At 70.4% G+C, this 45,537-nt stretch carries 37 protein-coding genes and 2 pseudogenes; 10 read left to right on the top strand and 29 right to left on the bottom strand.

Annotated elements, in window-relative coordinates:
* The first annotated feature begins 150 nt into the window (after positions 1 to 150).
* Positions 151 to 642, top strand: a complete 492-nt coding sequence (locus ABD073_RS06765; RefSeq protein WP_343873226.1) for a YajQ family cyclic di-GMP-binding protein — start codon at positions 151 to 153, stop codon at positions 640 to 642.
* Between the two features lie 21 nt (positions 643 to 663).
* On the opposite strand, the gene ABD073_RS06760 is transcribed toward ABD073_RS06765, so the two are convergent.
* The gene (locus tag ABD073_RS06760) at positions 664 to 1,677 is read right to left on the bottom strand and encodes a hypothetical protein (protein WP_343873225.1); all 1,014 of its coding nucleotides are present in this window, start codon (positions 1,675 to 1,677) and stop codon (positions 664 to 666) included.
* Between the two features lie 131 nt (positions 1,678 to 1,808).
* On the opposite strand from ABD073_RS06760, the gene ABD073_RS06755 reads away from it, so the two are divergent.
* Entirely contained in the window at positions 1,809 to 2,099 is a 291-nt protein-coding gene (locus tag ABD073_RS06755) for a DUF2249 domain-containing protein (protein WP_343873224.1), read from the top strand.
* Positions 2,100 to 2,165: 66 nt separating this feature from the next.
* Positions 2,166 to 3,089: an exodeoxyribonuclease III gene (locus ABD073_RS06750; protein WP_343873223.1), complete on the top strand. Its 924-nt coding sequence runs from the start codon at positions 2,166 to 2,168 to the stop codon at positions 3,087 to 3,089.
* A gap of 28 nt (positions 3,090 to 3,117) precedes the next feature.
* On the opposite strand, the gene ABD073_RS06745 is transcribed toward ABD073_RS06750, so the two are convergent.
* From ABD073_RS06745 to ABD073_RS06725, 5 genes are read right to left on the bottom strand one after another with little or no spacing between them, the layout of a single operon-like run.
* On the bottom strand, positions 3,118 to 4,086 hold the full coding sequence (locus ABD073_RS06745; RefSeq protein ID WP_343873222.1) for an enoyl-CoA hydratase/isomerase family protein: 969 nt from the start codon (positions 4,084 to 4,086) through the stop codon (positions 3,118 to 3,120).
* 1 nt (position 4,087) lies between these two features.
* The gene (gene mptB / locus ABD073_RS06740) at positions 4,088 to 5,710 is read right to left on the bottom strand and encodes a polyprenol phosphomannose-dependent alpha 1,6 mannosyltransferase MptB (RefSeq protein WP_343873220.1); all 1,623 of its coding nucleotides are present in this window, start codon (positions 5,708 to 5,710) and stop codon (positions 4,088 to 4,090) included.
* Positions 5,707 to 6,075, bottom strand: coding sequence for an NADH-quinone oxidoreductase subunit I (locus tag ABD073_RS06735; protein WP_343873219.1), 369 nt, complete (start codon positions 6,073 to 6,075; stop codon positions 5,707 to 5,709). The genes mptB and ABD073_RS06735 overlap by 4 nt, the downstream gene beginning before the upstream one ends.
* The gene (locus ABD073_RS06730) at positions 6,072 to 6,662 is read right to left on the bottom strand and encodes an NADH-quinone oxidoreductase subunit C (RefSeq protein WP_343873218.1); all 591 of its coding nucleotides are present in this window, start codon (positions 6,660 to 6,662) and stop codon (positions 6,072 to 6,074) included. The genes ABD073_RS06735 and ABD073_RS06730 overlap by 4 nt, the downstream gene beginning before the upstream one ends.
* The gene (locus tag ABD073_RS06725; protein WP_343873233.1) at positions 6,655 to 7,059 is read right to left on the bottom strand and encodes an NADH-quinone oxidoreductase subunit B; all 405 of its coding nucleotides are present in this window, start codon (positions 7,057 to 7,059) and stop codon (positions 6,655 to 6,657) included. The genes ABD073_RS06730 and ABD073_RS06725 overlap by 8 nt, the downstream gene beginning before the upstream one ends.
* 110 nt (positions 7,060 to 7,169) lie before the next feature.
* Between ABD073_RS06725 and ABD073_RS06720 the strand changes: the two are divergent.
* From ABD073_RS06720 to ABD073_RS06705, 4 genes and pseudogenes are all read left to right on the top strand, one after another.
* Positions 7,170 to 9,005 (top strand): annotated as a pseudogene (locus tag ABD073_RS06720) (2-oxoacid:acceptor oxidoreductase subunit alpha); the annotation flags it as partial.
* 227 nt (positions 9,006 to 9,232) lie between these two features.
* The gene (locus tag ABD073_RS06715; RefSeq protein ID WP_343873217.1) at positions 9,233 to 10,306 is read left to right on the top strand and encodes a 2-oxoacid:ferredoxin oxidoreductase subunit beta; all 1,074 of its coding nucleotides are present in this window, start codon (positions 9,233 to 9,235) and stop codon (positions 10,304 to 10,306) included.
* Between the two features lie 28 nt (positions 10,307 to 10,334).
* Complete coding sequence (locus ABD073_RS06710) at positions 10,335 to 12,284, top strand: M13 family metallopeptidase (RefSeq protein WP_343873216.1); 1,950 nt, start codon at positions 10,335 to 10,337, stop codon at positions 12,282 to 12,284.
* 73 nt (positions 12,285 to 12,357) lie between these two features.
* On the top strand, positions 12,358 to 13,482 hold the full coding sequence (locus tag ABD073_RS06705; protein WP_343873215.1) for an AMP-binding protein: 1,125 nt from the start codon (positions 12,358 to 12,360) through the stop codon (positions 13,480 to 13,482).
* On the opposite strand, the gene ABD073_RS06700 is transcribed toward ABD073_RS06705, so the two are convergent.
* The 17 genes from ABD073_RS06700 to ABD073_RS06620 all read right to left on the bottom strand — a co-directional run bounded on the left by ABD073_RS06700 (position 13,469) and on the right by ABD073_RS06620 (position 32,981).
* Complete coding sequence (locus ABD073_RS06700) at positions 13,469 to 14,599, bottom strand: aminotransferase class I/II-fold pyridoxal phosphate-dependent enzyme (protein WP_343873214.1); 1,131 nt, start codon at positions 14,597 to 14,599, stop codon at positions 13,469 to 13,471. The two genes, ABD073_RS06705 and ABD073_RS06700, sit on opposite strands and share 14 nt — an antisense overlap.
* Positions 14,600 to 14,603: 4 nt before the next feature.
* The gene (locus ABD073_RS06695) at positions 14,604 to 15,578 is read right to left on the bottom strand and encodes a polyprenyl synthetase family protein (RefSeq protein WP_386751702.1); all 975 of its coding nucleotides are present in this window, start codon (positions 15,576 to 15,578) and stop codon (positions 14,604 to 14,606) included.
* 216 nt (positions 15,579 to 15,794) lie between these two features.
* Positions 15,795 to 17,384 carry an NADH-quinone oxidoreductase subunit NuoN gene (gene nuoN, locus ABD073_RS06690; RefSeq protein WP_343873212.1) on the bottom strand — a complete coding sequence of 530 codons (1,590 nt, stop codon included), beginning with the start codon at positions 17,382 to 17,384 and terminating at the stop codon, positions 15,795 to 15,797.
* Positions 17,384 to 18,901 carry an NADH-quinone oxidoreductase subunit M gene (locus ABD073_RS06685; protein WP_343873210.1) on the bottom strand — a complete coding sequence of 506 codons (1,518 nt, stop codon included), beginning with the start codon at positions 18,899 to 18,901 and terminating at the stop codon, positions 17,384 to 17,386. Before ABD073_RS06685 ends, nuoN begins: the two co-directional genes overlap by 1 nt.
* Before the next feature lie 14 nt (positions 18,902 to 18,915).
* Positions 18,916 to 20,781, bottom strand: coding sequence for an NADH-quinone oxidoreductase subunit L (nuoL, locus tag ABD073_RS06680; protein WP_343873209.1), 1,866 nt, complete (start codon positions 20,779 to 20,781; stop codon positions 18,916 to 18,918).
* A 52-nt stretch (positions 20,782 to 20,833) separates the two neighbouring features.
* The gene (nuoK, locus tag ABD073_RS06675; protein ID WP_343873208.1) at positions 20,834 to 21,133 is read right to left on the bottom strand and encodes an NADH-quinone oxidoreductase subunit NuoK; all 300 of its coding nucleotides are present in this window, start codon (positions 21,131 to 21,133) and stop codon (positions 20,834 to 20,836) included.
* Positions 21,130 to 21,942 carry an NADH-quinone oxidoreductase subunit J gene (locus tag ABD073_RS06670; RefSeq protein ID WP_343873207.1) on the bottom strand — a complete coding sequence of 271 codons (813 nt, stop codon included), beginning with the start codon at positions 21,940 to 21,942 and terminating at the stop codon, positions 21,130 to 21,132. Before ABD073_RS06670 ends, nuoK begins: the two co-directional genes overlap by 4 nt.
* Positions 21,939 to 22,541: an NADH-quinone oxidoreductase subunit NuoI gene (gene nuoI / locus ABD073_RS06665; protein WP_343873206.1), complete on the bottom strand. Its 603-nt coding sequence runs from the start codon at positions 22,539 to 22,541 to the stop codon at positions 21,939 to 21,941. Before nuoI ends, ABD073_RS06670 begins: the two co-directional genes overlap by 4 nt.
* Positions 22,541 to 23,863, bottom strand: coding sequence for an NADH-quinone oxidoreductase subunit NuoH (nuoH, locus tag ABD073_RS06660; RefSeq protein WP_343873205.1), 1,323 nt, complete (start codon positions 23,861 to 23,863; stop codon positions 22,541 to 22,543). The genes nuoI and nuoH overlap by 1 nt, the downstream gene beginning before the upstream one ends.
* A complete protein-coding gene (locus ABD073_RS06655) occupies positions 23,860 to 26,349 on the bottom strand; it encodes an NADH-quinone oxidoreductase subunit G (RefSeq protein ID WP_343873204.1) in 2,490 nt (829 codons plus the stop codon). The genes nuoH and ABD073_RS06655 overlap by 4 nt, the downstream gene beginning before the upstream one ends.
* Positions 26,346 to 27,713: an NADH-quinone oxidoreductase subunit NuoF gene (nuoF, locus tag ABD073_RS06650; RefSeq protein WP_343873203.1), complete on the bottom strand. Its 1,368-nt coding sequence runs from the start codon at positions 27,711 to 27,713 to the stop codon at positions 26,346 to 26,348. Before nuoF ends, ABD073_RS06655 begins: the two co-directional genes overlap by 4 nt.
* Positions 27,710 to 28,456: an NADH-quinone oxidoreductase subunit NuoE gene (gene nuoE, locus ABD073_RS06645; RefSeq protein ID WP_343873201.1), complete on the bottom strand. Its 747-nt coding sequence runs from the start codon at positions 28,454 to 28,456 to the stop codon at positions 27,710 to 27,712. The genes nuoF and nuoE overlap by 4 nt, the downstream gene beginning before the upstream one ends.
* 64 nt (positions 28,457 to 28,520) lie before the next feature.
* On the bottom strand, positions 28,521 to 29,858 hold the full coding sequence (locus tag ABD073_RS06640) for an NADH-quinone oxidoreductase subunit D (protein WP_343873199.1): 1,338 nt from the start codon (positions 29,856 to 29,858) through the stop codon (positions 28,521 to 28,523).
* Entirely contained in the window at positions 29,858 to 30,658 is an 801-nt protein-coding gene (locus ABD073_RS06635; protein WP_343873198.1) for an NADH-quinone oxidoreductase subunit C, read from the bottom strand. The genes ABD073_RS06640 and ABD073_RS06635 overlap by 1 nt, the downstream gene beginning before the upstream one ends.
* On the bottom strand, positions 30,655 to 31,200 hold the full coding sequence (locus ABD073_RS06630) for an NADH-quinone oxidoreductase subunit B (RefSeq protein ID WP_343873196.1): 546 nt from the start codon (positions 31,198 to 31,200) through the stop codon (positions 30,655 to 30,657). The genes ABD073_RS06635 and ABD073_RS06630 overlap by 4 nt, the downstream gene beginning before the upstream one ends.
* 28 nt (positions 31,201 to 31,228) lie before the next feature.
* Positions 31,229 to 31,588 (bottom strand): NADH-quinone oxidoreductase subunit A, encoded by a 360-nt coding sequence (locus ABD073_RS06625; protein ID WP_343873194.1) that lies wholly within the window; start codon positions 31,586 to 31,588, stop codon positions 31,229 to 31,231.
* A 58-nt stretch (positions 31,589 to 31,646) separates the two neighbouring features.
* Positions 31,647 to 32,981: a geranylgeranyl reductase family protein gene (locus ABD073_RS06620; protein WP_386751704.1), complete on the bottom strand. Its 1,335-nt coding sequence runs from the start codon at positions 32,979 to 32,981 to the stop codon at positions 31,647 to 31,649.
* Positions 32,982 to 33,251: 270 nt separating this feature from the next.
* Here ABD073_RS06620 and ABD073_RS06615 point away from each other — a divergent pair, with 270 nt between their 5' ends.
* A complete protein-coding gene (locus ABD073_RS06615; protein ID WP_343873191.1) occupies positions 33,252 to 34,499 on the top strand; it encodes an isochorismate synthase in 1,248 nt (415 codons plus the stop codon).
* A 177-nt stretch (positions 34,500 to 34,676) separates the two neighbouring features.
* On the opposite strand, the pseudogene ABD073_RS06610 reads toward ABD073_RS06615, so the two are convergent.
* Together ABD073_RS06610 and ABD073_RS06605 are read right to left on the bottom strand one after the other, a co-directional pair.
* Positions 34,677 to 36,218 (bottom strand): annotated as a pseudogene (locus ABD073_RS06610) (DUF6297 family protein); the annotation flags it as partial.
* 76 nt (positions 36,219 to 36,294) lie between these two features.
* Complete coding sequence (locus ABD073_RS06605) at positions 36,295 to 36,951, bottom strand: ABC transporter ATP-binding protein (protein ID WP_343873190.1); 657 nt, start codon at positions 36,949 to 36,951, stop codon at positions 36,295 to 36,297.
* A gap of 73 nt (positions 36,952 to 37,024) precedes the next feature.
* Between ABD073_RS06605 and ABD073_RS06600 the strand changes: the two genes are divergently transcribed.
* Together ABD073_RS06600 and ABD073_RS06595 are read left to right on the top strand one after the other, a co-directional pair.
* On the top strand, positions 37,025 to 37,738 hold the full coding sequence (locus tag ABD073_RS06600) for a demethylmenaquinone methyltransferase (protein WP_343873189.1): 714 nt from the start codon (positions 37,025 to 37,027) through the stop codon (positions 37,736 to 37,738).
* A gap of 14 nt (positions 37,739 to 37,752) precedes the next feature.
* Positions 37,753 to 39,483, top strand: coding sequence for a TM0106 family RecB-like putative nuclease (locus ABD073_RS06595; protein ID WP_343873188.1), 1,731 nt, complete (start codon positions 37,753 to 37,755; stop codon positions 39,481 to 39,483).
* A 32-nt stretch (positions 39,484 to 39,515) separates the two neighbouring features.
* Here the strand turns inward: ABD073_RS06595 and menD are convergent, their stop codons facing one another.
* From menD to ABD073_RS06575, 4 genes are all read right to left on the bottom strand, one after another.
* The gene (menD, locus tag ABD073_RS06590; protein WP_343873186.1) at positions 39,516 to 41,153 is read right to left on the bottom strand and encodes a 2-succinyl-5-enolpyruvyl-6-hydroxy-3-cyclohexene-1-carboxylic-acid synthase; all 1,638 of its coding nucleotides are present in this window, start codon (positions 41,151 to 41,153) and stop codon (positions 39,516 to 39,518) included.
* Positions 41,150 to 42,091: an o-succinylbenzoate synthase gene (locus ABD073_RS06585; RefSeq protein ID WP_343873185.1), complete on the bottom strand. Its 942-nt coding sequence runs from the start codon at positions 42,089 to 42,091 to the stop codon at positions 41,150 to 41,152. Before ABD073_RS06585 ends, menD begins: the two co-directional genes overlap by 4 nt.
* Positions 42,092 to 42,176: 85 nt before the next feature.
* Positions 42,177 to 43,898: a glycoside hydrolase family 3 protein gene (locus tag ABD073_RS06580; protein ID WP_343873184.1), complete on the bottom strand. Its 1,722-nt coding sequence runs from the start codon at positions 43,896 to 43,898 to the stop codon at positions 42,177 to 42,179.
* A gap of 26 nt (positions 43,899 to 43,924) precedes the next feature.
* Positions 43,925 to 44,872 (bottom strand): HAD family hydrolase, encoded by a 948-nt coding sequence (locus ABD073_RS06575; protein WP_343873182.1) that lies wholly within the window; start codon positions 44,870 to 44,872, stop codon positions 43,925 to 43,927.
* Positions 44,873 to 45,537 lie beyond the last annotated feature (665 nt).

Raw genomic sequence — 45,537 nt, 5'->3', positions numbered from 1 at the left:
ATCCTGCCGAAGACCCCGGCCCCTCACCACACCGGGCCACGACTACCCGCCCCACCTCAAGTCCGAAGAGCCGCCAAACTCGCCGTGGGGCGATGGCAGAATGGCGCCCACCAGGCGGTTCATCCGCCCGACCACGACCCCAGGAGAGACATGGCTTCCGACAGCTCCTTCGACATCGTCAGCAAGGTGGACCGCCAGGAGGTCGACAATGCGCTCGGCCAGGCCGCCCGCGAGGTCAGCCAGCGCTTCGACTTCAAGAACACCGACTCCTCGATCAAGTGGTCCGGCGAGGCCATCGAGATCGAGAGCAATGGCGAGGAGCGCGCCAAGGCGGTGCTCGACGTCTTCGAGTCCAAGCTGGTCAAGCGTGGGATCAACCTCAAGGCCCTGGAGAAGGGCGAGCCGCGACTGTCCGGCAAGATGTGGAAGATCACCTGCACCACGAAGCAGGGCATCAGCCAGGAGGACGCGAAGAAGATCTCCAAGCTGGTGCGCGACGAGGGCCCCAAGGGCGTCAAGTGCCTGATCCAGGGCGACGAGCTGCGGGTCAGCTCCAAGAAGCGCGACGACCTGCAGGCGGTCCAGCAGCTGATCAAGGCCCAGGACTACGACTTCGCCGTCCAGTTCACCAACTACCGCTGAGCCGTGCGGCCTGCCGGGGGCTCAGTCCGGCAGGTCGACGAACCAGCGGGTCTCGTCCGGCGAGAAGCCCGCGATCATGCTGGCCGTTCCCTCCTCGACGTCGATCGCACGGCCGGTGAGCTCCAGGTAGGCCGCCAGCGACAGGTGGATCCCGTCGTAGTCCTTGGCCACCTCGCGCCAGTCCGGGATCACCCAGTCCCCCGCATGCCCGGTGGCGCGATACCAGTCACGCATCCGCGAGCCGGTCACGGCGAAGGGCTGCCGGCGGCACAGCTCCACCCAGTCGGCGGCAGCGGAGATCTCCAGCACGTCGAACTTCTTGGGCACCTTCACCTGGACCACCTCCGCGCTCTCCCAGAGCGGGAAGCCCTCCACCAGGTGCCGACCCACCGGGCCCAGCCCGTTCAGGCCGCCGGTGGTAGAGGGAACCAGCGGCGGAATCGACCACCAGACCCCGGAGACCCGCTCGCGGGGGTCCCCGTCGGCCCGGCGCACGTCCTTGCGCGCTCGACGCTCCTCCTCGCGCCAGCCCTCCAGCGCCTGCTTGACGCCCTTGCCCTTGCGGGGTTGCTGCGGGCTGCGCACCAGCGACTGCTCCTTGCGGCGCATCGGGCGCCCCCACCAGTCGGCCAGCGGTGAGTCGATCAGGGCCTGCGCGAAGCGCTCGAGGGCCGAGGCGACCCGCCAGTGGTGGGTCATCTGGTCCTCGGGGTCCGGCTCCTGCCAGTACCGTGCCGTGGCCACCGTCACCCGCAGCATGTCCAGCAGCACCTCGTCGGTGGGCTCGACCAGGCGGGTCCTGCGCAGCAGGGCTGCGACCTCCTCGGGCCCGGTGGGGACCGGGACGTAGTCCTCACCCCAGCCCACCACGTCGGCCTGCCCCTCCTGCGCGACGGCGGTGTCGAAGAGCGACTTCCACAGCGGCAGCTCGCGCTCCACGCCTCCGGCAGTCATCGCCTCGCAGCGCAGGGCGTACTCGAGGCACAGTCGACGTCCTCGCGGTCCCTCCAGGAGCCGTGCGGCGCTGATCGGCATCCGTCCTCCTCGTGTGGACATCTGGCCCAGACGCAACCTACCGGCCCTCGAGCCCGACGTGGGGAGGCACGTCCAACCGGCGGGCGACCCCCCTCCACTAGAACCGGAAATCTCCGTAGTATATTGCTGCCATGAGCGAACTGCCCCTGGTCCAGAAGTCCGGTGGTTGCGGCTGCGGCTGCAACCACGACGCCGAGGTGCCCACCCTGGTGGCCCGCGAGATCCCGCACGCCATCCGGCACGGCGCCATCATCGGCGCCCTGCAGCAACTGCCCACCGGTGGCGGCCAGATGGACCTGGTGGCACCCCACGTGCCCACCCCGCTGCTGGATCAGATCGGCCAGCTCTTCGGCGACGAGTTCAGCCACGAGGTGCTGGACCCCACCCCCGAGGCCTACCGGATCCGCTTCACCCGGCGCTGATCCGTCACCCGCGACGGACCCACCAGTGCGGTGGGGCCGTCCTCGCGTCCGGCTAGGCTGTCCGCCATGCTCCGCGTCGCCACCTTCAACGTCAACGGAATCCGCGCCACCCAGAAGCGGGGCTTCGAGAACTGGCTGGCGGCCCGCGAGTGCGACGTGGTGGCCCTGCAGGAGGTGCGCTGCCCGGTCCCGCTGCTGCCCGACGGTGTCTTCGGCACCTACCACCTCTCCTACGATGCCGGGCAGCTGGCCGGCCGCAACGGAGTTGCCGTACTCACCCGGGAGCAGCCGACCGACGTCCGCTGCTGGGGCGCCGGCGCCCTGGTGCGGGCACCGGGCGACAGCCACGTCGAGCTGCGCGAGCCCGCCGAGCGCGACGTGATGGCTCGCGAGCTGAAGGCCTTCGCCACCGAGGGGCGCTACCTGGAGGTGGACCTGTCCGACCGCCCGCTCACCGTCGCCAGCCTCTACCTGCCCAAGGGCGGGCTGCCGGCGCACCTGCAGGAGGCCGGCCGCAACGGGCGCGAGAAGCCCGACGGCGGTGCCAAGTACGAGCGCAAGATGCGCTTCCTGGCGGGTTTCGCCCGCCACCTCACCCGGGCCCGTCGCCGGGCAGCGGCCCAGGGCCGCGAGTTCGTCGTGATGGGCGACTTCAACATCGCCCACGACAAGCTGGACATCAAGAACTGGCGCGGGAACCAGTCCTCCGAGGGATTCCTGCCCGAGGAGCGCGCCTGGCTGGACGAGATCCTCTCCCCGCGCACCTTGGTGGACGTGGTGCGCCGGCTGCACCCCGACACCGAGGGCCCCTACTCCTGGTGGAGCTGGATGGGTCAGTCCTTCGCGAAGGACTCTGGCTGGCGCATCGACTACCAGTTCGCCACCCCGAGGCTGGCGCGCAGCGCGGTCCGCGGCGGCACCGATCGCGACGAGAGCTACGAGGCGCGGATGAGCGACCACGCGCCGGTGGTGGTCGACTACGACTTCTGAGCCCCGACGGCCCGGCGCAGCACCGTTCTCAGCGCGGCTCGAACATCGAGGCGACCAGCTGCGGGTCCACCTGCTCCAGCGAGGCATGGCGCCACTGCGGCGCGCGATCCTTGTCCACCAACTGCGCCCGGACCCCCTCGACGAAGTCCGAGTCCGCGACGAAGTTGGTGGCCAGCACCAGGTCCTGGGCCAGCACCTCGCCGACCTCGGCCATCCGGGCCGCCCGACGGACCTGTTCCAGCGCGACGGCGACGCTCCACGGCGAGCGCTGGCGCAGCAGCTCCGCCGTCTCACGGGCCCGCGGCTCACGGTGCTCGGCCAGACGCTGCACGATGCGCACCGGGTCGTCGCCCGCGAAGCAGTCGTCGATCCACGCCCGGTCGGTGGCGAGCTGGGAGTCGGTGTAGGCCCCGAACTCCTCGTCCATCTCGGCGGGCAGCAGCACGTCGTGCACCAGACCCGCGTACTGGGCGCTACCGGCGTCGATGGTGGTGCCGGTCATGGCCAGGTAGGTGCCGGTCTGGCCGGGAGCGCGGGAGAGCTGCCAGGTGACGCCCACGTCGGGGAACAGCCCGATGCCGGTCTCCGGCATGGCGAGCTTCAGGTCCTCGTCGGCCACCACGCGGCTGGCATGCACCGCCAGACCCAGGCCGCCACCCATGCTGATCCCGTGCACATGGCTCACCACCGGCTTGGGGTAGGTGGCGATCAGCTCGTTGACCGCGTACTCCACGCGAAAGAAGTCCACCGCGGCCTGCGGGTCGTCGAGCACCAGCTGGCGGATGGCACGCACGTCGGCACCGGAGCAGAAGCCGCGCTCCCCCTCCCCCAGGATGGCCACCTGGTCGACGGCCTCGTCCTCCGCCCAGCCCTGCAGCGCCTCGGAGATGGCCTGCATCATCGCCGGCGTCAGGGCGTTGATGGCCCGCGGCCTGGTCAGCACGATCCGGGCCTGGGAGCCCTCGGTCTCGACCCGCAGGTCGTCGGTCTGGGTCATCTCACTCTCCCTGTCGGTGGGCCGGGGTGTCGGCCAAGGACTGCCCGGCGTTGCGGGCCTCGCGGCGACGCAGGGCCCGGCGGCGGCGTTCGGTCACCTGCTCGTGGTTGCGCAGCTGCCAGGCAAATCCTGCCGCAGCCGCGACGCCCAGCGCCACGGCCGGGTTGAAGGGGTCCACGGCGCTGACGCTGTTGCGGTAGGCCAGGTTGATGGCGGCATAGGCGAGCAGCACCACGGTCATCAGCACCGCGCCGCGCACCATCCGGCGCGAGGGGCGGCTCAACGGCAGCAGCACCCCGCCCCAGAGCACGTACCAGGAGTGCAGCGCCGGGGCGCACAGCGCCACCGCCAGGAAGCTCCAGGCCAGGAAGGTGATCGGCCGGGTGCGTCCGATGGTCAGCGCCCACCAGGCGATCAGCACCGCCGCCAGGCCCAGTCCGATGGTGCGCGCCACGCTGACCGCCATCGTGCCGGAGGGGTCGAGGTGGAAGGCGTCGAGCACCAGCTGGGCACCCTGGCCCACGATCGTGGCCGGCGAGACCGTCACCACCATGCCGGGCACGCTCACCGCGTCGAGCCAGCCGTAGCCCAGCCCGGTGGCATGGGTGAGCAGCGCGAAGGTGCCGCCCGCGACGGCGAAACTGGTCAGCACCCGCAGCACGGTGGACAGCGTGGCGCGCCAGTGCCAGCTCAGCCAGGGTCGGGAGATGATGGGCAACGCATAGGCGGCCAGGATGGCGGGCTGCTTGATGGCCGCGGCCAGCCCGATCACCACCGCGGAGAGCAGCCAGGCGCCGTCGGCCCGGAAGGCGAACCACAGGCCCAGCACCAGCAGGCCGGTCATCAGGGCGTCGTTGTGGGCGCCCCCGATGAAGTCGATCACCAGCACCGGGTTCAGCGTGGCGAACCAGGCGGCCATCGCCGGGTCGGCGCCCAGCCGGTGCGCGATCCGGGGCACCAGCAGGCCGATCAGCACCACGCCCACCAGCGCCGGGATCCGCATGGCCAGCGCGGAGAGGTAGGGGTCGAAGCCGGTCAGGTCCACCAGGCCGTGCTGGATCTGCAGGCTGAGCGGGCCGTAGGGGGCCGGGGTGCGGCGCCAGACCCAGGCCACCTGGTCGGCAAAGGCGCCGGGCAGCAGCATCACGTTGCCGCGGTAGGGGTTGATGCCGTTGTGGATCAGCCAGCCCTGGGCCGCGTAGGAATAGGCGTCATGGCTGAAGATGGGCGGGGCCAGCAGGAAGGGGAAGCCCCAGATGGCCAGCACCGCCCAGTGCTTGAGCTGGTGGTAGGCCACCAGGCTGCCGCGCTGCTGGGCCTCGGGGCGCATCCGGAACCAGGCGTCCACCAGCAGCGCCAGGCCGGCCATCACCAGCAGGGTGCCGATGATCCGGGCGGGGGTGCCGGTCAGGTGGAACCAGCGCAGCATCCGCCACCAGGGAGAGTTCTGCGGCAGGTAGGCCGGGGTCAGCGAGCCCAGCGCGATCAGCAGGGTGCCGTAGGCGCCGCGTCGCACATTGCGCACCGCCCAGGCGCGTCGCAGGCTGGCCCAGTGGATGTCCAGACCGGAGACCCAGCCCACCCGCGGGCCGGTACCGGACGGGCCGTGGCTGGCGAGGCTCACCTGAGCTGCTCGCGGCCCTGCACCAGTCCGGGCAGGCTCGGGGCGCTGGAGACGTGCGGTCCGGCCCACTCCAGCGCGTCGAAGGGGCACTCCTCGACGCAGATGCCGCAGTACATGCACAGCGCCCAGTCGATCTCGAAGCGGTCCAGCACGTTGACCTGCCGCTGCCGGGCCCGGGCGTAGCCAGAGGTGGCGCTGGCCGCAGCACCCCCCACCGGGGCGCCGCCCTGACCCTCGACGGTCTCGGTGTGGGAATCGATCTCGATGCACCAGGCCGGGCACTCGCGGGCACAGATCATGCACGAGGTGCAGTTCTGCTCCACCAGCCGGATCGAGCCGTGGCGTACCACGCCCTGCTCGCTCATCGTCGCCTCCTCACGCGGCCGCCGGAGGCGGCGGCCACCACCTCGTCGGGGCTGGGGACGGGTGCGGACGGGTCACGGTCACCCCAGACCGTCGGGTCCGGGACCCCGGGCGGCGCCATCCGGCGACGGCTGGCGGCGCCGGCCTGCTCGCCGGGCTCCTTGGCGCCGGGCCACGGCTGCGCGGCCCGCGCGGCGGGCACTTGGTCCTTGCGCAGCAGCGCGGCCCCGGTGTGGTTCAGCAGCGGCGCGGAGTCGGTCTGCTCCCCGGCAGGGGTGTGGAAGACCACGCCGAAGAAGTCGTGGGCCTCGCGCTCGTGCCAGGCGGCGCCGGCGAAGACGCTGGTGGCGCTGACCAGCTCCGGCTGCTCGCGGGGCAGCCGGACGTGCAGCTGCAGGCCGCGCGGCGGCTCGGCGCCGAAGTCCACCAGCCGCGCCACCAGGCGCAGCTCGGGGCTGCGGCCCAGCTCGTCGATGCAGACCAGGTGGTCCAGGAAGGTGAAGCCCTGGCCACGGGCCGCCTGGAGCTCGTCGAGCCAAACCCCCGGCTGCACGCCGCGCAGTTCGTCGTCGATGCCGTGCTCAGCCATGGGCCAGCACCTCCTCACGGACCTGCTCCACCACGCGGGCCAGCGCCTCGGGCGGCGGCGGGCAGCCGGCGATGTAGGTGTCGACGGCCACCAGCTGGTCCACGCCCTTGGTCACCGAGCCGGCATCCCAGTAGGGGCCTCCCGCGCAGGCGCAGGCACCGAAGCTCACCACGTGCGCATCCGGGAGCGCCGCCAGGCTGCGGGCGACCAGACCGGCCAGCGCATCGGTCAGCGTCCCGGAGACGACGGCCACCACCCGGGCGCCGTCGGGGACGGCGGCCAGGCGCGGTGCACCGGCGGGCACCGCGAACTCGGACTCGATGGCACAGCAGGCCAAGGCCAGGTCCACGACGACCACCGACTGGTCACCGAACCAGTCGACCACCGCATGCGGCATAGGTTGGCGTGGCAGGACGATCACGCCGCCAGCCTAGTCCCCACAGGGAGGAGGTCGGTGACGGGTAGTCTTGGAAGTCCGAGTGTCAGCTCCCCACGAAAGAGGCCACAGTGTCCGAAGGCCAGGCATCCGACGTCCACGTTCTCGAGCGGGTCGTGATCCGTTTCGCCGGTGACTCAGGCGACGGCATGCAGCTCACCGGAGACCGTTTCACCCATGACTCGGCAACCTTCGGCAACGACATCTCGACGCTGCCCAACTTCCCCGCCGAGATCCGTGCCCCCCAGGGCACGCTGCCGGGCGTCTCCAGCTTCCAGGTGCACTTCGCCAACTACGACATCGTCACCCCCGGTGACCGTCCCGACGTGCTGGTGGCGATGAACCCGGCGGCGCTGAAGGCGAACCTGAAGGACGTGCCGCGCGGTGGCCTGCTGATCGTCGACACCGCGGAGTTCACCAGGCGGAACCTCACCAAGGTGGGCTACGAGGCCAACCCGCTGGAGGACGGCTCGCTGGAGGACTACCACGTCGTGGCGCTGGACCTCACCGGCCTGGCCGTCGCCTCCGTCAAGGACTTCGGCCTGGGCCGCAAGGACGCCGGACGCAGCAAGAACATGTTCGCGCTGGGCCTGCTGAACTGGCTCTACAACCGGCCCACCGAGGGCACCGAGGAGTTCCTGGGCGAGAAGTTCGCCAAGAAGCCGGACATCCGCGACGCCAATGTCGCGGCCTTCCGGGCCGGCTACGCCTATGGCGAGACCACCGAGGAGTTCGCGGTGCGTTACGAGGTGGCCAAGGCGCCGATGGCGCCGGGCACCTACCGCCAGATCTCGGGCAACCTGGCCACCGCCTACGGCCTGATCGTGGGCGCCGAGAAGGCCGGTCTGCAGCTCTTCCTGGGCTCCTACCCGATCACCCCGGCCTCCGACATCCTGCACGAGCTGAGCAAGCACAAGTCCGAGGGCGTGATGACCTTCCAGGCCGAGGACGAGATCGCCGGCGTCGCCGCGGCGCTGGGCGCCTCCTTCGGCGGTGCCCTGGGCGTCACCTCCACCTCTGGCCCCGGCATCGCCCTGAAGGCCGAGACCATCGGTCTGGGCGTGATGACCGAGCTCCCGCTCGTGGTGGTGGACGTGCAGCGCGCCGGCCCGTCCACCGGCATGCCCACCAAGACCGAGCAGGCCGACCTGCTGCAGGTGATGTACGGCCGCAACGGCGAGGCCCCGCTGCCGGTGCTGGCCCCCAGTACCCCGGCCGACTGCTTCGAGATGGCCGTCGAGGCGGTGCGCTTCGCGGTCACGTACCGCACCCCGGTGGTGCTGCTCAGCGACGGCTACCTGGCCAACGGCGCCGAGCCCTGGCGGATCCCCGACCTGGACAGCATCGAGCCGATCGAGCCGAACTTCGCCACCGGCCCCAACGAGGGTGACAAGTTCCTGCCCTACAAGCGCGACCCCGAGACCCTGGCGCGCGACTGGGCGATCCCCGGCACCCCCGGCCTGGAGCACCGGATCGGCGGCATCGAGAAGGCCGACGGCACCGGCAACATCTCCTACGACCCCGCCAACCACGACAAGATGGTGCGACTGCGTCAGGCGAAGGTGGACGGCATCGTGCGCGACATCGCCGACGTCGAGGTGGACGACCCCTCCGGACAGGCACGCCTGCTGGTGCTGGGCTGGGGCTCCACCTACGGCCCGATCACCGCGGCGGTGCGCCGGGTGCGCGCCACCGGACGCAACGTCGCCCAGGCGCACGTGCGCCACCTGAACCCCTTCCCCGCCAACCTCGGCGAGGTGCTCAAGGCCTATGACCGGGTGATCGTGCCCGAGATGAACCTGGGCCAGTTCGCCATGATGCTGCGCGCCAAGTACCTGGTGGACGTGCAGAGCTATTCGCGCGTCTTCGGCCTGCCGATCAGTCTGAGCGAGCTGGCCGCCGACCTGGAGCACGAGATCGACGCCCTGGACGGCCGCGTCGAGGGCCCCTTCGACGAGGTCGAGGTCTCCGAGGGCCCCGGCAGCGAGGACATGGGCGACGGCGAGCTCGCCCCCGACGTCGAGCAGGCCAACCGGCCCACCGACGTCCCCACCACCACCAACCCCTCCTCCGACGTCGCCGAGAGCGTCGACGCCGACGGAACCTCCACCCAGACCAAGGCACAGGAGACCAAGTGACTGCCACCCAGAACCACAGCGAGGCCCCCGAGCGCCGCGGCGGGCTGGCGGGCGTGCCGCTGAGCATCGAGCCGCTGAACCGCAAGGACTTCACCAGCGACCAGGAGGTTCGCTGGTGCCCCGGCTGCGGTGACTACGCGATCCTGGCCGCCTTCCAGGGGATGATGCCCGAGCTGGGCATCAAGCGGGAGAACACCGTCATCGTCTCCGGCATCGGCTGCTCCTCGCGTTTCCCGTACTACGTGGACTCCTACGGCATGCACTCGATCCACGGGCGCGCCCCGGCGATCGCCTCCGGCCTGGCCGCCACCCGCCCCGACCTGGGCGTCTTCGTGGTGACCGGCGACGGCGATGCCCTCTCCATCGGCGGCAACCACCTGATCCACGCGCTGCGCCGCAACATGAACATCACCATCATGCTGTTCAACAACCGGATCTACGGCCTCACCAAGGGCCAGTACTCCCCCACCTCGGAGGCCGGCAAGGTCACCAAGTCCAGCCCGCTGGGCTCGGTGGACAGCCCCTTCAACCCGGTCTCGCTGGCGCTGGGCGCCGAGGCCGGCTTCGTGGCCCGCACCGTCGACTCCGACCGCGCGCACCTCACCGAGGTGCTGAAGGCGGCCGCCGACTACCGTGGCGCCGCGCTGGTGGAGATCTACCAGAACTGCCCGATCTTCAACGACGGCGCCTTCGAGGAGCTGAAGGGCCCGGCCTCGACCGAGTCCATCATCCCGCTGCGCCACGGAGAGCCGATCGTCTTCGGCGCCGACGACCACCTGGGCGTGGTGCAGCGCACCGACGGCTCGGTGGAGGTGGTGGAGGTCTCCGAGGTGGGCCTGGAGAAGATCCTGGTGCACGACGAGCACCATGACGACCCCTCACTGGCCTTCGCGCTGAGCCGGCTCACCGATGCCGGCGTGATGCACCGCTCCCCGATCGGCATCTTCCGCAACGTGGAGCGCCCGGCCTACGACGACCTGGCCCGACAGCAGATCGAGATGGCCCGCGGCGGCGGCGCCAAGGGGCTGCAGGCCATGGTCAACGGACGCGACACCTGGACGGTGCTGTGAGCTGGGCCGCTCGGGCTAGATTGGCCCGGTGACCACGACCCAGAACACCCTTCCCCGCCCGCAGGACGACTTCTTCCGCCACGTCAACGGCACCTACCTGGCGTCGACGCGGATCGATGCCGACAAGAGCTCGGCCGGCAGCTTCGTCGACCTCGCGGACGGCGCCCAGCGGGCCGTCCGCGAGCTGATCGACGAGCTGGCCGCTAACCGCAAGCCCCAGGCCGAGGTGCGCGACGAGCGGGACAAGGTGGCGGCGCTCTACGCCGACTATCTGGACGAGGCGGCGGTCGAGTCCGCCTCCGCCTCGGCCCTGTCCGAGCAGCTGGCGCGCGTCGAGGCCATCACGGACCTCGACGCCCTGGCCCGCCACTGGGGCTGGTCGCTGCGCCACGGCACCGCGAGCGTGGTCAACCTGTTCGTCGACTCCGACATGGGCGACCCGCGGGTCTACGCCCCCTTCTGGGTGCAGTCCGGCCTGGGGCTGCCTGATCGCGACTACTACCTGGCCGAGGAGCACGCCGAGATCCGCAGCGCCTACCTGGCGCACGTCGAGCGGATGCTGGCCCTGGCCGGCGTCGAGCAGGCCGCGAGCCAGGCCCAGCAGGTGCTGCTGCTGGAGACCGAGATCGCCCAGTGCCACTGGGACCGGGTGCGCAACCGGGAGATGACCCAGCGCTACAACCCGATGTCCTTCACGGAGCTGGCGGAGCTGGCGCCCGGTCTGCGGCTGCGCCAGGTGGCCGAGGGCGCCGGGATCGACGGCCAGGCGCTGGGCGAGCAGCACATCGTCTGCCAGCCCAGCTTCTTCTCCGAGGTGGCCGAGCTGGTCACCGAGGAGCGGATCGGGCAGTGGCTGGCCTGGGCGCGCTGGGCGATGGTGAACTCGCTCGCCCCCTGGCTCGGCGCCGAGATGGTGGACGCCGACTTCGACTTCTACTCGCGCACCCTGAACGGCATCGAGCAGAACAAGCCGCGCTGGAAGCGGGGCGTCGCCCTGGTGGAGTCCTACCTGGGCGATGCACTGGGCAAGCTCTACGTCGAGCGCCACTTCCCGGCCAGCTCCAAGGCCCGGATGGACGTCATGGTGCAGCACCTGCTGCAGGCCTATGGCGAGTCGATCCGCAACCTCGACTGGATGGGCGAGCAGACCCGTGAGGAGGCGCTGCACAAGCTGGCCACGTTCCGGCCCAAGATCGGCTACCCGGACAGCTGGCGCGACTACTCCGCCCTCGAGGTGGTGCCCGGGGACCTGGTGGGCAATGTGCTGCGCGCCGGCGAGCACGAGTTCTGCCACCAGACCGGCAAGCTGCCCGGCCCGGTGGATCCCGACGAGTGGCTGATGCTGCCGCAGACGGTGAACGCCTACTACCACCCGCTGCGCAACGAGATCGTCTTCCCGGCGGCCATCCTGCAGCCGCCCTTCTTCGACGCCGAGGCCGACGATGCACTGAACTACGGTGGCATCGGCTCGGTGATCGGCCACGAGATCGGGCACGGTTTCGACGACCAGGGCTCCACCTGCGACGGCGAGGGGCGGCTGCGCAACTGGTGGACCGACGAGGACCGGGCGGCCTTCAGCGAGCGCACCGGGGCCCTGGTGGACCAGTACGACGCCCTGGTCCCCCAGCAGTTCGCGGACCAGCCGGAGGCGCCCCACGTCAACGGCCGGCTCACCATCGGGGAGAACATCGGCGACCTCGGGGGCCTGGGCATCGCGCTGAAGGCCTACCGGATCGCCTGCGGCGGCGAGGCCGACGACGAGCAGTTGCGTCGCCTGTTCACCGGCTATGCCACCATCTGGTGCTCCAAGATCCGTGACGAGGCGCTGCGGGTGCGACTGGCCACCGATCCGCACTCCCCCGCGGAGTTCCGCTGCAACCAGATCGCCTCCAATGTCGACGACTTCCACCGCGTCTTCGACGTGCAGCCCGGCGACGGGATGTGGCTGGAGCCGGAGCGGCGGGTCAGCATCTGGTGACTTGAGGGGGCTCATTGAACAGTGTTCAATGAGCCCCACTAGGATCGGCCCATGGCACGCCCCCCTGGTCACCTTGCCCCCGGCTGAAGGCTGTTCGCAGGCGGTCGACGGTCTGGCGCTGCGGCAGCTGGAGACCATGCTCGAGGGCGGAGCAGCACTCGCCCTGGGCCCGGTGCTGCGCCCGCTGGCGGGCCGCGAGGTGGACGACGAGATGGCGGTGGTCTGCGCCACCTCCGGCACCACCGGTCGGCCGAAGGCCGCGCTGCTGGACACGCAGGCGCTCACCCGCTCGGCCCGGGCCGTGCTGCAGGTGCTGGGCGGTCCCGGCCAGTCCCTGCTGGCGGTGGCGCCCTGGCACATCAGCGGGCTGTCGGTCTGCCTGCGCAACCTGCTGCACGAACTGCCCACCATCCGCCTCGGGCCCGGGCCCTTCACCGGGGCCGGCTTCGCGCAGGGGGTACGGCGACTGGATCCGACCGCGCCGCGACACTACTCGATGGTGGTGCCCACCCAGCTGCGACGCCTGCTGGCCTGCCCCGAGGGACGGGCCGCCGCGGCCGACCTCGACGCGTTGATCGTGGGCGGCGCGGCACTGTCCCCCGCCCTGCGTGGCGAGGCCGAGCAGGCCGGCATCCGGGTGGTGGAGGGCTACGGCTGCAGCGAGACCACCGGCGGCTGCGTCTACGACGGGCTCCCGCTGCCCGGGGTCGCGATCAGCCTCGCCACACAGGGCCGGATCAGCCTGCACGGCGCGCCCGTGGCCCTGGGCTACTTGGACCGGCCGGAGCTGGACCATGCCTTCGGCCATGACGCGCGCGGGCGCAGCTTTCGCACCGAGGACCACGGCCACCTCGACGACCAGGGGCGGTTGGTGGTGCTCGGGCGGCTCGACGAGGTGATCAACAGCGGGGGCCTGAAGGTGGCGCCCCGCATCGTCGAGGAGGCGATGGCCCAGCTGCCCTGGCCGGCCGAGGTGCTGGTGCTGGGCTCCCCCGACCCCGAGTGGGGCGAGGCGGTCACAGTGCTGGCCTGCGGTGGAGGGCCCCGGCCCACCGTGGCCGAGCTGCGTGAGGCGCTGCGGGCCGAGCTGCCCGCCCATGCCCTGCCCCGACGCCTGGAGTGGGTGGAGAAACTGCCCACCACACCGAACGGCAAGCCGGACCGGCGCGCGGCCCGGTCCCTGCTCAGCGGCCGATGAAGCCAGCGACCACGCCCACCGCGTGGTCCAGCTGGGCATCGGTGAGCTCGGCGTGACAGGTCATCCGCAGCCGCGACTGCCCGTCGGGGCTGGACGGCGGCCGGAAGCATCCGATCCGCACCGACTGCTCGCGTGCCGCGGCGACGGCCTCGACGGCCTGCTGCGGCCCGGGCACTCGAACGCTGAGCACGGCCCCCGCGGGCACCTCCAGCCCGAGGCCAGCGGCCAGCCGTGCCATGGCCTGCCGAACGGCACCGAGCCGCCAGTCCTCCTGGCGCAGCGCCTGCATCGCCCCGAGGGCCGCCCCGGCCGCCGCGGGCGCCAGACCGGTGTCGTAGATGAAGGGACGCGCCGTGTTCACCAGGTGGTCCACCACCTCGTCGGGCCCCAGCACCACGCCTCCCTGGGCGGCCAGCGACTTGGACAGCGTCATGGTGACCACCAGGTGGTCACGGTGGCGCTGCCACAGCCCGTGGGCCGCCACCAGGCCGGCGCCGCCCGGTCCGGCCATGCCCAGCCCGTGCGCCTCGTCCACCAGCAGGGTGGCGCCGTGGCGCTCGGCCAGCGCGGCGAGCTCGGGCAGCGGCGCGGCGTCACCGAGCACGCTGTAGATGGACTCGGCCAGCAGCAGGCACCGTGGGGTCTCCACCGCGCGCAGCAGCCGTTCCACGTCGTCGAGGTCGTTGTGGCGCGAGACCACCACGCTCCCCCGGGCCAGCCGGGCGGCATCCACCAGCGAGGCGTGGACGTGGGCGTCGGAGATGATCGTGGTGCCGGCATCGGCCAGAGCGGTGACGGCGGCGAGGTTGGCCTGGTAGCCGCTGGACAGCACCAGCGCCTGCTCGGCCCCGCACAGGTCGGCCAGCTCGCGCTCCAGGCGGCTGTGCACCTCGACGGTGCCACTCACCAGGCGGGAGGCGCCGGCCCCGCCACCGTGCGCCGCGACCTCCTCCTGGGCCCCGGCGAGCACCAGCGGATGGTGCAGCAGGGCCAGGTAGTCGTTCCCGGCGAGATCGACCAGGTCAGCGGGCCCCCGTTCACCGAGGGTGCGCCGCAGGCCCTGCTGCTGGCGTCGGGCGGCCTGCTGGCGCAGGTGCTGCAGCAGCGGGCTGGTCATCGGCTCAGTTGCTGCGGCTCACCAGGTCGTTGCAGACCTTGGCCAGGGCGTCCTTGGCGGGACCCTCGGGCAGCGGTTCCAGGTGGGCGAGCGCCAGGTCGGCATGGCGCTGCACCTCGGCGCGGGCCCGCTCGATCACCGGGTGGGCACGCAGCGCCTCCAGGGTCCGGGCCAACCGGTCATCGTCGGACAGGTCCCCGGCCACCATCTGCTGCAGCTCGGCATCGGCCGGGTCGATGGAGGCCTTCAGCATCAGCGTGGGCAGGGTGGGGATGCCCTCGCGCAGGTCGGTGCCGGGCGTCTTGCCGGTGACATTGCTGGTGATGTCGATGATGTCGTCGGAGAGCTGGAAGACCACGCCGATCTCCTCGCCGAAGGCCGACAGCGCGTCCAGCACCTGCTGCGGCGCACCGGCCACCATGCCGCCGAAGACGGCCGACGTGGCGATCAGCGAACCGGTCTTGTCGGCCACCACCTGCAGGTAGTGCTCCAGCGGGTCGTCACCGGCCTGCGGACCGCGGGTCTCGGCGATCTGGCCCTGCACCAGGCGGGCGAAGGTCTCGGCCTGCAGCCGGACGTAGTCGGTGCCGAGGTCGGCCACCGTGGTGGAGGCCCGGGCGAACAGGTAGTCGCCCACCAGGATGGCGATCGAGTTGTCCCAGCGGCGGTTGGCGCTGGGCGCCCCGCGTCGCAGGTCGGCATCGTCCATCACGTCGTCGTGGTAGAGGCTCGCGACATGGGTCAGCTCCACCACGAGCGCCGCGCGGACCAGGTCGGTCTCGTCGGCCTCGCCGCCGAAGTGGGAGCCCAGGTTGACCAGCAGCGGGCGGAAGCGCTTGCCACCGGCGTCGATGATGTGGCGGGCCGCCTCGGTCACGAAAGGGCTGTCGGCCACGGCGGCCTTGACGAGCTCCTCCTCGATGACGGCCAGTCGACGGGTGAGCGAGGCCTCGAAGTCCTCGTCCACAACCTGGGTCACGATGCTCCTCATTTCTGGTGGCGCCCTGTGCAGGGCCAACCTCGTCCCAGCCTAGTGCTTGGCCGACCCCCGGCCCAATCCGCGGGCGCCCCCGGCCGCGAGGCGCCCCGGCTGGCACGGCGTCCCTCGACCCGCTCCGGGTCTCGCCGCCGCCGTGGTGGACGTGCGACGGGGCCCCGACCATCAGGTCGGGGCCCCGTCACGGCTGCACAGACGTCAGCGCAGGAAGATCGACGCCTTCTGGGCCAGGTCGAGCAGCGGACCGCTCCACACGCCGAGGGCCAGGGTGCCCAGGGCACCCAGCGCGACGACCAGCCAGGTCATCCAGGAGGCGCTCACCACCCCGACCTCGTCGTCCACCGGGTCACGGAAGAACATGACCACGATCAGCCGGACGTAGATGAAGGCTGCCACGACGCTCAGCGCGATGGCGGTGGCCACCAGCCAGGCGTAACCGCCCTTCCAGGCCGCGGTGAAGGCGACCAGCTTGCCGATGAAGCCCGCGGTCGGCGGGATGCCGGCGAAGCTCAGCAGGAAGAGCGTCATCAGGCCGGCGACCAGCGGGTTGCGACGCCCGATGCCCTGCCAAGCAGCCAGGCTGGTGGCCTCGCCACCGGCCTTGCGGACCATGGTCACCAGGCCGAAGGCGCCCAGCGTGGCCAGGCCGTAGGCGGCCAGGTAGAAGAGCACGGAGGCCGTGGACCCGATGCCGCCCGGACGCAGGCCGTTGGCGGCGGTGACCGCTCCGGTGACCGCCACCAGGATGAAGCCCGCGTGGGCGATCGAGGAGTAGGCCAGCAGGCGCTTGACGTCGGTCTGGGTCAGCGCCAGGACCGAGCCGACGACCATGGTGAGCACGGCCACCGCGGCCAGCATCGGCTGCCAGTCCCAGCGGGCGCCGCCGAGTGCCACGTAGAGCACGCGCATCAGCGCCACAACGGCGGCGAACTTGGTGCAGATCGCCATGAAGCCGGTGACCGGGGTGGGCGAACCGGTGTAGACGTCGGGGGTCCAGGAATGGAAGGGAGCCGCACCGACCTTGAACAGCAGGCCGATGGTGACCAGCGCCATGCCCGCCAGCAGCAGGCCGTTGCCCTGGCTGGCAGCGCTCACCGCGGCGTCGATGCGACGCAGCTGGAAGCTGCCCGCGTAGCCGTAGAGCAGCGCGGTGCCGTACAGGAAGAAGGCGCTGGACAGGGCGCCCAGCAGGAAGTACTTCAGCGCGGCCTCCTGGCTCAGCATCCGGCGACGACGCGCCAGGCCGGCCAGCAGGTAGAGCGGCAGGGAGAAGATCTCCAGCGCCACGAACATCACCAGCAGGTCGTTGGCGGCGGCGAAGAGCATCATGCCGAACAGGCTGAACATCAGCAGCGGGAAGACCTCGGTGTGCTCGGCGCGCGCGGCGATCGCCTCGCGCTCCAGCGGGGAGCCGGGGACCGAGGAGCCCATCGCGGTGAACTGCGACTGGCCGTTGGCCACCCGACGCTCCGCGAAGAGCAGCGCCGCCATCAGGCCGAAGACCAGCAGGGCGCCCCACACGAAGTAGGTGGGCCCGTCGACGGCCACCGAGCCGACGGCGTCGATGGTGGTGCTGCCGATCATCCAGTTGCGCACCAGGTAGAACAGGGCGCTCAGCAGGGTCACCGCGGTGACGATGAGCTGTGCTCCGTAGCGCGGGCCGCGCTTGCTGGTGGACTCCACCAGCATGGCCAGGCAGGCGCCCACCAGCACCAGCATGAGCGGTGCCAGCAGCCGGAAGTCCAGCGAGGGGGCGGTGATCTGCAGGGGGGCGAGCAGGTTGTTCATCACTTCTCCCCCTTCACGATCGGAGCCGGATCAGTCATGCCGACCAGTGCCATGGTGTCCTTCGCAGTGTTCTCGGTGACCTGCATCATCGGCTTCGGCACGAAGCCCAGGCCGATCAGGAGGGCGACGAGCGGGACCATCACGGCCTTCTCGCGCCAGTCCAGGTCGTTGTCGGTGAAGTGGGCGGCGCTCTGCTCGGTGACCGGGCCGGTCATGGTGCGCTGGTACATGCGCATCACGTAGACCGCGGCCAGCACCGTGCCGATGGCGGCCACGGCCACCAGGCGCGGGTGGCGCTGCCAGGCGCCGGCCATCACCAGGAACTCGCTCACGAAGGAGGAGGTGCCCGGCAGGGCCAGGGCCGACAGGCCGCTGACCAGCAGCAGGCCGGCAGCCACCGGGGCGAGCTTCTGCACGCCGCCGAAGGCGTCGATGTCGGCGGTGCCGCGACGGCGGACCAGGAAGCCCACCGCCAGGAAGAGCGCCGCGGTGGAGAAGCCGTGGTTCAGCATGTAGAAGATCGAGGCGTTCAGGCTGGTGGTGGTGAAGGCGAAGATGCCCAGCACCATGAAGCCGAAGTGGCTGATCGAGGTGTAGCTGACCAGGCGCAGCAGGTCGCGCGAGCCGACGGCCATGAGGGCGCCGTAGAGGATGCTGAGCACCGCGAGCCCGAGCACCACCGGGGTGGCCCACTTGCTGGCCTCCGGGAAGAGCTCGAGGCAGAAGCGGATCATGCCGAAGGTGCCGATCTTGTCGAGGATGGCCACCAGCAGCGTCGAGGCGCCGGGGGTGGACTGCTCGGCGGTGTCGGGCAGCCAGGTGTGCACCGGCACCATGGGGGCCTTGATCGCGAAGGCGATGAAGAAGGCCAGCCACAGCCAGCGCCCGACCGAGCCGTCGAGCTGCAGGGCCCGCAGGTCGTCCAGCAGGAAGCTGGGGTTGCCGCTGGCCGCGGAGTGGGCGCCCAGGCCGATGATGCCGAGCAGCATCACGAGGCCACCGGCGAGTGAGTAGAGCAGGAACTTCAGGGCCGCCTGGCCGCGACGGGGACCGCCCCAGCCGCCGATCAGGAAGTACATCGGGATCAGCGTGGCCTCGAAGAAGATGTAGAAGAGCAGCGCGTCGGTGGCCATGAAGACGAACAGGGCCAGGCCCTCGAGGACCAGCGCCAGCGCGAAGAAGGTGCTGGTGGACCAGGAGGCGGAACGGCGACGCTCGTCGCGATCACCCACGTGCCACTCGGCGAGCAGCACGATGGGGACCAGGACCACGGTCAGCAAGACCATGGCCTTGGCCATGCCGTCCAGACCGAGCGCGTAGTGGGCGCCGATGGACTCGATCCACAGGTGGTCCTCGGCGAGGCTCCCGTTCGAGAAGAAGGCCCACAGGCCGAGCGCGAGGGTGACCAGGCTGATGGCCAGGCCGAGCGTCTTGCCGGCACCTCCCTTCACGAAGAACAGGACCAGGCCACCGACGATCGGCACGAGTGCCAGCACGGTGAGCAGGGGGAAAGTCATTTTTTCTCCTCCCCTCAGGCCAGCTGGCCGAGGATCAGTGCCAGCCCGACCAGGATCGCGCCGACGACCATGGTGAGGGCATAGGAGCGGACGAATCCGTTCTGCAGCTTGCGGACAATCGTGGACATGCCGGCCAGGCCGCCGGCCGAGCCCATCACGGCACCGTCGACCACACCGCGGTCGAAGTGCTGCAGGAAGCCAGCCAGCTTGCGGGTGGGCTCCACCACGACGGCATGGTTGACGGCGTCGCCGTAGAGGTCGTTGCGGCCCGCGAGGGAGAGCACATTGCCGGTGGCGGGCTCGTAGCTGGGGATGTCCTTGCGGAAGAAGAACCAGCCCAGCGCGACGCCCAGCGCGACGGTGGCCATGGTCAGCCAGCCGATCCCGGTGATGTGCACCAGACCGGTGTGGTGGACCTCGGCACCGGTGGCGGGCTCGAGCCAGTCACCGATCCAGTTGTTCATCACCGCGCCGGCGACGATGGACAGCACCGCCAGGATGACCAGCGGGATGGTCATGGTGGCCGGGGACTCGTGCGGGTGCACGCCCTTGAGCCAGCGCTTCTCGCCGAAGAAGGTCATCATCATCAGGCGGGTCATGTAGAAGGCGGTGACCAGCGCGCCGAGCAGGGCCAGGGCGCCGAAGACCGGGGACTTCTCGAAGGCCGCCTCGATGATGTGGTCCTTGGAGTAGAAGCCGGCGGTGAACGGGAAGCCGATGATGGCCAGGTAGCCCATGGCGAAGGTGAGGAAGGTGATGGGCATCGCCTTGCGCAGCGCACCGAAGTGGCGCATGTCCACGTCGTCGTCCATCCCGTGCATCACCGAGCCGGCGCCCAGGAACATGTTGGCCTTGAAGAAGCCGTGGGTGATCAGGTGGAAGATCGCGAAGGCGGCGCCGATCGGGCCCAGGCCGGCGGCGAGCATCATGTAGCCGATCTGGCTCATGGTGGAGCCGGCGAGCACCTTCTTGATGTCGTCCTTGCTGGTACCGATCCAGGCGCCGAAGAGCAGGGTGACGGTGCCCACGATGGCCACGGCCAGCTGGGCGGTCTCGGTCTGCTCGTAGACGTGGTGGCTGCGCACCACCAGGTAGACGCCGGCGGTCACCATGGTGGCGGCGTGGATCAGGGCCGAGACCGGGGTCGGGCCCTCCATGGCGTCGAGCAGCCAGGCCTGCAGCGGCACCTGCGCCGACTTGCCGCAGGCGGCGAGCAGCAGGAAGAGGCCGATCAGGGTGGCCCAGGTGGGCGAGACGTGGGCCATGCCCTCGTTCACGTCGGTGAAGGAGGCGGAGCCGAAGAGCGCGAACATCGAGAAGATCGCGAACATCAGGCCCAGGTCACCCACGCGGTTCATCACGAAGGCCTTGGTACCGGCGGCGGCCGCCGAGGCCTTGTGCTGCCAGAAGCTGATCAGCAGGAAGGAGGCCAGGCCGACGCCCTCCCAGCCGACGAAGGTGACGACGTAGTTGTTGGCCAGCACCAGGGTCAGCATCGCCGCGATGAACAGGTTCAGGTAGGCGAAGAAGCGACGACGGCGCACGTCGTGGGCCATGTAGCCGATCGAGTAGATGTGGATCAGCGATCCGACACCGGTGATCAGCAGCGCGAACAGGATGGACAGCTGGTCCACCAGCAGGCCCACCTCCAGGTGCCAGTCTCCGGTCTGGAAGAGCGTCCACAGGTGGCTGGTGACGGCGCGCTGGGCCTCGTCGGCCATCAGCATCTCGCCGAACAGGCAGCAGGCGATGGCGAAGGACCAGAGCACCGCCGCGGTGGCGAGCAGGTGGCCCCACTTGTCGGTGACCCGTCCGGCGAGCAGCAGGAAGGCTGCCACCAGGCCGGGCACCGCGATCATCGTCCACGCGAGGCGGAACATTCCGCTCGCGGCGACGGGTTGCACAATCTCGAGAAGATTCACCGATGCCCCCTCAGTACTTCAGCAGGTTCGCGTCGTCGACCGAGGCCGAGCGTCGGGTTCGGAATACGGTCACGATGATGGCCAGGCCGACCACCACCTCGGCAGCTGCCACGACCATCACGAAGAAGCTCGCGATCTGGCCGTCCAGGTTGCCGTGCATGTGGGCGAAGTTGACCATCGCCAGGTTCGCCGAGTTGAGCATCAGCTCGATCGACATGAAGGCCACCAGCGCATTGCGGCGCAGCAGGAAGCCCAGGACGCCGAGCGAGAACAGGATGGCGCTCAGCACCAGGTAGTAGTTCGGGTTCATTCCCGGCCCTCCTCGGCCTTGACGGACTCGATGGCGGCGAACGCCTTGCGGGTGGGGCCGCTGAGCTCCGAGGGGTCCACGACCACGCCGCGGTCCGCCATGGCCTGGACCACCGAGTTCTCGGCGATGCTGCCGTCGGGCAGCAGGGCCGGGGCCTGCACGGAGTTGCTGCGGGCGTAGACGCCGGGCGAGGGCAGCGGGCCCGGGTGGGCGCCCTCGTCGGCATAGCGCCGCATCCGCTCGGCCAGCTGGCCGGCCTGGCGCACCTTCGGTCGCAGCTGCTCGCCGTGGGCGAGCACCATGGCGGCGAGCGCGGCGGTGATCAGCAGCGCCGCGGTGGCCTCGAAGGCGAAGACGTACTTGGTGAAGATCAGCGCCGCGAGGCTCTGGACGTGACCGCCCTCGGCGGCGTTCGCAGCGTCCAGGCCCACCGGGCTCCCCTTCAGACCGCGCGCGACGGCCCCCACGAGCAGGACCACGAAGCCCAGGGCGGCCAGCGCCGAGGCGACGCGGTGGCCCTTGAGGGTCTCCACGAAGGAGTCCGTGGTGTCGACGCCGACCAGCATCATCACGAACAGGAAGAGCATCAGGATGGCGCCCATGTAGACGATGATCTGCACCACGAACAGGAAGGGTGCGTCCAGCGAGGCGTAGAGCCCGGCCAGCGCGATCATCATCATGGCCAGCGAGAGCGCGGAGTGCACCGGCTTGCGGCTCAGCACCATGCCCAGCGCGCCGAGCACGGCGATCGGGGCGAGGATCCAGAAGGCGACCGCCTGGGCGGTCACGAGCGGGACGAGGTTGGTCATTTCACTCCCCCATGGGTGGTGGTGTCCGCAGCGGCGCGCGCGCCGGCCTCGGTGGCACCGCCGGTGGTGGCGGTGCGCACGTCGGGCTGGCCCGAGGCCGGCAGGCCCAGGAAGTAGTCCTTCTCGTCGTCGCCGAGGCGACGCGGGTGAGGAGGCTGCTCCATGCCGGTCAGCAGCGGTGCGAGCAGGCGGTCCTTCTCGTAGATCAGCACCTCGCGGGTGCGATCGGCGAGCTTGAACTCATTGGTCATGGTCAGCGCGCGGGTGGGGCACGCCTCGATGCACATGCCGCAGAAGATGCAGCGCAGGTAGTTGATCTGGTAGACGCGGCCGTAGCGCTCACCGGGCGAGTAGCGGTCCTGGTCGGTGTTGTCACCGGCCTCGACGTAGATCGCGTCGGCCGGGCAGGCCCAGGCGCACAGCTCGCAGCCGACGCACTTCTCCAGGCCGTCGGGCCAGCGGTTCAGCTGGTGACGCCCGTGGAAGCGCGGCGCGAAGACCTTCTCCTTGCCCTTCTGGGGATAGCCCTGGGTGAAGGTCTTGCGGAACATGGTGCGGAAAGTGATGCCGAAACCGGCCCACTGGTCGAAGAGGCCCATCAGGCGTCAGCTCCGTTCTTGGTGGTCACGTTCTCGTCGCTCAGCACGACGCCATCGGCGCCCGGCAGGCTGCGGCCGGGCATCGGCGGCACCGGGTATCCGCCGGCGAAGGCATTGAAGTCGGGCTCCTCCAGCACGCCGGTGGGCTTCTCGTCGCGGCCGCCACCCCACAGCAGCCAGACCAGCAGCACCAGGGCGGCTGCCGCCATCAGCCCGGCCAGCACGTAGCGGGCCGTGCCGGTGGCGCCCATCGAGGCCTTCATCAGGGTGACGCACAGGATCCAGGCCAGGCTGAACGGGATGAGCCGCTTCCAGCCGATGTGCATGAACTGGTCGTAGCGGAAGCGCGGCAGCGAACCACGGCACCAGATCAGGCAGAAGATCATGAGCTGCGTCTTGACGAAGAACCAGAGCACGCCCCACCAGCCACCGTCCATGAAGGTCATGTTGAACGGGAAGGGGGCCCGGTAGCCACCGAAGAAGAGGGTGACCGCCAAGGCGCTCAGGGTGGCCATGTGGATGAACTCGGCCAGGTAGTAGGTGCCGTAGCGGAAACCGGTGTACTCGGTGGAGTAGCCGCTGACCAGCTCCTGCTCGCACTCCGACAGGTCGAAGGGCGGGGTGTTGGACTCGGCCAGGATCGAGATGAAGTAGACGCAGAAGCTCGGGAAGAGCACCAGCGCGTACCAGCTCGGCAGCGGCACGTCGACGCCGAAGAGGTTCAGGTGGTTGGCCTGCGCCTCGACGATCTGCGAGGTGGACATGGTGCCCGCCATCAGGAAGACCGCCACCAGCGACAGGCCCATGGCGACCTCGTAGGAGATCATCTGGGCGCTGGCGCGCAGGCCGCCGAGCAGCGAGTAGGAGTTGTCCGAGGACCAGCCGGCCAGCACCAGGCCGTAGACCGCCATGGAACCGGTGGCCAGGGTGAAGAGCACCGCGATCGGCAGGTCGGTGACCATCAGGTGGGTGCGGTGGCCGAAGAAGTTCACCTCACCGGCCAGCGGGATGACCGCCCACGGCGCGAAGGCGCAGACGCCGGCGATCACCGGGGCCAGCTTGAAGACCGTGCGGTCGGTGCCCTCGGGGATGAAGGTCTCCTTGAACAGGAGCTTCATGCCGTCGCCGATGGCCTGCAGCAGGCCGCCGGGCGAGTTCATGATGGGGCCCTTGCGGTTCTGCATCTTGCCCAGCACGCGGCGCATGAACCACACGTTGAACAGGCACCACAGCAGCTGCAGCGTGAAGACGGCCAGCACCTTGACGAGCGTGATCCACCACGGGTCAGGGCCGAAGACCGATGAAGCATTCAGTGGCGTCATGCCACACCTCCAACCATCGAGGGATCAACCTGCGCGGAGCCGGCGGCCCCGTGGGTAAGGCTCTGGGCCGGCTCCAGCACGACCCGGTCACCAGCGGCGGCACCCAGCACCTGGACACCGGCGGGGGCGGTCTGGGTGGGCACCCAGACGACGCCGTCGACCATGCTCGGCTCCACCGCGACGGGCAGCTGCACGGCTCCCCGCTCCCCGCGGACCACGGCGGTGCCGCCGGTCAGCAGGCCGTGGGCCTGCGCGGTGGCCGGGGAGATCCGGGCCACGGGCTGCGGGGCGACGTCGGTGAGGTGCTGCGCATTGGCCACCCCGGCGGAGCGGTCCAGCAGCAGGCGCCAGGTGGCCAGCCGCAGGCCGTCGCCGGCCTGTTCGGCCGCTGCGGCCTGGCCGGTGGCCTGCGCCGCGGGACGCTGGCCCTCCCAGGCGCCCAGCTCGGTGAGCTCGGCGGAGGCCTGGGCGGCATTGCGCACCTTCAGGTCGGCACCCATGGCGTCGGCCAGCGCGGCCAGCACCCGGATGTCGGTCATCGGGGAGGTGTTCTGCTTGTTGACCACGTTGACCGTGCGGCTGCGGTGCTCCCAGTTGGTGAAGTGGCCCGACTGCTCCTCGACCAGTGAGACCGGGAAGACCACGTTGGCGCGCTCGGACACCTCGGAGAGGCGCTGCTCCAGGCTGACCAGGAAGCCCACCTGCTCCAGGGCGGCGCGGGCCGCCTCCGGATCACGCAGGTCCGCCAGCTCGACGCCGGCCACCACCAGGGCCGCCAGGCCACCGTCGGCGGCGGCCTGCAGCATCTGCTCGGCGTCCAGGCCGGGCTGCGCGGGCAGTCCGTCGACACCCCAGGTGGTCTGCACGTCGACGCGGGCGGCGGCATCGGTGACCGCACGGCCACCGGGCAGCAGGTTGGGCAGGCAGCCGGCCTCCAGCGCGCCCATGTCACCCGCGCGACGCGGGATCCAGGCCAGGCGGGCGCCGGTGCTGTCGGCCAGCTGGCCGGCGGCGGTCAGGGTGCCCGCGGACAGGCCCGCACGCTCCCCCACCAGGATGATGCTGCCGGCATCCAGCTGGACCGGCTCGCCGTCGGCGGTGGCCAGGTTGGCCAGCACCTGGGCCTCGGTGCCCGGAAGGGCCGGGACCAGGGTGGCGTCCATCTTGCGCGAGCCGTTGCTCAGGTGGGTGCCGACGGTGAAGACCTTGAGCCGGTTCTTCTGGGCGGCCTTGCGCAGCCGCAGGAAGACGATCGGGCTCTCGTCCTCGGGCTCGAAGCCCACCAGCACGACGCTGGAGGCCTGCTCGAGGTCGGCATAGGTGACCGACTCGGCCAGCGTGCGACCGGCCACCCGGGCGGCCAGGAAGTCGGCCTCCTCGGTGGACAGCGGACGGGAGCGGAAGTCGATGTTGTTGGTCCCCAGCACCGAACGCGCGAAGCGGCTGTAGGCGTAGGCCGCCTCGTCCAGCAGGCGACCGCCGGTGAGCACGCCCACCTTCTGGGCGGCCTGGCGCAGGCCGGTGACGGCCGCGTCGATGGCCTCGTGCCAGCTGGCGGGCTCCAGCACGCCGCCGCGACGCACCAACGGGGTGGTGAGCCGGTCGGCGCCGCGGGCGTAGAGGAAGGCGAAGCGACCCTTGTCGCAGTTCCACTCCTCGTTCACGTCCATGTCGTGGCCGGCCAGGCGGCGCTTGACCTGGTAGTGACGGTGGTCGGTGCGCAGCTCACAGCCCGAGGCGCAGTGCTCGCAGCTGGTGGTGGTGCTCACCAGGTCGAAGGGCCGCGACTGGAAACGGTAGTCCGAGCTGGTCAGGGCACCCACCGGGCAGATCTGGATGACATTGCCCGAGAAGTAGGAGTCATAGGCGTGCTCGCCGTCGGTGCCGATCTGGCTGAAGGCACCGCGCTCCTGCAGGTTGATGAAGGGATCACCGGAGATCTGCGAGGAGAAGCGGGTGCAGCGCTGGCACAGCACGCAGCGCTCGCGGTCCAGCAGCACCAGCTTGGAGATGTTGACCGGCTTGGCGAAGGTGCGCTTGGCGCCCTCGTAGCGGCTCTCGCCACGGCCGTGGGACATGGCCTGGTTCTGCAGCGGGCACTCGCCGCCCTTGTCGCAGATCGGGCAGTCCAGCGGGTGGTTGATGAGCAGGAACTCGAGCATGCCCTCCTGCATCTTGGCCGCCACCGGGCTGGAGACCGCGGTGTTGACCTGCATGCCGGGCATCACCGTGGTGGTGCAGGCGGCCGAGGGCTTCATCGGGCGACCGTTGCCCCCGTCGGGGATGTCCACCATGCACTGGCGGCAGGCGCCGGCCGGGTCGAGCAGCGGATGGTCGCAGAAGCGGGGGATCTCGATGCCCACGCTCTCGGCGGCACGGATGATCAGGGTCCCCTTCGGGGCGCTCATCTCGATGCCGTCGAGGGTGAAGGTCACCTCTTCGGGCTTGGCCACGGGTGCATTGGCCTTGTTGGTGTCGACGCTCATGCGTGTGCTCCAGTGTTCTCGACGGCGGCGGGGTCGGCCACCGCGGGCGCGACGGTGCGGGCCGTGGGATCGGCGAACAGGGCGCTCTTCTCGTAGGGGAACAGCTCCCAGGCCGGGGTGTGGTAGCCGGCCTCGAACTCCTCACGGAAGTGCTTGATGGCGCTCTGGACACAGGCCACGGCGCCGTCGGCCAGGGTGCAGAAGGACTTCATCGACATGTTGTCGGTGACATCCAGCAGCTTCTCGATGTCGCCCGGCTGTGCGGTGCCGGCCTCGAAGTTGCGCAGGGTCTGCACCAGCCACCAGTTGCCCTCGCGGCAGGGGGTGCACTTGCCGCAGGACTCGTGCTTGTAGAACTCCACCCAGCGCAGGGTCGAACGGACCACCGAGGTGGTCTCGTCGAAGGTCTGCAGCGCCTTGGTGCCCAGGATCGACCCGGCGCCGGAGACGGCCTCGTAGTCCAGCGGGATGTCGAGGTGCTCGGCGGTGAAGATCGGGGTGGAGGAACCGCCGGGGGTGAAGAACTTCAGCTCGTGGCCCTCGCGGATGCCGCCCGACATCTCCAGCAGCTGGCGCATGGTGATGCCCATCGGCGCCTCGTACTGGCCGGGACGCTTCACGTGGCCGGAGACCGAGTAGAGCGTGTAGCCATTGCTCTTCTCGGTGCCCATGTGGGCGAACCAGTCCTTGCCGTTGGCGATGATGCTGGGCACCGAGGCGATGGACTCCACGTTGTTCACCACGGTGGGCGAGGCGTAGAGGCCGGCGACGGCCGGGAAGGGCGGGCGCAGGCGGGGCTGGCCGCGACGACCCTCGAGGGAGTCGAGCAGCGCGGTCTCCTCGCCGCAGATGTAGGCGCCGGCGCCGGCGTGGACGATGATGTCCAGGTCGTAGCCGGTGCCCAGGATGTTCTTGCCCACGTAGCCGGCCGAGTAGGCCTCGCGCACGGCCTGCTGGACGCGACGGATCACGTGCAGCACCTCGCCGCGGATGTAGATGAAGGCGGTGTGGGAGTTGATGGCATAGGAGCTGATGATGACGCCCTCCACCAGGGTGTGGGGGCTGGCCATCATCAGCGGCATGTCCTTGCAGGTGCCCGGCTCCGACTCGTCGCCGTTGACGACGAGGTACTTCGGGTTCGGGTTGTCCTGCGGCACGAAGGACCACTTCATGCCGGTCGGGAAGCCGGCGCCGCCACGGCCGCGCAGGCCGGCGTCCTTGACCAGGTTCACCACGTCGGTGGGCTGCATCTGCAGCGCCTTGCGCAGCGCGCCGTAGCCGCCGCGTCGCTCGTAGTTGGTGATCTTCCAGGAACGGTCGTCCGCCCAGTTGGCGGACAGCACCGGGGTGAGGGTGTCGGTCACTTCGACTCCTCCTGGGTGGGGGCAGGGATGTCTGCCGGGTCGGGTGCGTGCCAGCCGTGCTCCTGCGCGACGCGCAGGCCGTGCAGCGAGGGATCGCCGGCGGAGGGGCCCTCGTCGGCGCGGCCGTCGGGGAAGCCGGCGAGCACGCGCTCGGCCTCCTTCCAGCTGGTGATGGTGGCGCCACGGGTGGCGTGGACCTCCTGGCCCGAGGCCAGGGCGTCGATCAGCTCGTCGGCCTTCTCGGGGGTCATGTTGTCCATGAACTCCCAGTTGACCATCATCACCGGCGCGTAGTCGCAGGCCGCATTGCACTCGACGCGCTCCAGCGAGAACTTGCCGTCGCTGGTGGTCTGGCCCTCGGCGATGCCGAGCTTGCGCTCCATGCAGCTCATCAGGATGTCGCCGCCCAGCACCGCGCACGTGGTGGTGGTGCACACGCCGATGTGGTGCTGGCCGGCCGGGCGACGCTTGTACATCGTGTAGAAGGTGGCCACGCCGGAGACCTGCGCCTCGCTCATGCCCACGATCTCGGCGGCGATGCGGATGCCGGCCGGGGAGATGCGGCCGTCGATGGACTGCACCAGGTGCAGGATCGGCAGCAGCGCGGAGCGCTTGTGCGGGTAGCGGTCCGCGATGGACTGCATCTCCGCGATGCCGTTGGCGTCGATCAGCGTCGACTCGTCGGAGAAGTCGACACCGCCCTCGGCGTCGTCGAAGTGGGACTGGAACTCGTGGCCGCTCATGCGGTGGCCTCCTTGGCTGCGGGGGGTTCGAGGGGGGTCGTGCCCCCTGCTGCGACGCGGGACCTCATCGGTCCACGCCACCCATCACGGGGTCGATGGAGGCGACGGCCGGGATGATGTCGGAGAGCATGCCGCCCTCGCACAGCGCCGGCAGCGCCTGCATGTGGTTGAAGCCTGGGTCGCGCAGGTGGGCGCGGAAGGGACGGGTGCCGCCGTCGCTGACCAGGTGCATGGACAGCTCGCCGCCGGGTGCCTCGACGGAGGTGTAGACCTGGCCGGCCGGCACCTGGAAGCCCTCGGTGACGATCTTGAAGTGGTGGATCAGCGCCTCCATGGACTCGCCCATGATGTGCTTGATGTGCTCGTTGGAGTTGCCCTGGCCGTCGGGGCCCAGGGAGAGCTGCGCCGGCCACTTGACGTGCGGGTCCTCCACCATCACCGGCTGGCCCATGGTGGCCTCCAGCTTGTCGAGGCACTGCTTGAGGATGCGCACCGACTGCTGCATCTCCTCGACGCGGATCCGGAAGCGCCCGTAGCAGTCCTGGGTGTCCCAGGTGACCACGTCGAAGTCGTAGTTCTCGTAGCCGCAGTAGGGCTGCACCTTGCGCAGGTCCCAGGGGTGACCGGTGGCGCGCAGCGGCGGGCCGGTGACACCGAGCGCCATGCAGGCGGTCAGGTCCAGCGTCGCCACGTCCTCGAGCCGGGCCCGGAAGACCGGGTTGGCATTGCAGAAGGCGCCGATCTCGGGCAGGTGCTTGTCCAGCCAGTGGATCAGCTCGCGCAGCCGGTCGAGGCCGTCGTCGGGCAGGTCGCAGGCCACGCCGCCGGGGCGGATGAAGGCATTGTTCATGCGCAGGCCGGTGATGGCCTGCAGGAACTCCAGGCACATCTCTCGCTCGCGCAGCGCGACCTCGGCCACCGAGGTGGCACCCAGCTCGAGGCTGCCGGTACCGACGGCCACCAGGTGGGAGGCGATCCGGTTGACCTCCATCACCAGAACGCGCATCACGTCGGCACGCTCGGGCACCGTGATGCCCAGCAGCTTCTCCACGCCGAGGCAGTAGACCGCCTCGTTGAACATGTTCGCCACGTAGTTGGCGCGGGTGATGTAGGTCACGCCCTGGGTCCAGGTGCGGAACTCCATGTTCTTCTCGATGCCGGTGTGCAGGAAGCCGATGCCGGGGCGCAGCGAGACGACGTTCTCGCCGTCCAGCTCCAGCACCATGCGCAGCACGCCGTGGGTCGAGGGGTGGTGCGGGCCGAAGTTGACCACGATGGTCTCGTCACCGCGCTCCGCCTGCTCGTGCACGATCTCGTCCCAGTCGGAACCCTGGGTGAGGTAGACGTGGTCCGCGGGAGCCTCGTTGGGCTGCGCGTACAGGTCGTTCATGGCGTGGCTCATCAGTAGCTCCTGCGCTGGTCCGGCGGGGGCACCGTCGCACCCTTGTACTCGACGGGGATGCCGCCCAGGGGGTAGTCCTTGCGCTGCGGGTGACCCACCCAGTCGTCCGGCATCAGGACGCGGGTGAGGGCCGGGTGGCCGTCGAAGACGATCCCGAACATGTCCCAGGTCTCGCGCTCGTGGTAGTTGGCCATCGGGTAGGTGTCCACCACCGAGGGGATGTGCGGGTGGCCGTCGGGCAGGCTCACCTCGAGGCGGAACCGGCGGTTGTGGGTCAGCGAGAGCAGGTGGTAGACCACGTGCAGCTCCTCCCCCGCCATGTCGGGATAGTGCACACCGCTCACGCCGCTGAGGATCTCGAAGCGCAGGTCCGGGTCGTCACGCAGCGCGCGGCAGACCGCCTGGATGTGCTCGGGACGCACGAAGATGGTCAGCTCGCCGCGGTCCACCAGGACCCGGCCGGTGCCGTGGCCCGGCACCAGCTGCTCGAGCCGGTCGGCCACCTGGTCGAACCAGCCGCCGTAGGGGCGCTGGGCGATGCCGGGGAACTCGACCGTGCGCATCATGCCGGCATAGCCCGAGGTGTCGGGCGAGGTCTTGCCCCACATGCCCTCGGACTTCTTGACGACATAGGGCTCGACGGCGGGCGCCTCGACCTGGTCCAGGCCGATCTCGCCCGACTGCTGCGCGTCCTCGCGCTCCACGCCGGCCTTGGGGGCGGCCTCCGGGGAGGTCACCTTCTCGTCGATGGTCTTGCCGCTGTCCAGGTTGCCCTGGGTGGGCCTGGTCTCGTCGCTCATCGCATGAGGCCCTTCATCTCATGGGTGGGGGTGGCCACCAGGGCGGCGGCCTCGTCGCGCTCCTGCTTGCGCTGCATGTCGCCCAGCAGCGGGTAGTGCTGGATGTCGGAGCGCAGCTTGAAGATGGCGTCGATCAGCTGGTCCGGGTTGGGCGGGCAGCCGGGCAGGTAGTAGTCGACCGGCACGATGTGGTCGCAGCCCTGCACGATCGCGTAGTTGTTGAAGATGCCGCCCGAGGAGGCGCAGGCGCCCATCGAGATGACCCACTTGGGGTTGGGCATCTGGTCGTAGAGCTGGCGCACGACCGGGGCCATCTTCTGGCTCAGCCGGCCGGAGACGATCATCAGGTCCGCTTGACGCGGCGAGGCGCGGAAGACCTCATGGCCCCAGCGGGCGGCGTCGTGGCGCGGGCCGCCGTAGGAGATCATCTCGATGGCGCAGCAGGCCAGACCCATCGTGAGCGGCCAGAAGGAGGTCTTGCGCAGCCAGCCCACCAGGGCCTCGGAGGAGGCGAGCAGGACGCTGCCGTCTTCGTTGGTCATGTTGATTTCCCTTCGATCTGCTGGGGACTCAGTCCCAGTCGAGGCCGCCGCGGCGGTAGACGTAGATGTAGGCGATGAAGATGGTCAGCATGAACAGCAGCATCTCCACCACCGCGAACAGGCCCAGCTGGTTGAAGCTGACGGCCCACGGGTAGAGGAAGACGATCTCGATGTCGAAGATGATGTAGAGCATCGCGATCACGTAGTACTTCACCGGGAAGCGGCCGCCGCCCTGCGCCTGCGGGGTGGGGTCGATGCCGCACTCGTATGTCTCGTGCTTGGCACGGTTCTTCCGGGTCGGGCTGAAGAGCAGGTTCAGCGCCACCATCACCAGGACGAAGACGGCGCCCAGACCTGCCAGGCCGGCGATCGCGATGTAGGGATTCATGGCCGTTGGCCCTTCCTCGGGAGTGCGTGGTTCGAAGCTGTCAGGAGACGGTGCGCGCTCATGCCTTGGGCACCACCCTGGTCAGCGTGTTGATGATGTGGTCGTCCAGGTCCCCACCCCGCTGGTCGGTGAGGTTGGCGAGCAGCTTGTGCACCAACCTCATCAGCCGCTTGCGGGGCAGCCCGTACCTGATGCACACGTGCATCACGTGGGGGTTGCCGATCAGCTTGGCAAAGATGTGCCCCAGCCGGAAGTAGCCCCCGAAGGAGCGCTTGAGGTGGCTGGCATAGCCCTCCAGCGCGCGCTCGGCCGCAGGGCTGCCGATGCCCCGGGCATGGGCCTCGGCGATCGCGTCGGCCGCCAGCTCGGCGGCCTCCAGCGCGTAGTCGATGCCCTCACCGTTGAACGGGTTCACCATGCCGCCGGCGTCGCCCACCAGCAGCAGGCCACGGGCGTAGGCGGGCTTGCGGTCGAAGCCCATCGGCAGCGCGGCGCCGCGGATCGCACCGATCCGGTTCCCCTCGCGCAGGCCCCACTCCGTCGGCGTGGCGTCCAGCCAGCGCTTCATGAGCTCCTTGTAGTCGGTGGTCTGGAAAGCGTCGGAGGTGCTGAGCATGCCGAGGCCGACGTTGACCACGCCGTTGCCCATCGGGAAGATCCAGCCGTAGCCGGGCAGCACGTCGGAGGAGTGGGGCTCGCCGTCCCACAGCTCCAGCCAGGACTCCATGAAGTCGTCCTCGCCGCGCGGGCTGCGGTAGTAGGCGCGCACCGCGACGCCCATCGGGCGCTCGTCGAGCTTCTGCACGCCCATCGCCACGCCCAGCCGGGAGCTGACGCCGTCGGCGGCCACCACCACCGGAGCCATCCACCGACGGCCGTCCTTGGTGGTGACCCCGATGATCCGATCGCCCTGCTCGTCGAGCACCGGACCGTTGACGGCGGCACCCTCCACCAGCTCGACGCCCAGCGAGGCAGCATGGCGAGCCAGCTTCTCGTCCAGCTCCATCCGGGCGCAGGTGAGCCCGAAGTTGGGGAAGTCGGTGAGCTCGGGCCAGGCCATGAACAGGTCCTTGCCGGAGGCTTGACTCAGCTCGCCGCCGTAGATCCGCAGGCCCTCGTTGCGGTGGAAGCCGTTGGCCTCGCTGATGTCCACGCCCAGCTTGACCAGGGCGCGCACCGCGCGCGGGGTGAGCCCGTCGCCGCAGATCTTGTCCCGCGGGAAGGTGGCCTTCTCCAGCAGGGCGACGGACAGGCCACGGCGTGCCAGGTGGGCCGCGGTGGCCGAGCCGCCGGGGCCGGCGCCCACGACGACGACGTCGAAGCTGCGCTCGGATGCCGACGGTGCGGCCTCGGACCGGGTGGCGTCGACCGGCCGGCCGGGCCTCGTGGCCATGCCGGGCTGCTCAGTCTGCGACATCCTCACCCCTGATCCATGAGAACCCCCGGACCAGTGACCGGTTGGCGCACTGCGACAGGTGGCGGGGGGTCTTCGGAGCTGAGTCTAGGCCCATTCCGGCAGTGGAACCCAAATGACGCCCCGCATGGACCTGCAGGCCCGCTTTTCGCCGTACGACAAGGAGAAATGACCTCGAATTAGACAAGGAAAAAGTTTCCCAATTAGGTCCATTTCAACGCTGGGTCGGCCGCTGGCTAGCATGGGCAGGTGATCGTCAACCCCGGCTCCGAGCGCCTGCACGCCCGCACCGTCGCCATCGACGACCCGGGCAACCTGGAACGCTTCCTGGTCCCCGGCCAGTCGCAGGCCTTCCTGCGTCGCGGCGACGGCGTGATCGGGCTGGGCGAGGTGGCCCGCTTCAGCGGTGACACCCCGCAGGCCGCCGACGTCTGGTGGGGCGAGTTCTCCCAGTCGATCGAGAACGAGACCGAGCTGTGGGGAGTCTCCGGCACCGGCCCGATCGCCTTCGGATCGTTCACCTTCGATCCCGACCACTCCGGCGAGCTGTCCACCCTGGTGGTGCCCGAGGTGGTGCTGGGGCGGCGACGCGGCCAGTGCTGGATGACCCGGATCGGCACCGGCGAGGTGGTCGACCAGATGCCCGAGCTGCAGGGCGAGCCACAGGCCCCGGGCCGCGTGGAGCTGGTGGAGGGCAGCCAGGGTGCCGAGCAGTGGGAGAAGACCGTCGCCGAGCTGGTGGCGCTGATCCGGGCCGGCCAGGTGGACAAGGTGGTGCTGGCGCGCGAGCTGGTGGCCCGCACCGAGCTGCCGCTGGACCCGCGCTGGCTGGTGCTGCAGCTGGTCAACCGCTATCGCGACTGCTGGACCTACTTGGTGGACCAGATGGTGGGCGCCTCGCCGGAGATGCTGGTGCGCACCGAGGGCGGCCTGGCTGCCTCCCGGGTGCTGGCCGGCACGGTTCGACGTCCGGAGGCCGCCGATGCCAGCGAGCTGGCCAGCGTGCTGACCGGCTCGGCCAAGGACATGCGCGAGCACGAGTTCGCCGTGGAGAGCGTGACCCAGGCGCTGGAGCCCTTCTGCACCGGCATGAACGTCCCGGACTCCCCCTTCGTGCTGGAGCTGCCCAATGTGCTGCACCTGGCCACCGACATCACCGGCGTGGTGCGCCCCGGCACCTCGAGCCTGGCCCTGGCCTCGGCCCTGCACCCCTCGGCGGCGGTCTGCGGCACCCCCACCCCCGTGGCCCGCGAGCTGATCGCCGAGCTGGAGGATCTGGACCGCGGCCACTATGCGGGCCCGGTGGGCTGGATCGACACGGCCGGTGACGGCGAGTGGGCGATCGCCCTGCGGGGTGGTCAGCTGGATGTCACCGACGAGCACCGGATGCAGCTCTTCGCCGGGTGCGGGATCGTGCGCGACTCGGTACCCGAGGAGGAACTCACCGAGACCGAGGCCAAGTTCGCCCCGATGCGCCAGGCACTGCTGGGCGACTGAGCCGGGCCGGGCGGCCTGCTGACCGCCCCTCGACCCGTGGGCAGCCCGGGTTCGCTACTTCTTGCGCGGCGCGCGGGTGGCGCCTCCCTTGCGCTGCACCACCTTCTTGCCCTGGGGCTGGCTGCCCTTCGCCTGCCCGCCCGGGGACTGCTTGGCGCCGGCCTGCTGGGCGGGCCGCTTCTGCGGGGCGCCGGCCGGCTTCTTGCCACCTCGCGCCTCCTCCAGCAGGCGCTGCTGCTCCTCGCGCTGCGCCTGCAGCGCCTCGGGATCCATGCCCCCCATCCGCAGGATCGAGAAGGCGACGGCGGCGATCACCAGCGAGAACCACGGGCTGAGCCCGAAGACCACCGGGAGGGTGATCAGCGCCACCATGTCGAAGCCGCGCACCAGGTTCATGGCCAGGCCGGGCGGCAGCGCGCCAGCACTGGTGGAGACCATGGGCGAGGAGTAGTCGGCCGGCTTGGCGCTGACCCAGCGCACCGCGCCCACCAGGCCGGCGGCGGTGCAGGCCAGCGCCACCATGGAACCCTGCGCGAAGCTGCGGCGCACCTCGGTGCCAACCCCCATGAAGGCGGGCGTGACGGCGATCCACCAGAGCAGCGCCAGGACGCTCGGCACGATGGTGGCCGCGGTGCGGATCTCGGAGGTGCTCATCGGCAGGCAACGGGCCAGGCCCTTGGTGCGGGAAAGTACGCGCAGACTGCCGAAGAGCGGGATCAGCGCGGCCAGCAGCACCAGGGCGGAGATGGCGACGTTCAGCGTGCCCAGCCCCAGCGCCTGGACCGAGTAGGGCACCAGCACGCTGGCCAGCAGCAGGAGCAGAGGGCGCGGGAAGCGCACCAGGCGCTGCAGGTCGCGCCAGACCAGCGCCGTGGTGCCATGACCCCGGCCACGGGTTGGGCGCACGCTGCCGCGCGCCATCGCCTCGCGCTCCACCAGGATGTCGCGCATCAGACCGAAGTCGAGGGCGAACATGGCGCCCTGCATGCCGGCGGCCAGCGAGCCGCCGGAGAGCAGCCGGGCCCGTCGAATGGCATTGAGCCGGGTGCGGGCGAGCAGACCGCCCGCCAGCAGCAGGACCGTCCCGAGCGCCCCCACCAGACCGGCCAGCTGGGCCGTGCGGCTGGCGGAGATGTCCAGGTGCAGGCGTCCGGTGGCCGTGGCCACCACGGCCAGCATGGTGGCCATGGCGGCCAGCCAGGCCAGGCCCTGCAGCAGGCGCACCGGCAGGGTGCGCTCGGCGCCCTGCTCGGCCGCGGCGAAGGCCACGATGCCGGCGGCGCCCAGGGCGGTGGCCACCACCCAGGCGACCACGTCGAGGCCCGGGGAGCCGGTGAGCGCCGCCACCAGGCCACCCAGCACGCCACCGGCGGCCAGCGCCAGGCCGAGCGCCAGGGTGAGGCGGCCGCGCAGCAGCCGGGCGCGCTCGATCGGGGCGTCCATCAGCCAGAAGCCCTCGGCAGCGGAGGCCAGCACCGGACCGAACATCCGGCACAGGGCCAGCGCACCGCCCAGCACGCCGAACAGGGCGGCCCAGGGCAGCAGCCCCCGAGCGGAGGTGCAGGCCAAGGTGTCGCACTCACCGGCGGTCTGCTGCGCCCGGATGAGCACATTGGCCACCATGGCGCCGACCATCACGAGGGCGAAGACCATCACGTAGGCGTCGGAGAGCGCCTGGCGCAGGTTGCGGGTGGCGCGGCCCTGGCGCCAGTCCTTCATCAGCAGCCGCAGCTGCTTCTCGTCGGCCGCGTACTCGCTGGCCAGCGGTTCGGCGGTCTCCACGACGGTGCCCTGCTCACTCACCGCGCGGGCCTCCCAGCTCGACGGAACGGGCTCCGAGCGCCGCCACCAGGCTGGGCTCGTGGGAGGCCATCACGATGGCCAGGCCCTCGTCCATCTCGCGTCGCAGCCGGCGCCCCAGCCAGGCGATGCCCTCCACGTCGAGCCGCTGCTCCGGCTCGTCGAGCACCAGCAGCTTGCGGGGCCGCACGAAGGCGGTGGCCAGGGCCAGGCGGCGGCGCTGGCCGGAGCTCAGCGTGCCGGGCAGCTGGGCGGCCTGCGGCACCAGCTGCACCTCGTCCAGCACCTCGTCGACCAGCGCATCGGGATCGGCCAGGCCATGGGCCCGGGCCAACAGGTCGAGGTGCTCGACCACCGACAGGTCGGGGAAGAAGTCCAGGTCGTCGATCACGGTGGCCACGTTGCGGCGGACCTCGGGGTTGATCTCGTTCATCGGCATGCCGCAGACCTCGATCGTGCCCTCGGTGGGGCGGTCGGCGCCGATGACGCAGCGCAGCACGGTGGACTTGCCGGCTCCGTTGCGTCCCGTCAGGGCGACCGCCTCGCCCTCGGAGACGGTGAGGTTGAAGTCGTCGACGATGACGTGCTCGCCGTAGGACTTGGTGAGTCCGCTCACCTGCAGGACGGTCTTGCGCTTGGCCATGGTCCCCATTGTCCCCCACCGGCGAAGCGACGCGCGCCACCACCGACGGCGCGCGCCGGGCCGCGCGTCGGCAGGTGTGCGGATGTGGAAAACTGACGGGGTGTTCGAGACCCGTGCCACCCTTGCCAAGCGACGCTCCGACGTCGCCCAGATGTTCGACGGCGTGGCCCAGCGCTACGACCTGATGAACGACGTGATGACCTTCGGCCTGCAGCGCCAGTGGCGACGCGACACCGTCGAGGCCGTCGACCCGCGCCCGGGCCAGCTGGTGCTGGACCTGGCCGGCGGCACCGGCACCTCCGCGGCCACCTTCGCGGCGCGCGGCGCCGAGGTCTTCCCCACCGACCTGAGCCTGGGCATGCTGCGGGTGGGCCGGGAGCGCGAGCCCGGCCTGCAGTTCGTGGCCGGCGATGCCCTGCAGCTGCCCTATGCCGACGACACCTTCGACACGGTCACCATCAGCTACGGGCTGCGCAACGTGGAGGACACCCTGGGCGCGCTCACCGAGATGCGCCGCGTCACCAAGCCCGGTGGCCAGGTGGTGATCTGCGAGTTCAGCCGCGTCACCAACCCGGCCTTCGGCCTGGTCTACGAGCAGTGGCTGCCCCGCGCCATTCCGCTGCTGACCCGCTTCTCCTCCAACCCCGCCGCCTACGAGTACCTCTTCGAGTCGATCCTGGCCTGGCCCTCCCAGGCCGAGCTGGCCGAGCTGATGGAGCAGGCCGGCTGGAAGGCCGTCGGCTATCGCAACCTGAGCCACGGCATCGTCGCCCTGCACCGCGGCTGGAAGGCCTGAGGCACCGCACGCCCATGATCCTCCTGGACCCCTACGCCGCACGCTCCTGCCCGGTCAAGACGCAGAACCGCCACGACCCCACCGTGGTGGCGCAGCCGAGCGAGCCCGACGAGGCGCTGCAGGAGATCTTCGCGGGCAGCAAGGCCCACGAGGACGAGATGCTGCGCCAGGTGGCCCACGGCACCGACGTGGTGGACCTGCGCGACGACGAGGCGGACTCCGAGACCCGGGTGCAGCGAACCCTGGCTGCTCTGGCCGAGGGACGGCGCGTGGTCGTGGGACCTCGGTTGCCGGTGGACCTGGCAGGCCACCGGATCGGCGCCCCGGACCTGCTGGTGCGCGGAGCGGACCGCGCCGACGGCCGTCCCGGCTACCTGCCGGTGGAGGTGAAGCGGCACCGCGTCGTCGAGATGAACAACCAGCCGGACCAGGCCGCCAGTTTCAGCCGACTCGCCAGCCCGACGCGACGCTTCGAGGTGCCCGGGATGAGCTTCAAGCCCTCGCGTGAGGGCGACCTGCTCCAGATGGCCCACTACTGGCGCGTGCTGGAGGCCGCCGGCCTCGAGGCCGGGGGTGTGCCGACGGCCGGCGTGATCGGCACCGACAGCCTCAAGGGCTCCTCCGAGCCGGTGATCAGCTGGGTGGAGCTGACCCGCAAGTTCATCCGCACCTTCTCCCGCACGGCAGCCACCGGATGGAAGCAGCGCAGCGCCCTGGAGCGCTACGACCACGAGTTCGGCTTCCGGCTCAAGGTGGCCCAGGTGGCCCAGCAGCGCACCGGTGGGGCCGACGACCCACGCCCGATGGTGGCGCCGATCGTGGTGCGCGAGTGCGACCACTGCGTCTGGTGGGAGGTCTGCAAGCCACAGCTGGGCGAGGACGACCTGAGCCTGCGGATCAGCAAGAGCCCCCTGGACGTGCGCGAGATCAGCGTGCTGCGCAGCCACGGCGTCAACACCCTTGCCGACCTGGCCCATGCCGACGTCGAGGAGCTGATGACCAGCTACCTGCCGGAGGTGCGCCACCGCTCCGGCGCCGACTCCCGGCTGCGGCTGGCCACACGCCGCGCCTCGCTGATGCTGGCCGGCGTGGAGCTGGAGCGCCTCACCGGCGATCCCATCGACCTGCCCGATGCCGGCCTGGAGATCGACTTCGACATCGAGACCTCCGCCGGGGACCGGGTCTACCTGTGGGGCTTCCTGCTGCACGACCGCGAGGCCGGCACCGAGCCGGTCTACCGCGCCTTCGCCCGCTTCGAGGACCTGGACAATGCCGGCGAGGTGGCACTGGCCGCCGAGGCGATCGGCTGGCTGGACGAGCTGCTGCAGGCCCGCCCGGACAGCTTCGTCTACCACTACTCCGACTACGAGGTGGTCCACCTGCTGCGGCTGGCCCGACGCAGCCAGGAGCCCGAGGTGGTGGCCGCCGCGAACCGGGTGCGCGAGCGCTTCGTGGACATGTTCACGCTGGTCAAGGAGCACTTCTTCGGCACCTTCGGGCTGGGTCTGAAGGTGGTGGCCCGATCCGGGCCCGGCTTCGAGTGGCGCGACGACGACCCGGGCGGCCTGAACTCGCAGAAGTGGTTCGTCGACGCCGTGCACTCCCCCACCCAGGCCGAGCGCGACGAGGCCCGGGTGCGGGTGCTGGAGTACAACGAGGACGACGTGCGGGCCACCCACCACCTGCGCGCCTGGCTGCGCAGTCTGGAACTGGCCTCCGACGAGGAGCCCGAGGCCCAGGCCTGAGGGCTGCGCGGCCCTGGGGGCTGCCCGGCGGCTCAGAGCGCGGCGTGCCGCTGGGCCCAGGCGCGACGGTCGGTGCGGCTGACCCGCACCACCAGGACCTCCGGGCCGCGCGGCGGGACCGCGAGCCGGCCGCGCAGCTCGTCGGCCAGCTCCACCTGCGCCACCTGCCAGCCGTGGGCCGCACCCAGCCCGGCGATGTCGGCAGCGTGCGGGGTGCCGAAGACGCGCTCGAAGCTCTCGGCGTGCGCCTCACCACCCTGCTCCAGGGTGTGGAAGATACTGCCGCCCCGATCGTCCACCACCACCAGGCGCAGCCGTGCCGCCTGCTCCAGCGTGCCCAGCCACAGCCCGCCCGCGTCGTGCAGGAAGGTGAGGTCACCCAGCAGGCAGGTGGTGGGCTCACCGGTGGCCAGGGCGACGCCGGCGGCGGTGCTCACCACCCCGTCGATGCCGGCCAGGCCGCGGTTGGCCCAGACGGTGGCGGGCGCGAGCTGCGGATCGGTGGGCGCCAGGTCCGCGTCACGCACCGGGTTCGAGGAACCCAGCACCAGCTGACCGCCGGCGGTGGCGCGCACCACGGCCCGTGCCACGGCGTGGCCGCTGAGCGGCGGCTCGTCGAAACGGTTCTCCGGCCGCTCGGCCAGCTCGATGCGGGTCTGCAGGTCCAGGTCCGCGGTGAGCCAGCGGTGGAACCAGTGGCGCTGCGGCTCGTCGACCGGCTCCAGCTCCACGTCGTCGACCACCCGCTGCACGCTGAAGCCGGGGTCGGCCCAGCCGGCCCGGCCGCTGACCACCACCACCTCGACGTCACGACGCCGCAGCAGCTGGGTCACCGGGCGTGAGAGCGTCGGGTGGCCGAAGACCACCACCCGCTCGATCTCACCGCCCAGCTCCTGCTTGCCCAGCAGCAGCCGGTAGCTGCTGATCGCGCGGCCGAAACGGGCATTGCTGGAGGGCTCGGCCAGCAGCGGCACCCCGGCTGCCTCGGCCACCTGGTGGGCCCGGCGGCCCAGCGCCGGCGGGGCGTCGCCGGCCAGCACGACGGTGCGCGGGCCCGCGGGCAGCCGTACCGGCGGCGAGGGCAGCGAGGCGTCCACCTGCCAGGACGGCGGCCGGTCCAGCTGCTCGTCGGTGGGCATCAGCGGCTCGTCGAAGGCCAGGTTCACCTGCACCGGGCCGGGCTGGCGCGAGCGCACTCCCTGGGCGGCCACCACCGCATGGCGCAGCTGGAAGCGCCAGGCCGCGACATCGCCGGTGCGCGAGCTGAGCCGCACCGCCGCACGCACCTGGTTGCCGAACAGGCCGGCCTGGTCTGCGGTCTGGTTGGCCCCGGAGTTGATCATGGACACCGGGCGGTCCGCGGTGAGCAGCAGCAGGCCGACGCCGGCATGGTTGGCCTCCATCACGGCGGGCGCCAGGTTGGCCACCGCGGTGCCCGAGGTGGTCACCACCGCCACCGGATCACCGCTCGCCTTGGCCATGCCGAGGGCGAGGAAGCCGGCCGACCGCTCGTCGATGCGCACGTGCAGCTCCACCTCCCCGGCCCGCGAGGCACGCTCCAGGGCGATGGACAGCGGCGCATTGCGCGAGCCGGGTGCCAGCACGACGCGGCGCACCCCCGTCTGGCGCAGTTGCTCCACGACGGTCAGGGCCAGCAGCCAGGAGCTCATCGCGCCTGCTCCAGCCGACGGGTCCAGAAGTCCGCCCGTCCGGGCTCCGGCGCGTAGCGCGCCAGCTGGGTCTCGGAGGGCTCCACCGTGGCCACCGGCAGCACCCCGTCGATGGCCACCAGCGGCGGATCGGCAAGATCATCATCCAGCAGCCGCACCGTGTTCAGCCCGCAGGCGAAGGGCAGCTCGGGCAGCGCGGCGGCCAGCGCGATCCCCATCCTGATGCCGATCGCGGTCTCCAGGGCAGAGCTGACCACCACCGGCATCCCAAGATCATCGGCCAGCTGCAGGCAGCGCCGCACCCCACCCAGCGGCTGCACCTTGAGCACGGCCACGTCGGCCGCCTCCAACTGCTTGACCCGCTCAGGGTCCCCGCTGCGACGGATCGACTCGTCCGCCGCGATCGGCACGTCGACGCCGTGACGCACCAGGTCACGACGCAGCCGCGCCAGGCCCTCGGTGGTGGCCACCGGCTGCTCGGCATATTCCAGCTCGAAGCGCGCCAGCTCCCGCAGCGCGGCCAGCGCCTGGTCGTGCTCCCACAGTCCGTTCGCGTCCACCCGCACCCGCCCGCCGGGCCCCAGGGCGTCGCGCACCGCCTCCACGCGAGCAAGATCATCGGCCAGCGATTGCCCCGGCTCGGCCACCTTGACCTTGGCGGTGCTGCACCCGCTGCCACGGACCACCTGGTGGGCCTGCTGCGCCCCGACGGCCGGCACGGTCACGTTCACCGGAACGGCCTCGCGCACCGGCTCCGGGAAGCCCTGCTCGGCGGCCTCCAGGGCGGCGGTACGCCAGGGCCGGATCTCGTCGCCGTCGTAGTCCAGGAAGGGGCTGAACTCACCCCAGCCCGCCTCGCCCCGCAGCACCAGCCCCTCGCGCACCGTGATGCCACGAAAGCGGGTGCGCATGCCGATCCGGTAGGGGTGCAGTTCCATGCTGACACCCTAGCGAGGGCCGGACAGATCCCCGGCCCTCGCTGGTTCGTGCCTACCGCGGGTCCACCGCGACGCAGGTCTCAGCTCACAGCCGCGCCTGCCACTTGCCGGCCCAGACCAGGTCGTTCGCGGTGCCCTTGAACTCGCTCGTGCCCTCCAGCTTGTCCAGCACCCCGGCGATGATGTCGGGATTGGAGGCATAGGCGTTCACGTAGCACTTGACCATGGTGATGTCGTGCAGGTGGGTGGTGAAGTTGTGGCTCACCGCGAAGGTGGGCACCTCGTGCACATACCAGGGGATCTCGTTGCCCATGGCGGTGCTCCACTGGATCCGATAGTTGTTCTGGGCTCCGTAGCCCACCACCTCGGCGATGAAGAGCGCGGCATCGGTCTCGGCCTTGAATTGCTCGATGGAGCCCTTCACCCGGCTGCCGTTCTCGTGGACGGTGGGCTCGTAGCCGCGGCGGGTCAGCTCCTCGACATAGGTCTTCACGGTGGCGTCGTTGCCGGAGTACAGGCCACCCTTCTCGCCCGCCACGTAGTACAGCCGGATCCGCTTGTGGTCGGTGGGGTTGAGGGGCAGCTGGTCCAGGCTGTTCTTGACCAGGGTGATGCCCTTGTCCGCTGCCTGGCGGCGCATCTCGAGGTGCTCGGGGCAACCCACCACCTCCAGCTCCTCGGGCCGCTTGGCCAGGGTGCCGGCGGCCTGCTTCTCGTGCAGCCGCAGCTTGGCCTTCAGGCCCAGGATGCGGCGCAGCGCGTCGGTCATCCGCTCCTCGGTGATGACGCCCTCGCGGTAGCCCTGCAGCATGTAGGTCCAGTCCTCGTCGATCTGGTTGAAGAACAGGAACATGTCGCAGCCGGCGGCGATGGCGCGCGGCACGTAGTCCTTGCGCTGCATCGCGGCGGTCATGCCGAGCATGTGGGAGGCGTCGGTGATCAGCATGCCGTTGAAGCCCAGCTGCTCCTTCAGCAGGCCGGTGGCCAGCTCGGGGGCCAGGGTGGCGGGCAGGATGTCGGCATTGGACAGCGAGGGGTCCAGCTTCTTCTGGTATTCGGGCAGCGCGATGTGGCCGGCCATGAACATCTCCACACCGTTGTCGATGTGGTGGCGGTAGACCTTGCCGAAGCTCTGGTCCCAAGCCTCGACGTCGAGCTCGTTGACGCCCAGCACCAGGTGCTGGTCGCGCTCCTCGGTGCCGTCGCCGGGGAAGTGCTTGATGCAGGTGACGATCTCGCTCTCCCGCAGGCCCTCGATGTAGGCGCTGGTGTAGGTGATCACGTCCTCGGCGGTGGTGCCGTAGGCGCGGGTGTTCACGATGGTGTTGCGCCAGTTGAACAGGATGTCGACGCAGGGGTCGAAGTTCGTGGTGACGCCGAGCGCGGTGGCCTCGCGGCCGGAGACGTAGCCGGCATCGCGCGCCACCTGCGGGTCGCGGGAGGCCTCGCACTGGGCGCCGGAGGCGATGTAGGTGCCGTCATTGCAGGCGCCGTTGCCGCCGGCGTCGCAGTTGGCGGCCACCAGCAGCGGGATCTTCGACTCGGCTTGCAGCTGGTTGATCAGCTCCTGCACCTGCTGGGCGGTGCCGCCCTGGTAGCGCGCGCCGCCGATGTGGTACTTCGCCAGGATCTCGCCATTTGTCAGCGCATTGCCGCTGAAGGCGTCCTCGCCGAAGAAGAACAGGTTGGTGAACAGCTGGCCGACCTTCTCCTCGTCGCTCATGGCGGAGATGGTCTGCTCGACCCAGTCGATCTGGCCCTGGTCGAGGTTGTAGGGGGTGGCCGTCAGGTCAACGAGCTGGGGCATGGGTGGGTCCTTTCGTCGGGGTGGTCTCAGGCCTTGACGACCGGTGCGGAGACCTTCGTGGTGCCGGAGAGGGTCTGCCACGGCACCTCGTCGGGCAGGTAGGTCTCGAACTCGGCGATCAGTGCGGCCTGGTAGTCGCCGGCGAAGCTGCCGTCCAGGAAGCGGGGCAGCGCCTCGTCGACGAAGCGCGCCCAGCTCTCCTTCTCGTGGCCGGGGTTGATCGGGTAGTAGAGCACGCCCTCCTTGGCGGCGGCGTCGCGGTCACCGGGGGCGTCGCCGATCAGCATGATGTGCTGGTCGTCGGGGTACTTGCCCTTGGCGGCGTAGTGCACGTGCTGCGCCTTGCCGCCCATCTCCTGGCCGGCGATCACCTGCATGTAGCGGGCCAGGCCGTGCTCGCCCCACTCGCGCTCCAGCGCCTCCAGCGGGGTGGCAGAGACCGTCATCTCGTCCACGTGGTCGTACATCGCCTCCATGGCGCGCTTCACCCCGGGGAAGGGGCCGCAGCCGTGCACCATGTCGGCGATGCTGGCATTGACGCCGTTGCCCCACCGGATGCAGCGGTCGATGGTCTCCGAGGGGTGCTCCGCGGCATAGGCGGCGATGCCCTTGTCCGAGAGCGGGAAGCCGGACTCGATGAAGGCGCTCAGCTCGGGGTACTCGGGGATCTCCACGCCACGCTCGGCCACCTCGGTGCGGTCGCGCAGCAGGTCGAGCAGCCGGCGCAGGGCCAGCCAACGGTTCAGGCCGCGGGTGACCGAGCCGAGGTTGACGAAGATCGCGGTCTCGCGGGCCAGCGTCGAGATGGGCTGCAGGTCGAAGTACTTGATGTAGCACGGCGTGAAGCACTCCTGGTGCTTGATGTCCATGGCATCCATGGCACAGCCGTCGGAGTCGATGCCGACGAAGAACTCCTTGGTGGGTTGGAAGTCGACGAGCACCTGCGCTGCCGGGGGGACCTGGATCTCGGTCATCTGCACTCCTTCGTACTGGGTGCTCCCATCACATCTCGGCCCGGGCCGCACCGACAGCGGTTGCCAGCCTTTGCCGGTCGGGCCTCGGTCCTGCTCCCCGCCGGCCGCCGGCTGGGCGGTCGCCTGCGCCCGGGGGCAAGTCGAAGAAGTGAAGTGATGAAGTCGAACAACTGTGGCCGTCTCGCCAACGCCCGAAAAATTTTCGGAGAACTGCTGTCAACAAGGCTTGACGCGCGTCCAGCGGCAGGGCGCGAGGCCCTCGGACGGCCATTGAAGCCTGAGAAGCCTTCAGGATTTGAACCTGCCAGAGGTTCTCTGAACGAATCTGAACCACCTAGTCAGTCCGGCCCAGGGCGGTGTGGATCCGTTACCAGCCAGGGACTTGGTGCTTGCACCCTGCAAGCGCAGCGCAGCCTCGGGGCACCGGTCCCGGAATCGCCGGGCTCGTTCAGGTTTGCTGCGGATTTGACCGATCGGCCGGTGATGGGATCGGTCCGGATCGTGGCTAGGTTGTCTGCCGAGGTCAACGGTGACACTTCGCCCCCGAAGAAGTAGCTCCCGGACCTCGCACCCCCGCCGCGCGGACCACCACCCCGGTCCCGCGGCGGGTGTCCGGTACCGCACATCCCCAAACCCCCCGGGCGGTTGCCGGACCCGGTGGTGGG

Origin of the sequence: Luteococcus peritonei (assembly GCF_039526385.1) — a bacterium.
GTDB lineage: Bacteria > Actinomycetota > Actinomycetes > Propionibacteriales > Propionibacteriaceae > Luteococcus > Luteococcus peritonei.
This window is presented reverse-complemented; position numbering and strand designations above follow the sequence as displayed.

What these genes read in the sequence shown, in the direction of transcription:
- ABD073_RS06575 (WP_343873182.1), bottom strand. Translation starts at nt 44,872, where the DNA reads ATGACCGAGATCCAGGTCCCCCCGGCAGCGCAGGTGCTCGTCGACTTC.
- nuoE (WP_343873201.1), bottom strand. Translation starts at nt 28,456, where the DNA reads ATGAGCGGCCACGAGTTCCAGTCCCACTTCGACGACGCCGAGGGCGGT.
- ABD073_RS06625 (WP_343873194.1), bottom strand. Translation starts at nt 31,588, where the DNA reads ATGAATCCCTACATCGCGATCGCCGGCCTGGCAGGTCTGGGCGCCGTC.
- ABD073_RS06580 (WP_343873184.1), bottom strand. Translation starts at nt 43,898, where the DNA reads ATGCCCCAGCTCGTTGACCTGACGGCCACCCCCTACAACCTCGACCAG.
- ABD073_RS06670 (WP_343873207.1), bottom strand. Translation starts at nt 21,942, where the DNA reads ATGACCAACCTCGTCCCGCTCGTGACCGCCCAGGCGGTCGCCTTCTGG.
- nuoL (WP_343873209.1), bottom strand. Translation starts at nt 20,781, where the DNA reads ATGTTCCGCCTCGCGTGGACGATGATCGCGGTGCCCGGCCTGGTGGCA.
- nuoI (WP_343873206.1), bottom strand. Translation starts at nt 22,541, where the DNA reads ATGGGCCTCTTCGACCAGTGGGCCGGTTTCGGCATCACTTTCCGCACC.
- ABD073_RS06635 (WP_343873198.1), bottom strand. Translation starts at nt 30,658, where the DNA reads ATGAGCGACGAGACCAGGCCCACCCAGGGCAACCTGGACAGCGGCAAG.
- ABD073_RS06600 (WP_343873189.1), top strand. Translation starts at nt 37,025, where the DNA reads ATGTGGAAAACTGACGGGGTGTTCGAGACCCGTGCCACCCTTGCCAAG.
- ABD073_RS06765 (WP_343873226.1), top strand. Translation starts at nt 151, where the DNA reads ATGGCTTCCGACAGCTCCTTCGACATCGTCAGCAAGGTGGACCGCCAG.
- ABD073_RS06750 (WP_343873223.1), top strand. Translation starts at nt 2,166, where the DNA reads ATGCTCCGCGTCGCCACCTTCAACGTCAACGGAATCCGCGCCACCCAG.
- nuoK (WP_343873208.1), bottom strand. Translation starts at nt 21,133, where the DNA reads ATGAACCCGAACTACTACCTGGTGCTGAGCGCCATCCTGTTCTCGCTC.
- ABD073_RS06620 (WP_386751704.1), bottom strand. Translation starts at nt 32,981, where the DNA reads ATGGCCACGAGGCCCGGCCGGCCGGTCGACGCCACCCGGTCCGAGGCC.
- ABD073_RS06700 (WP_343873214.1), bottom strand. Translation starts at nt 14,599, where the DNA reads ATGACCAGCCCGCTGCTGCAGCACCTGCGCCAGCAGGCCGCCCGACGC.
- ABD073_RS06725 (WP_343873233.1), bottom strand. Translation starts at nt 7,059, where the DNA reads ATGCCGCATGCGGTGGTCGACTGGTTCGGTGACCAGTCGGTGGTCGTC.
- ABD073_RS06655 (WP_343873204.1), bottom strand. Translation starts at nt 26,349, where the DNA reads ATGAGCGTCGACACCAACAAGGCCAATGCACCCGTGGCCAAGCCCGAA.
- menD (WP_343873186.1), bottom strand. Translation starts at nt 41,153, where the DNA reads ATGAGCTCCTGGCTGCTGGCCCTGACCGTCGTGGAGCAACTGCGCCAG.
- ABD073_RS06735 (WP_343873219.1), bottom strand. Translation starts at nt 6,075, where the DNA reads ATGAGCGAGCAGGGCGTGGTACGCCACGGCTCGATCCGGCTGGTGGAG.
- ABD073_RS06730 (WP_343873218.1), bottom strand. Translation starts at nt 6,662, where the DNA reads ATGGCTGAGCACGGCATCGACGACGAACTGCGCGGCGTGCAGCCGGGG.
- ABD073_RS06685 (WP_343873210.1), bottom strand. Translation starts at nt 18,901, where the DNA reads ATGACTTTCCCCCTGCTCACCGTGCTGGCACTCGTGCCGATCGTCGGT.
- ABD073_RS06640 (WP_343873199.1), bottom strand. Translation starts at nt 29,858, where the DNA reads ATGAGCCACGCCATGAACGACCTGTACGCGCAGCCCAACGAGGCTCCC.
- ABD073_RS06585 (WP_343873185.1), bottom strand. Translation starts at nt 42,091, where the DNA reads ATGGAACTGCACCCCTACCGGATCGGCATGCGCACCCGCTTTCGTGGC.
- nuoH (WP_343873205.1), bottom strand. Translation starts at nt 23,863, where the DNA reads ATGACGCCACTGAATGCTTCATCGGTCTTCGGCCCTGACCCGTGGTGG.
- ABD073_RS06745 (WP_343873222.1), bottom strand. Translation starts at nt 4,086, where the DNA reads ATGACCCAGACCGACGACCTGCGGGTCGAGACCGAGGGCTCCCAGGCC.
- ABD073_RS06630 (WP_343873196.1), bottom strand. Translation starts at nt 31,200, where the DNA reads ATGACCAACGAAGACGGCAGCGTCCTGCTCGCCTCCTCCGAGGCCCTG.
- ABD073_RS06595 (WP_343873188.1), top strand. Translation starts at nt 37,753, where the DNA reads ATGATCCTCCTGGACCCCTACGCCGCACGCTCCTGCCCGGTCAAGACG.
- nuoN (WP_343873212.1), bottom strand. Translation starts at nt 17,384, where the DNA reads ATGAACAACCTGCTCGCCCCCCTGCAGATCACCGCCCCCTCGCTGGAC.
- ABD073_RS06760 (WP_343873225.1), bottom strand. Translation starts at nt 1,677, where the DNA reads ATGCCGATCAGCGCCGCACGGCTCCTGGAGGGACCGCGAGGACGTCGA.
- ABD073_RS06755 (WP_343873224.1), top strand. Translation starts at nt 1,809, where the DNA reads ATGAGCGAACTGCCCCTGGTCCAGAAGTCCGGTGGTTGCGGCTGCGGC.
- ABD073_RS06605 (WP_343873190.1), bottom strand. Translation starts at nt 36,951, where the DNA reads ATGGGGACCATGGCCAAGCGCAAGACCGTCCTGCAGGTGAGCGGACTC.